The 55,122-nt window shown below is 71.6% G+C and carries 56 protein-coding genes and 1 riboswitch (1 of these 57 only partly in view); of the genes, 31 read left to right on the top strand and 25 right to left on the bottom strand.

The window, feature by feature from the left end; genetic code table 11:
* The coding region (locus tag ACWGKQ_RS17950) for a LuxR C-terminal-related transcriptional regulator (protein WP_453292874.1) at positions 1 to 1,702 on the top strand (1,702 nt) is incomplete at its 5' end.
* Between the two features lie 95 nt (positions 1,703 to 1,797).
* Here the strand turns inward: ACWGKQ_RS17950 and bioD are convergent.
* The 3 genes from bioD to bioB are packed head-to-tail and all read right to left on the bottom strand — an operon-like array spanning position 1,798 to position 5,016.
* Complete coding sequence (gene bioD, locus ACWGKQ_RS17955; RefSeq protein WP_453292997.1) at positions 1,798 to 2,514, bottom strand: dethiobiotin synthase; 717 nt, start codon at positions 2,512 to 2,514, stop codon at positions 1,798 to 1,800.
* Between the two features lie 2 nt (positions 2,515 to 2,516).
* Positions 2,517 to 3,797, bottom strand: a complete 1,281-nt coding sequence (locus ACWGKQ_RS17960; RefSeq protein WP_453292875.1) for an adenosylmethionine--8-amino-7-oxononanoate transaminase — start codon at positions 3,795 to 3,797, stop codon at positions 2,517 to 2,519.
* Entirely contained in the window at positions 3,790 to 5,016 is a 1,227-nt protein-coding gene (bioB, locus tag ACWGKQ_RS17965; protein WP_453292876.1) for a biotin synthase BioB, read from the bottom strand. Before bioB ends, ACWGKQ_RS17960 begins: the two co-directional genes overlap by 8 nt.
* 147 nt (positions 5,017 to 5,163) lie before the next feature.
* On the opposite strand from bioB, the gene ACWGKQ_RS17970 reads away from it, so the two are divergent.
* On the top strand, positions 5,164 to 6,291 hold the full coding sequence (locus ACWGKQ_RS17970; RefSeq protein ID WP_453292877.1) for an 8-amino-7-oxononanoate synthase: 1,128 nt from the start codon (positions 5,164 to 5,166) through the stop codon (positions 6,289 to 6,291).
* Between the two features lie 112 nt (positions 6,292 to 6,403).
* Here the strand turns inward: ACWGKQ_RS17970 and ACWGKQ_RS17975 are convergent, their stop codons facing one another.
* Entirely contained in the window at positions 6,404 to 6,631 is a 228-nt protein-coding gene (locus ACWGKQ_RS17975; protein ID WP_453292878.1) for a DUF397 domain-containing protein, read from the bottom strand.
* Between the two features lie 9 nt (positions 6,632 to 6,640).
* Entirely contained in the window at positions 6,641 to 7,501 is an 861-nt protein-coding gene (locus ACWGKQ_RS17980) for a helix-turn-helix domain-containing protein (RefSeq protein WP_453292879.1), read from the bottom strand.
* Between the two features lie 212 nt (positions 7,502 to 7,713).
* Between ACWGKQ_RS17980 and ACWGKQ_RS17985 the strand changes: the two genes are divergently transcribed.
* Positions 7,714 to 8,172: an ATP-binding protein gene (locus tag ACWGKQ_RS17985; RefSeq protein WP_453292998.1), complete on the top strand. Its 459-nt coding sequence runs from the start codon at positions 7,714 to 7,716 to the stop codon at positions 8,170 to 8,172.
* Between the two features lie 33 nt (positions 8,173 to 8,205).
* Here the strand turns inward: ACWGKQ_RS17985 and ACWGKQ_RS17990 are convergent, their stop codons facing one another.
* The 3 genes from ACWGKQ_RS17990 to ACWGKQ_RS18000 form a co-directional block, all read right to left on the bottom strand.
* Positions 8,206 to 8,679 (bottom strand): C40 family peptidase, encoded by a 474-nt coding sequence (locus ACWGKQ_RS17990; RefSeq protein WP_453292880.1) that lies wholly within the window; start codon positions 8,677 to 8,679, stop codon positions 8,206 to 8,208.
* 3 nt (positions 8,680 to 8,682) lie between these two features.
* Positions 8,683 to 8,864: riboswitch (cyclic di-AMP (ydaO/yuaA leader) on the bottom strand.
* A gap of 364 nt (positions 8,865 to 9,228) precedes the next feature.
* Positions 9,229 to 9,537 carry a hypothetical protein gene (locus tag ACWGKQ_RS17995; protein ID WP_453292881.1) on the bottom strand — a complete coding sequence of 103 codons (309 nt, stop codon included), beginning with the start codon at positions 9,535 to 9,537 and terminating at the stop codon, positions 9,229 to 9,231.
* Positions 9,538 to 9,544: 7 nt separating this feature from the next.
* The gene (locus ACWGKQ_RS18000; protein ID WP_453292882.1) at positions 9,545 to 10,180 is read right to left on the bottom strand and encodes an ATP-dependent Clp protease proteolytic subunit; all 636 of its coding nucleotides are present in this window, start codon (positions 10,178 to 10,180) and stop codon (positions 9,545 to 9,547) included.
* Positions 10,181 to 10,319: 139 nt separating this feature from the next.
* Between ACWGKQ_RS18000 and ACWGKQ_RS18005 the strand changes: the two genes are divergently transcribed.
* From ACWGKQ_RS18005 to ACWGKQ_RS18040, 8 genes are all read left to right on the top strand, one after another.
* A complete protein-coding gene (locus ACWGKQ_RS18005) occupies positions 10,320 to 10,607 on the top strand; it encodes a type II toxin-antitoxin system Phd/YefM family antitoxin (protein WP_453292883.1) in 288 nt (95 codons plus the stop codon).
* 311 nt (positions 10,608 to 10,918) lie between these two features.
* Entirely contained in the window at positions 10,919 to 11,221 is a 303-nt protein-coding gene (locus ACWGKQ_RS18010; RefSeq protein WP_069762335.1) for an urease subunit gamma, read from the top strand.
* Between the two features lie 11 nt (positions 11,222 to 11,232).
* Entirely contained in the window at positions 11,233 to 11,544 is a 312-nt protein-coding gene (locus tag ACWGKQ_RS18015) for an urease subunit beta (protein WP_453292884.1), read from the top strand.
* Positions 11,537 to 13,258 carry an urease subunit alpha gene (locus ACWGKQ_RS18020; RefSeq protein WP_453292885.1) on the top strand — a complete coding sequence of 574 codons (1,722 nt, stop codon included), beginning with the start codon at positions 11,537 to 11,539 and terminating at the stop codon, positions 13,256 to 13,258. Before ACWGKQ_RS18015 ends, ACWGKQ_RS18020 begins: the two co-directional genes overlap by 8 nt.
* Positions 13,259 to 13,273: 15 nt before the next feature.
* The gene (locus ACWGKQ_RS18025) at positions 13,274 to 13,951 is read left to right on the top strand and encodes an urease accessory protein UreF (RefSeq protein ID WP_453292886.1); all 678 of its coding nucleotides are present in this window, start codon (positions 13,274 to 13,276) and stop codon (positions 13,949 to 13,951) included.
* A 270-nt stretch (positions 13,952 to 14,221) separates the two neighbouring features.
* Positions 14,222 to 14,902, top strand: a complete 681-nt coding sequence (gene ureG, locus ACWGKQ_RS18030; RefSeq protein ID WP_453292887.1) for an urease accessory protein UreG — start codon at positions 14,222 to 14,224, stop codon at positions 14,900 to 14,902.
* Complete coding sequence (locus tag ACWGKQ_RS18035) at positions 14,899 to 15,660, top strand: urease accessory protein UreD (protein ID WP_453292999.1); 762 nt, start codon at positions 14,899 to 14,901, stop codon at positions 15,658 to 15,660. Before ureG ends, ACWGKQ_RS18035 begins: the two co-directional genes overlap by 4 nt.
* A 172-nt stretch (positions 15,661 to 15,832) precedes the next feature.
* Positions 15,833 to 17,404: an alpha/beta hydrolase gene (locus tag ACWGKQ_RS18040; RefSeq protein ID WP_453293000.1), complete on the top strand. Its 1,572-nt coding sequence runs from the start codon at positions 15,833 to 15,835 to the stop codon at positions 17,402 to 17,404.
* Between the two features lie 102 nt (positions 17,405 to 17,506).
* On the opposite strand, the gene ACWGKQ_RS18045 is transcribed toward ACWGKQ_RS18040, so the two are convergent.
* The 4 genes from ACWGKQ_RS18045 to ACWGKQ_RS18060 form a co-directional block, all read right to left on the bottom strand.
* Positions 17,507 to 18,232: a lysophospholipid acyltransferase family protein gene (locus tag ACWGKQ_RS18045; protein ID WP_453292888.1), complete on the bottom strand. Its 726-nt coding sequence runs from the start codon at positions 18,230 to 18,232 to the stop codon at positions 17,507 to 17,509.
* A gap of 364 nt (positions 18,233 to 18,596) precedes the next feature.
* Positions 18,597 to 20,393 (bottom strand): RecQ family ATP-dependent DNA helicase, encoded by a 1,797-nt coding sequence (locus ACWGKQ_RS18050; protein WP_453292889.1) that lies wholly within the window; start codon positions 20,391 to 20,393, stop codon positions 18,597 to 18,599.
* 73 nt (positions 20,394 to 20,466) lie between these two features.
* Entirely contained in the window at positions 20,467 to 21,786 is a 1,320-nt protein-coding gene (locus ACWGKQ_RS18055; RefSeq protein WP_453292890.1) for an MFS transporter, read from the bottom strand.
* Positions 21,787 to 21,954: 168 nt separating this feature from the next.
* Positions 21,955 to 22,674: a TetR/AcrR family transcriptional regulator gene (locus tag ACWGKQ_RS18060; protein WP_453292891.1), complete on the bottom strand. Its 720-nt coding sequence runs from the start codon at positions 22,672 to 22,674 to the stop codon at positions 21,955 to 21,957.
* A 451-nt stretch (positions 22,675 to 23,125) separates the two neighbouring features.
* Between ACWGKQ_RS18060 and ACWGKQ_RS18065 the strand changes: the two genes are divergently transcribed.
* Positions 23,126 to 24,130: a prolyl oligopeptidase family serine peptidase gene (locus tag ACWGKQ_RS18065; protein ID WP_453292892.1), complete on the top strand. Its 1,005-nt coding sequence runs from the start codon at positions 23,126 to 23,128 to the stop codon at positions 24,128 to 24,130.
* Between the two features lie 22 nt (positions 24,131 to 24,152).
* Here ACWGKQ_RS18065 and ACWGKQ_RS18070 read toward each other — a convergent pair whose 3' ends face one another.
* From ACWGKQ_RS18070 to ACWGKQ_RS18085, 4 genes are all read right to left on the bottom strand, one after another.
* Positions 24,153 to 24,353 (bottom strand): hypothetical protein, encoded by a 201-nt coding sequence (locus ACWGKQ_RS18070; protein ID WP_453292893.1) that lies wholly within the window; start codon positions 24,351 to 24,353, stop codon positions 24,153 to 24,155.
* 94 nt (positions 24,354 to 24,447) lie between these two features.
* The gene (locus ACWGKQ_RS18075) at positions 24,448 to 24,909 is read right to left on the bottom strand and encodes a hypothetical protein (protein ID WP_453292894.1); all 462 of its coding nucleotides are present in this window, start codon (positions 24,907 to 24,909) and stop codon (positions 24,448 to 24,450) included.
* Between the two features lie 109 nt (positions 24,910 to 25,018).
* On the bottom strand, positions 25,019 to 26,044 hold the full coding sequence (locus ACWGKQ_RS18080) for an ArsR/SmtB family transcription factor (RefSeq protein WP_453292895.1): 1,026 nt from the start codon (positions 26,042 to 26,044) through the stop codon (positions 25,019 to 25,021).
* A gap of 267 nt (positions 26,045 to 26,311) precedes the next feature.
* Positions 26,312 to 28,591: an ATP-binding protein gene (locus ACWGKQ_RS18085; RefSeq protein ID WP_453292896.1), complete on the bottom strand. Its 2,280-nt coding sequence runs from the start codon at positions 28,589 to 28,591 to the stop codon at positions 26,312 to 26,314.
* 318 nt (positions 28,592 to 28,909) lie between these two features.
* Here ACWGKQ_RS18085 and ACWGKQ_RS18090 point away from each other — a divergent pair, with 318 nt between their 5' ends.
* The 13 genes from ACWGKQ_RS18090 to ACWGKQ_RS18150 all read left to right on the top strand — a co-directional run bounded on the left by ACWGKQ_RS18090 (position 28,910) and on the right by ACWGKQ_RS18150 (position 40,892).
* Positions 28,910 to 29,077, top strand: coding sequence for a hypothetical protein (locus ACWGKQ_RS18090; RefSeq protein ID WP_165941543.1), 168 nt, complete (start codon positions 28,910 to 28,912; stop codon positions 29,075 to 29,077).
* A gap of 231 nt (positions 29,078 to 29,308) precedes the next feature.
* A complete protein-coding gene (locus ACWGKQ_RS18095; protein WP_453292897.1) occupies positions 29,309 to 30,193 on the top strand; it encodes an arginase family protein in 885 nt (294 codons plus the stop codon).
* A 49-nt stretch (positions 30,194 to 30,242) separates the two neighbouring features.
* A complete protein-coding gene (locus ACWGKQ_RS18100; protein ID WP_453292898.1) occupies positions 30,243 to 31,469 on the top strand; it encodes a hypothetical protein in 1,227 nt (408 codons plus the stop codon).
* Positions 31,466 to 32,899, top strand: coding sequence for an MATE family efflux transporter (locus ACWGKQ_RS18105; protein ID WP_453292899.1), 1,434 nt, complete (start codon positions 31,466 to 31,468; stop codon positions 32,897 to 32,899). Before ACWGKQ_RS18100 ends, ACWGKQ_RS18105 begins: the two co-directional genes overlap by 4 nt.
* Positions 32,871 to 34,073 (top strand): outer membrane protein assembly factor BamB family protein, encoded by a 1,203-nt coding sequence (locus ACWGKQ_RS18110; protein ID WP_453292900.1) that lies wholly within the window; start codon positions 32,871 to 32,873, stop codon positions 34,071 to 34,073. Before ACWGKQ_RS18105 ends, ACWGKQ_RS18110 begins: the two co-directional genes overlap by 29 nt.
* Positions 34,061 to 35,848, top strand: a complete 1,788-nt coding sequence (locus ACWGKQ_RS18115; RefSeq protein WP_453292901.1) for a M3 family metallopeptidase — start codon at positions 34,061 to 34,063, stop codon at positions 35,846 to 35,848. Before ACWGKQ_RS18110 ends, ACWGKQ_RS18115 begins: the two co-directional genes overlap by 13 nt.
* A 16-nt stretch (positions 35,849 to 35,864) precedes the next feature.
* The gene (locus ACWGKQ_RS18120; RefSeq protein ID WP_453292902.1) at positions 35,865 to 36,515 is read left to right on the top strand and encodes an O-methyltransferase; all 651 of its coding nucleotides are present in this window, start codon (positions 35,865 to 35,867) and stop codon (positions 36,513 to 36,515) included.
* Positions 36,512 to 37,267 (top strand): SDR family NAD(P)-dependent oxidoreductase, encoded by a 756-nt coding sequence (locus ACWGKQ_RS18125; protein WP_453292903.1) that lies wholly within the window; start codon positions 36,512 to 36,514, stop codon positions 37,265 to 37,267. The genes ACWGKQ_RS18120 and ACWGKQ_RS18125 overlap by 4 nt, the downstream gene beginning before the upstream one ends.
* A 24-nt stretch (positions 37,268 to 37,291) precedes the next feature.
* Positions 37,292 to 38,425, top strand: a complete 1,134-nt coding sequence (locus ACWGKQ_RS18130) for a DegT/DnrJ/EryC1/StrS family aminotransferase (protein WP_453292904.1) — start codon at positions 37,292 to 37,294, stop codon at positions 38,423 to 38,425.
* Between the two features lie 31 nt (positions 38,426 to 38,456).
* On the top strand, positions 38,457 to 39,287 hold the full coding sequence (locus ACWGKQ_RS18135) for a JmjC domain-containing protein (RefSeq protein WP_453292905.1): 831 nt from the start codon (positions 38,457 to 38,459) through the stop codon (positions 39,285 to 39,287).
* Position 39,288: 1 nt separating this feature from the next.
* On the top strand, positions 39,289 to 39,678 hold the full coding sequence (locus tag ACWGKQ_RS18140) for a VOC family protein (RefSeq protein ID WP_453292906.1): 390 nt from the start codon (positions 39,289 to 39,291) through the stop codon (positions 39,676 to 39,678).
* 90 nt (positions 39,679 to 39,768) lie between these two features.
* Entirely contained in the window at positions 39,769 to 40,185 is a 417-nt protein-coding gene (locus ACWGKQ_RS18145; RefSeq protein WP_453292907.1) for a DUF6153 family protein, read from the top strand.
* A gap of 83 nt (positions 40,186 to 40,268) precedes the next feature.
* Entirely contained in the window at positions 40,269 to 40,892 is a 624-nt protein-coding gene (locus ACWGKQ_RS18150; protein ID WP_453292908.1) for a DUF305 domain-containing protein, read from the top strand.
* A 39-nt stretch (positions 40,893 to 40,931) separates the two neighbouring features.
* Here the strand turns inward: ACWGKQ_RS18150 and rocD are convergent, their stop codons facing one another.
* From rocD to ACWGKQ_RS18165, 3 genes are all read right to left on the bottom strand, one after another.
* A complete protein-coding gene (gene rocD, locus ACWGKQ_RS18155) occupies positions 40,932 to 42,152 on the bottom strand; it encodes an ornithine--oxo-acid transaminase (protein WP_453292909.1) in 1,221 nt (406 codons plus the stop codon).
* Between the two features lie 19 nt (positions 42,153 to 42,171).
* Complete coding sequence (ddaH, locus tag ACWGKQ_RS18160; RefSeq protein WP_453292910.1) at positions 42,172 to 42,990, bottom strand: dimethylargininase; 819 nt, start codon at positions 42,988 to 42,990, stop codon at positions 42,172 to 42,174.
* Positions 42,991 to 43,135: 145 nt separating this feature from the next.
* Positions 43,136 to 43,621: an Lrp/AsnC family transcriptional regulator gene (locus ACWGKQ_RS18165; RefSeq protein ID WP_403069612.1), complete on the bottom strand. Its 486-nt coding sequence runs from the start codon at positions 43,619 to 43,621 to the stop codon at positions 43,136 to 43,138.
* Positions 43,622 to 43,732: 111 nt separating this feature from the next.
* Between ACWGKQ_RS18165 and ACWGKQ_RS18170 the strand changes: the two genes are divergently transcribed.
* The 4 genes from ACWGKQ_RS18170 to ACWGKQ_RS18185 are packed head-to-tail and all read left to right on the top strand — an operon-like array spanning position 43,733 to position 47,765.
* Positions 43,733 to 44,482, top strand: coding sequence for a LytR/AlgR family response regulator transcription factor (locus ACWGKQ_RS18170; protein ID WP_453292911.1), 750 nt, complete (start codon positions 43,733 to 43,735; stop codon positions 44,480 to 44,482).
* Between the two features lies 1 nt (position 44,483).
* Positions 44,484 to 44,843 carry a hypothetical protein gene (locus ACWGKQ_RS18175; protein ID WP_403069609.1) on the top strand — a complete coding sequence of 120 codons (360 nt, stop codon included), beginning with the start codon at positions 44,484 to 44,486 and terminating at the stop codon, positions 44,841 to 44,843.
* Between the two features lie 31 nt (positions 44,844 to 44,874).
* On the top strand, positions 44,875 to 46,587 hold the full coding sequence (locus tag ACWGKQ_RS18180; protein WP_453292912.1) for a sodium/solute symporter: 1,713 nt from the start codon (positions 44,875 to 44,877) through the stop codon (positions 46,585 to 46,587).
* Entirely contained in the window at positions 46,584 to 47,765 is a 1,182-nt protein-coding gene (locus ACWGKQ_RS18185) for a sensor histidine kinase (protein ID WP_453292913.1), read from the top strand. Before ACWGKQ_RS18180 ends, ACWGKQ_RS18185 begins: the two co-directional genes overlap by 4 nt.
* A gap of 107 nt (positions 47,766 to 47,872) precedes the next feature.
* Here ACWGKQ_RS18185 and ACWGKQ_RS18190 read toward each other — a convergent pair whose 3' ends face one another.
* The 5 genes from ACWGKQ_RS18190 to ACWGKQ_RS18210 form a co-directional block, all read right to left on the bottom strand.
* A complete protein-coding gene (locus ACWGKQ_RS18190) occupies positions 47,873 to 48,052 on the bottom strand; it encodes a hypothetical protein (protein ID WP_453292914.1) in 180 nt (59 codons plus the stop codon).
* A gap of 67 nt (positions 48,053 to 48,119) precedes the next feature.
* On the bottom strand, positions 48,120 to 49,070 hold the full coding sequence (locus ACWGKQ_RS18195; RefSeq protein ID WP_453292915.1) for a cytochrome c oxidase assembly protein: 951 nt from the start codon (positions 49,068 to 49,070) through the stop codon (positions 48,120 to 48,122).
* A gap of 179 nt (positions 49,071 to 49,249) precedes the next feature.
* Positions 49,250 to 50,275, bottom strand: coding sequence for a 6-phosphofructokinase (locus tag ACWGKQ_RS18200; protein WP_453292916.1), 1,026 nt, complete (start codon positions 50,273 to 50,275; stop codon positions 49,250 to 49,252).
* Positions 50,276 to 50,455: 180 nt separating this feature from the next.
* Complete coding sequence (locus ACWGKQ_RS18205; RefSeq protein WP_382724809.1) at positions 50,456 to 51,184, bottom strand: type 1 glutamine amidotransferase; 729 nt, start codon at positions 51,182 to 51,184, stop codon at positions 50,456 to 50,458.
* A 20-nt stretch (positions 51,185 to 51,204) separates the two neighbouring features.
* Positions 51,205 to 52,443, bottom strand: coding sequence for a MurT ligase domain-containing protein (locus ACWGKQ_RS18210; protein ID WP_089105426.1), 1,239 nt, complete (start codon positions 52,441 to 52,443; stop codon positions 51,205 to 51,207).
* 150 nt (positions 52,444 to 52,593) lie between these two features.
* Between ACWGKQ_RS18210 and def the strand changes: the two genes are divergently transcribed.
* Entirely contained in the window at positions 52,594 to 53,133 is a 540-nt protein-coding gene (def, locus tag ACWGKQ_RS18215; RefSeq protein ID WP_453292917.1) for a peptide deformylase, read from the top strand.
* Between the two features lie 69 nt (positions 53,134 to 53,202).
* Here def and ACWGKQ_RS18220 read toward each other — a convergent pair whose 3' ends face one another.
* Positions 53,203 to 53,847, bottom strand: coding sequence for a TetR family transcriptional regulator (locus ACWGKQ_RS18220; protein ID WP_453292918.1), 645 nt, complete (start codon positions 53,845 to 53,847; stop codon positions 53,203 to 53,205).
* A 172-nt stretch (positions 53,848 to 54,019) separates the two neighbouring features.
* Here ACWGKQ_RS18220 and ACWGKQ_RS18225 point away from each other — a divergent pair, with 172 nt between their 5' ends.
* On the top strand, positions 54,020 to 55,122 hold the 5' portion of the coding sequence (locus tag ACWGKQ_RS18225) for an acyl-CoA dehydrogenase family protein (protein WP_453292919.1). 124 nt of this gene lie beyond the right edge of the window; the window shows 1,103 of its 1,227 coding nt (coding positions 1-1,103); its start codon is at positions 54,020 to 54,022; the stop codon falls past the right edge of the window.

Consider the following 55,122-nt stretch of genomic DNA (forward strand, 5'->3'; position numbering starts at 1 on the left):
CGACCGGCGGGAAGCCCACCTGCTGCTCGCCCGGGTGCTCGGCGGCAAGGACGAGACGACCCGCCGCTCCTGGCACCGGGGCGCCGCCGCCCTCGGCCCCAGCGCCCGGCTCGCGGCGGAACTGCGCACCGCCGCCGACCGGGCCCGGGCCGAAGGGCGGCCCGGCCTGGCCCGCGCCCTCGCCGAACGCGCCGCCGACCTCTGCTCCGACCCGGTCGAGGAGGCCCGGCTGCTCGCCCGGGCCGCCGCCGACGCCTGGCGCTCCGGAGAGCCCGACCGGGCCAGACGGCTCGCCGCCCGTACGGACAACTCCGCCCTCAACGGCGTCCTCGCCCTCAGAGCCGGCAACGCCGCCGAGGCCTTCGACGCCCTGCTCACCGCCGCCGTACGGCAGGAACGTTCCGCCGATGCCGTCGAACTCCTCGCCCTCGCCACCGAGGCCGCCGTCTACACCGGCGACCTGAGACGCTGCCGCGAGGCCCATGTCCTCGCCCAGTGGCTCGACCTGCCGCCGTCCGGCATCCTCGCGGCACTCGCCTGCGCCGTCGAGGGCCGCTACGCCGACGCCCGTGTCCTCCTCAAGGCCACCGCGGGCCGCTGCGGGCCCGGCGGCGACCCCGGTCCGCTGATCCACTCCGGCATCGCCGCGCTGATGCTCGGCGACCACACCCGGACCGTCACCGCCACCCTCCGGGCCGCCGCCTCCGCCCGGGCGCGCGGTGTCCCCGGGACGGAGGCGCAGGCCATGGAGTTCCGCGCCTACGCCGACTTCTGGACCGGCCGCCCCCGGGCCGCCGGGGCAGCCGCCCAGGAGGCCCTGCGGCAGGCCCACGCCACCGGGCAGGACAACGGGGCCTGCCATCTCCAGGCCGCGCTTGCCATGTTCGCCGCCGTCACCGGCGACGAGCAGGCCTGCCGGGAGCGGGCGGCGGCCGCCCGCTCGCACGCCCTGGCGCACGGACTGGGCCTGCCCGCCGCCCTCGCGCAGTGGGCGCTCGCCTTCCTCGACCTGACCAGCGGCCGCTTCCCGGCGGCCGCCGCGCGGCTGCGCGCCCTCGCCGGGTTCGGGCCCGGACACGGCCACCGGGCCATCCGGCACCTGGCCACCCCGCACTACGTCGAGGCCGCCGTCCGCACCGGCGACACCCGGGTCGCCCGCGCCGCGCACGCCGACTACCACCGCTGGGCCACCGCCGTCCGCAGCACCGACGACCTCGCGCTCAGCGCCCGCTGCCGGGCCCTGCTCGCCCCCGGCGCCGAGGCGGTCCAGCACTACCGCGCCGCCCTGGACCTGCACGCCCGGGGCACCCGGGACTTCGAACGCGCCCGTACCGAGCTGCTGTTCGGCAGTGCGCTGCGCCGGCTGCGGCAGCGCCCCGAGGCCCGGGACCGGCTGCACAGCGCCCTGGAGGCCTTCGAGTCCTTCGGCGCCCCGCACTGCGCCGCCCAGGCCCGTGCCGAACTCCGGGCCCTTGGAACGGCGTTGACACCTGCCAACGGTGCGCCCGACCCGGCCGCCGTGCTCACCGCCCAGCAGCTGATGGTCGCCCGGATGGCCGCCGAGGGCGCCACCAACCGCGAGATCGCCGACCGGCTCAACCTCAGCCCCCGCACCATCGACCACCATCTGCGCGGCGTCTTCGCCCGCTTGGGCATCCGCTCCCGGATCGAACTGGTCCGCCTGCTCGGCGAGTCGCCCTAGCCGGTCGGTCGGGTGCGGCTGTGTGGGGGCTGGTCGCGCAGTTCCCCGCGCCCCTTCGGGGGCGTCGCACCCGACCGACGTGGCCTGCCCCGGCGCTAAGGCGCTACCCGCCTCCGGAACGCCTCCGCGTCCCAGCTGCCGTCCAGCCGTGCCGACAGCCAACTCGGCGCCACCGCACGGAAGTCCGCGGGTGCCAGTGCCCCGGCCCCGGCGGGCAGCGCACCCAGCAGCGGCGCCCCGGCCACCTCCGGAAGGTCGGCGACATTGCACCGCGCCGCCAGATCGGGGGAGTCGGGCCAGCTGCCGATCACCACGCCCAGCAACTCCAGCTCCCGGGCCCGCAGTTCGCGGGCCGTCAGCTCGGTCGTGTTCAGGGTGCCGAGACCGGCCGATGCCACGACCAGTACCGGTGCGTCCAGCAGCCGGGCCACGTCCGCCAGCGTGCCGCCCGCCGCGTCGAACCGGACCAGCAGCCCGCCCGCGCCCTCGACCAGCACCAGCTCGTGCTCGGTGGCCAGCTTGGCCGCGGCCTCCGCCACGTCCCGCGGACGCACGGGGGCCATCCCCGCCCTGCGGGCCGCGGTGCCCGGCGCCAACGGCTCCGGGAAACGGGCCACTTCGGACGCCGTGACGGCGCCCGCGAGCCGCGCGACCTCGTCGGCGTCGCCGCGCTCGTCCGGTCGTACCCCCGTCTGCGCGGCCTTCAGTACCGCCACCGAGCGGCCCGCCGCGAGCGCGGCGGCGGCGAGCGCGGCCGTGGTGACCGTCTTGCCGACCTCCGTGCCCGTCCCCGTGATCACCAGGATCGGCATGCTCATCCCTCCCGCGCGGCGGCGCACACCGCGCGCGCGATCCGTGCCACGTCCGCGTCACCCGTGACGTACGGCGGCATCGTGTACACCAGGTCGCGGAACGGCCGCAGCCACACGCCCTCGCGCACGGCGGCGGCCGTCGCGGCCGTCATGTCGACCTCGTGGTCGAGCTGGACCACCCCGATGGCGCCGAGGACCCGGACGTCCCGGACACCGGGCATCTCCCGGGCGGGCGCCAGCCCCTCCCGCAGCCCCGCCTCGATCCGCTTGACCTCCGCGAGCCAGTCCTGTCCCAGCAGCAGCCCGATTGAGGCGCAGGCGACCGAGGCCGCGAGCGGGTTGGCCATGAACGTCGGCCCGTGCGCCAGCACCGGCACCTCGCCCCGCGAGATCCCCTCGGCGACCCCGGGCGTGCACAGGGTCGCCGCCATCGTCAGGTAGCCGCCGGTCAGTGCCTTGCCGACGCACATCACGTCCGGGGTGACGGCCGCGTGGTCCGCCGCGAACAGCGCGCCGGTGCGCCCGAAGCCGGTCGCGATCTCGTCGAACACCAGCAGCACGTCGTGCGCGTCGCACGCCTCGCGCAGCACCCGCAGATAGGCGGGGGAGTGGAACCGCATCCCGCCGGCGCCCTGCACCACCGGCTCCACGATCACCGCGGCCAGCTCGTGCGCGTGCCGCTCGATCGCCGACCGCAGATGCTCGGCGTACGACTCGTCGTACTCCGTCGGCGGTGCGTCGGCGAACACCTGGCGGGGCAGCACCCCGGACCAGAGCTCGTGCATCCCGCCCTCGGGGTCGCAGACGGACATCGGCTGCCAGGTGTCGCCGTGGTAGCCGCCGCGCCAGGTCAGCAGGCGCTGCTTCGCGGGGCGGCCGAGGGAGCGCCAGTACTGCAGGCACATCTTCACCGCGACCTCGACCGACACCGACCCCGAGTCGGCGAGGAAGACGTGCTCCAGGCCGACGGGCGTGATGTCGACCAGGAGCTTCGCCAGGCGGACGGCGGGCTCGTGGGTGAGCCCGCCGAACATCACATGGCTCATCCGGCCGAGCTGGTCGTGCGCGGCCTCGTTGAGCACCGGGTGGTTGTAGCCGTGGATCGCCGACCACCAGGACGACATCCCGTCGACCAGCTCGCCCGAGCCGTCCGCCGGCCTCAGCCGGACCCCGCTCGCCGACTCCACGACGAGCGGTTCGGCCCGGCCGGGCATCGGACCGTACGGGTGCCAGACATGCCGGCGGTCGAGGTCCAGCAGCTCGGGGACGCTCAGGTCAGGCATTGGGCGCGAGATCCGTTCCGGCACCCCGGCGGCGGACGGCGACCAGGTCGGTGCGCGGCTCGTTGGCGGGGACGTTCACCTCTTCGTGGGAACCGCACACCGCCCCGCACCCGGCCTCGGCGTGCGATCCGCAGCCGGCGCCCTCGGCCGCCGCGTGCGATCCGCAGCCCGCGCCCTCGGCCGCGTGCGATCCGCAGCCGGCCCCCTGGAGCTCGGCCCGGTGCTGCGGCAGCGTCACCTCGTCCGCGCCCTCCACCGTGAACCCGGCGTCCGCGATCATCTCCAGGTCGGCCTGGCCGGCCTGGCCCTCGGTGGTCAGGTAGTCGCCGAGGAAGATCGAGTTGGCCAGGTGCAGCGCGAGCGGCTGCATGGTGCGCAGATGGACCTCGCGGCCGCCCGCGATCCGCACCTCCACGTCGGGGCAGACGAACCGCACCATCGCCAGGATGCGCAGGCAGCGCTGCGGGGTGAGGTTCCACTCCTTGGCCAGCGGGGTGCCCTCGACCGGGATCAGGAAGTTCACCGGAACGGAGTCCGGGTCCAGCTCGCGCAGCGAGAAGACCACGTCGACCAGGTCCTCGTCCGTCTCGCCCATGCCGGCGATCAGACCGGAGCAGGCCGACAGCCCGGCCGCGTGCGCCTTGTTGACCGTGTCCACCCGGTCGGCGTACGTGTGCGTGGTCGTGATGTCCCCGTACGTTCCCTCGGACGTGTTGAGGTTGTGGTTGTAGGCGTCCGCCCCCGCCTCGCGCAGCCGCTCCGCCTGCCCGTCGGAGAGCAGACCGAGGCAGGCGCACACCTCGACGCCCTCGTTCTGCTCCTTGATGGCCTTGATGGTGCCGGCGACCCGGTCCACGTCCCGGTCGGTCGGGCCGCGCCCGCTGGCCACCAGGCAGACCCGCTTGGCGCCCCCGGCCAGGCCCGCGGCGGCCGCCTTCGAGGCCTCGTCGGGTTTCAGCCAGCTGTACTTCAGGATCCCGGTGGAGGAGCCCAGCCGCTGCGAGCAGTAGGAGCAGTCCTCGGGACACAGGCCCGACTTGAGGTTGACCAGGTAGTTGAGTTTCACGCGCCGGCCGAACCACTGCCGGCGCACCTTGCCGGCCGCGGCCACCACATCGAGCACGTCGTCGTCGGAGGTCGCCAGTACGGCGAGCGCTTCCTCGCGGGTCGGCAGCTCGCGCCGAAGCCCCTTGTCCACCAGCGTGTTCAGCAGGTCCATGAGAGCCGATCCTGTACTACGAGGCTGCTCCGGGCCAAGGAGAGTTTGCACAACCCTGTCGGTTCGACGTGTGGGTATTGCCACACAGTGGGGGGACGGCGGTCCCGCTAGGGTCTGTTCACTGCCTACAAATTCACCGGAGGGGTCATGGCGTTCGGCTGGATCGACGAACAGGCGGAGCAGCGCCGCCGCGCCGGACTGGTACGGACCCTGCGCCCCCGCCCCGCCGACTCACCGCTGCTGGACCTGGCGAGCAACGACTACCTGGGCCTCGCCCACCATCCGGAGGTCGCCGAGGGTGCCGCCGAGGCGGCCCGGACCTGGGGCGGCGGCTCCACCGGCTCCCGGCTGGTGACCGGTACGACGGAGCTCCACACCGAGCTGGAGCGGGAGCTGGCCGGATTCTGCGGGTTCGAGGCCGCCCTGGTCTTCTCCTCCGGCTACGCGGCCAACCTCGCCGCCGTCACGGTGCTCGGCCCGCACGGCTCCCTGGTGGTCTCCGACGCCCTCAACCACGCCTCGCTGATCGACGGCTGCCGGCTGGCCCGGGGGACCACCCAGGTCGTCGGGCACGCCGATCCGGACGCGGTACGCAAGGCGCTCGGCACGCACGAGGGCCCCGCAGTGGTCGTCTCCGACACGGTGTTCTCGGTCGACGGGGACGCGGCACCGCTGGCCGGACTGGCCGAGGCGTGCCGGGAGCGCGGCGCCGGGCTGCTGGTCGACGACGCCCACGGGCTCGGGGTGCTCGGGGACGGCGGGCGGGGCGCGCCGTACGCGGCCGGGCTGGCCGGCGCGGACGACGTGGTGGTCACGGCGACCCTGTCGAAGTCGCTGGGCAGTCAGGGCGGGGTGGTACTGGGCCCGGCCCGGGTGATCGACCATCTGGTCAACGCGGCCCGGACCTTCATCTTCGACACCGGCCTGGCCCCCGCCGCGGCGGGGGCGGCGCTGGCGGCCCTGCGGCTGCTGCGCCGCGAGCCGGGACGTGCGGCCCGGGCCCGCGAGGTGGCAGCCGAGCTGCACGCACGGCTGACCGCCGCGGGTCTGGAAGCGGTGCGTCCGGACGCCGCGGTGGTCTCCGTGCGGGCCCCGTCCCCGGAGCAGGCCGTGCAGTGGGCGGCCGACTGCCGGACGGCAGGCCTGACCGTGGGCTGTTTCCGTCCGCCGTCGGTGCCGGACGGCATCTCACGGCTCAGGCTGACCGCCCGTGCGGACCTCTCCGGGGCCGAGATCGAACGCGCTGTACGTGTGATCGGCAAGACACGACCATGAGTCGGCGTGACACGGCCGGGCCTGGCGCGCAAGCGGATACGGAGTCGGTGATGGACAAGGGTTGGGGTCTGATCGGTTTCGTTCGAATCTGATCAGACTCGTCTTGGGCTGATCAATCCGTGAGTGCGGTCATGAAGCCCGCCCAGCTCTCGGGGGAGAAGAGCAGCGCGGGTCCTGCCGGAGCCTTGGAGTCGCGTACGGCGAGCAGTCCGGCCGACGGGCCGGAGCGCGGCCGTGCCGTCTCCACGCAGTTGTTCGCTCCGGTGCTGTAGCTGCTGCGCAGCCACCGCAAACCGTGCAGATCAGCACTTGAAGGTACGTTCCGAGGCAGTGCAGTCATGGTGCCTCCTTACGCGCCGTCAGCTATCCCGGCGATGTAATCCAACGAGTCCTCGGGCGAAAGGGCGTGGATCCGGAGCGTGTCGAAGGCCTCCGTGTAGGCCTGGAGGTCTTCTTTCCGCTCCAGGTAGAGGCTACTCGTCAACTGGTCGATAACAACCACGTCCAGATCAGAAGTGCTCGGAAATGAGAAGATTACGAAAGGCCCGGTGATGCCGACATGCGCCCCGGCCGCGAACGGCAGTACCTGGAGCCGCACTTGGGGCAACCGGGCCGCCTCCATCAGCCGCGCCAGCTGCCGCGCCATCACGCCGGGACCGCCCACCTCCCGGCGCAGCACGGCCTCGTCCAGGACCGCGCTGAGCTTCAGCGGCGGATCGTTTCGCAGCACGTCCTGCCTGGCCAGACGCACCTCCACCAGGGCGTCCAGGGCCTCGTCGTCACGCCCGTCGACGGCCGCCCGGGTCACCGCACGCGCGTACTCCGGGGTCTGCAGCAGCCCCGGCACGACCGAGGTCTCCAGCGTGCGCATCGCGCTGGCCTGCGACTCCAGGCTGATGAAATCACGGTAGGCGGGCGGCAGTACGCCACGATAGGCGTGCCACCAGTGGTGCCGTCCCGCGGTGTCCTCAGACCCCGCCAACACCAGGAGCAACTCCCGCAGTTGCCCCTCGACCACGCCGTAGGCGTCCAGGAGTAACCGCACATCGGCCGGTTTCACACCGCTGGCGCCGGTTTCGATCCGGCTCACTTTCGACTGGTGCCAGCCCACCAGACGGGCGGCCTGACCGCTCGTTAGGCCGGCGCCGGTGCGCAGTGTGCGCAGTTCGGCGCCCAGTTTCCGGCGGCGTACCGCGGGACCGTTCTGCATGGGCTACTCCTTACTCCTTCCGAGCCGCCCAAATACGGTCTGAGGTAGCAGAGTTCACCGCTTCGAGCGACAGATATATGCATATCTTGGTGGATCGCTCCCCGTGACCGGCCCGGTAATGGCAGTCTGGCGAAGAAGCACCAGTCCGGGACCGTACTCGAACCATCCGCACCGTGTCGGACTCCGGTCCCGAGGAAAGGGACGACGTCGCCATGGCAGACCACCTGGAAGCATCCGTCACCCTGCCGAGCGATCCCGCCTCGGTCTCCGCCGCCCGCTCCTATGTGCTGGACACCCTCGCCGAGTGGGGACTGCCACCGGAGACGGAGACCGCGGACACCATCCGCCTCATCGTCTCGGAACTCGCCACCAACGCCGTGCAGCACACCTTCGGGCAGTCACCCACCTTCACGGTGGACCTGGTGCTCGACCGTGACGAACAGCTGCGCATCGGCGTCACGGACAGTCATCCGCGCTTCCCCAAGAGACTTCCCGCCGCGGTCCAGCAGGACAACGGGCGCGGCATGGTCATCATCCGCTGGCTGACCGCCGAGTGCGGCGGCAAGCTCCGGGTGCGCCCCACCCGGGAGGGCGGCAAGACCGTCTCCATCGAACTCCCCTGGACGGTCCCGGCGGGCACCGTCACAGCGGCCGGTCAGCAGGAGCCGTAGCCCCGAGCCCTGCCGGCCGGCCGCTGGAACGGGTCAGCTGACCCGGCCGTACCAGACGCTGCGCGTCCAGATCTTCTGGAGCCTCACCACGTCCCCGGTCTTCGGGGCGTGCCAGATCTTTCCCTTCCCGGCGTAGATGCCGACGTGGTACACGCTGGAACCCGAGTGGAAGAAGACCAGGTCCCCGGCCTTGCGGTTGCCGGCCGAGATGTGACGGGTCTTGTTGTACTGCTGGGCCGCGGTACGCGGCAGCTTCTTGCCCGCCTTCTTGAACGAGTACAGCGTGAGCCCCGAGCAGTCGAACCTGTTCGGACCGGTGGCTCCCCACCTGTACGGCGCGCCCTTCTTCGAGGCAGCGACCTGAAGTGCCTTCGTCGCCATCGTGGCGGCCGAGGCGTCGGAGGCGACACCCGGGATCACGATCGAGCCGCCCACGGCGGCGATGGTCAGCGCCGAGGCCGTACCGGCCCGGGCCATCAGCGACGGAACACGATTGAGCGCAGTCATGCGCAACCCTTCGTCAGCCGCCTGTGAAGGATGACCTGTCGGATTCGGGCTGGCGAAGTTGCCCGGCCGTGTTGCCACGGCTTCACCCCAAGGGCTGCTCGGTCCGGTCGTGGCGCGACCGTTCCGGCGACCCGGCTTGCTTGGGTCCTCCACTCCTGCCGATGCACTTCTGTCGACGGGTCAATCCGGGCGGCGGCAGGACTCGGCGTCCGCCCGGACCGCCCCGCCGCTGTGGCGGGGGCTTGTCGTCAGACAGGGATCTTCACGCACTCGTGTCCGAAAATCCCAATGGAATCGGGGATTTGTGGGGTTACTCACCACCCACCCGTTCGGGTGGACAGTGCTGTGTTCGATTCTCCGTCAACTGCCCTGCGTAGCCCCGGACCTGCGAGGAAGCTGTTCGCGGGCACCCCCGCGCAGGCAACCTGAGCGGCCCCCGCGGGCAGGTAAAACCACGCCACACTCCGCCGAACGGCGGTAACCCCTTTGGGTCGTTTCGACTCCGGCCCGGTCGCGCCGTCGACGCGCCGGACCGGAGTCCGGCGGGTCTCACCGTACGCAGTCGGGCGGGAGTGCGACGCGAGCGGTCCGGCGCTCGCCGTCGAGCACCCGCAACGCCCGTGCCAGCGTGTCCCCGTGGAGCTCCGTCTCGCCCCGCAGATGCATCAGGGCCAGCGCGTCACGCAGCTCGGACGCCGCGCGCACCAGCGCCTGCGCGGCGCGCAGCGCGCGGTAGGTGTCCTCGTTCTGCGCCGGATTGATCCGGCCCAGTAGATCCACCACGTCCAGGTAACGGTCGATCAGCTCGCCCTCGGCGCGGGTCAGCGCGGGCAACGGCGGAAGTTCCGGGGGCAGCATCGGCGGCTCACCCCGCGTCCGGCAGGCCGAGCGAGGTCCGGCGGCTGGGCACGACTCGGTCCACCAGTCCGTAGGCCAGTGCTTCGTGTGCGTCCAGGACCAGATCCCGCTCCAGATCCCGGTGCACCTGCTCCGCCGTGCGCCCGGTGTGCCGGACGAGGATCTCTTCGAGCAGCGCCCGGACCCGCTCCAACTCCTCGGCCTGGATGAACAGATCACTCGGTTGGCCCTGTACCGGTTCCGGCAGCGACGGCTGCTGGAGCACGATGCGGGCGCCGGGCAGCACGGACCGCTTGCCCGGTGTGCCGGCCGCGAGCAGCACCGCCGCCGACGCCCCGGCCTGCCCGAGGCAGATCGTCTCCACGTCGCAGCTCACGTACTGGACGGTGTCGTAGATCGCGGCCATCGCGCTGAACGACCCGCCCGGGGAGTTGATGTACAGCGAGATGTCCCGCTCCGGAGCCGCGTACTCCAGGTACATGAACTGCGCCATCACGTCGTTGGCCGAGGTCTCGTCGACGGGCGTGCCGAGGAAGACGATCCGCTCCTCCAGCAGCTTCGAGTACGGATCCAGGGTGCGCTGCCCCGTGGCCGTTCGTTCCGTGAACTCGGGCAGGACATAGCGGGCGGACGGTCGGGTCATGGCGTACCCCTCCTCATGGCTGGACGTCTCGACGGCCGAGCTCTCTGTAAAAAATGTACAGGACGTACATACTCTGTGGTGGGGATTCCGCTGTCGCCGAACACGAGGCGATGTCCGGGGTGCCCCGTAAGCTGGGTTCATGGCCTACGAGATTCCGGTGACCCAAGCCAGGGCTGAGCTCGCCGAACTGATCAACCGGGTGGTGTACGGCGGCGAGCGCGTCGTCGTGACCCGCCACGGCAAGCCGCTGGTCGCCCTCGTCTCCGCCGCCGACCTCGAACGCCTCGAAGAGCTCCCGGACCCCGCCGAGGAGCACGTGGACCACGTGGTCAGCTCGGTCTCCGCGGTCCGTGAGACCGCCGCCGTACGCCCGGAGCGCGGCCGCTTCGGCATCGCGGCCGAGCACCGGGGGGCCGCGGGCTCCTGACCGGCGACCTGGCATCGGCCCTCCCCTGGAGCATTCGGGTGAGGGCCGTTCGGGTGTCACGGGCCGGCCGGGGGCGGGGACGGGACCCGGATCGCGCGGCGGGACTCGGATTGCGCGCCGGATGAGACGCGCTTCCGTGCGCCGGTCGGGAGGCTCGTGCGCCGGTCATGAGCTGATCAAGGTGCGGTTAACGTCGTTGAAACTCCGGCGAACTAGCCTGCCCATCCACGCCACCAGCGGTTTTGTGTCCGGACGGGTGGCTGCGGCAACCGGACCCCGCACGGTCCGGAGCGAGGACTGTGAGGTGGGACGTGCAACTGACCCCGCACGAGCAAGAGAGGCTGCTGATCCACGTGGCGGCCGACGTCGCCGAGAAGCGCCGGGCCCGCGGCCTCCGGCTGAACCACCCCGAGACGGTCGCCCTCATCACGTCGCACATCCTCGAAGGGGCCCGCGACGGCCGTACCGTCGCCGAACTCATGGCCTCCGGGCGCAAGCTGCTCACCAGGGACGACGTCATGGAGGGCATCCCCGAGATGATCCACGACGTCCAGGTCGAGGCGACCTTCCCGGACGGCACCAAGCTCGTCACCGTCCACGACCCGATCGTCTGAGGAGGCCGCCGATGATTCCCGGAGAGGTGCTCTTCGCCGACGGGTCCGTCGTATTCAATGCGGGCCGTGAGGTCACCCGGCTGACCGTCCTCAACGCCGCCGACCGGCCCGTCCAGGTCGGCTCCCACTACCACTTCGCCGAGGCCAACCCCGGACTGGAGTTCGACCGGGACGCGGCGCGCGGCAAGCGGCTGAACGTCGCCGCCGGCACCGCCGTCCGCTTCGAGCCCGGGATCCCCGTCGACGTCGAACTCGTCCCGCTCACCGGCGCCCGTGTGGTTCCCGGGCTGCGCGGCGAGACCGGAGGTGCCCTCGATGCCTGAGATCTCCCGCGCCGCCTACGCCGACCTGTTCGGACCGACCACCGGCGACCGGATCCGGCTCGCCGACACCGACCTGGTCGTCGAGATCGAGGAGGACCGCTCCGGCGGGCCCGGACTCGCCGGGGACGAGGCGGTCTTCGGTGGCGGCAAGGTCATCCGCGAGTCCATGGGCCAGTCGCGCGCTACGCGCGCAGACGGCACCCCCGACACGATCATCACGGGCGCCGTGATCATCGACCACTGGGGCATCGTCAAGGCCGACATCGGCATCCGCGACGGCCGGATCACCGGCATCGGCAAGGCCGGCAACCCCGACACCATGGACGGCGTCCACCCCGACCTGGTGATCGGCCCCGAGACCGAGGTCATCGCCGGCAACGGGCGGATCCTCACCGCGGGCGGGGTCGACGCGCACGTCCACTTCATCTGCCCGCAGATCGCCGACGAGGCGCTGGCGGCGGGCATCACGACCTTGGTGGGCGGCGGCACCGGACCCGCCGAGGGCTCGAAGGCCACCACCGTCACCCCCGGCCCGTGGCACCTCGCCCGGATGCTGGAGGCGATGGAGCAGTACCCGCTCAACATCGGCTTCCTGGGCAAGGGCAACACCGTCTCGCACGAGGCGATGGTCTCCCAGATCCGGGGCGGGGCGCTGGGGCTGAAGCTGCACGAGGACTGGGGCTCGACCCCGGCCGTCATCGACGCGGCCCTGACCGTCGCCGACCGGACCGGCATCCAGGTGGCCATCCACACGGACACCCTGAACGAAGCGGGCTTCGTGGCGGACACCCTCGCCGCGATCGGCGGTCGCGGGATCCACGCGTACCACACCGAGGGCGCGGGCGGCGGGCACGCCCCCGACATCATGACGGTCGTCTCCGAACCGCACGTGCTGCCGAGTTCGACGAACCCGACCCGGCCGTACACGGTGAACACCGCCGAGGAACACCTCGACATGCTGATGGTGTGCCACCACCTCAACCCGGCGGTGCCGGAGGACCTGGCCTTCGCCGAGTCGCGGATCCGGCCGTCGACCATCGGCGCCGAGGACATACTCCACGACCTCGGCGCGATCTCCATCATCTCCTCCGACGCACAGGCCATGGGGCGCGTGGGCGAGGTGATCCTGCGGACCTGGCAGACCGCGCACGTGATGAAGCGGCGGCGGGGCGCGCTGCCGGGCGACGGGCGGGCCGACAACCACCGGGTACGGCGGTACGTCGCCAAGTACACGATCAACCCGGCGCTCGCCCAGGGGCTGGCCCGCGAGATCGGCTCCGTGGAGACCGGGAAGCTCGCCGACCTCGTGCTCTGGGAGCCCGCGTTCTTCGGGGTCAAGCCGCACCTCGTCGTCAAGGGCGGGCAGATCGCCTACGCGCAGATGGGCGACGCCAACGCCTCGATCCCGACGCCCCAGCCGATCCTGCCGCGCCCGATGTACGGGGCGATCGGACGGGCGCCGGCCGCCAACTCCTTCAACTTCGTGGCCCCGTTGGCGATCGAGGACGGACTGCCGGAGCGGCTCCAGCTCGGGAAGCGGTTCGTCGGCATCGAGTCGACCCGGGGGGTGACCAAGGCGGACATGCGGGAGAACGACGCGCGTCCGAGCGTCCGGGTCGACCCCGACAGCTTCGCCGTGCACATCGACGGGGAACTGGTCGAGGCGACGCCGGCCGCGGAACTGCCCATGGCCCAGCGCTACTTCCTCTTCTGAGAGCCGAGGTCTGTGATGTCTCGGGCAGCGTTGCTGGTTCTGGCCGACGGCCGCTTTCCCGCCGGAGGGCATGCGCACTCCGGCGGCGCGGAGGCGGCCGTCAAGGCCGGGCGGATCACCGGGGCCGCGAGCCTGGAGGAGTACTGCCGGGGGCGGCTGCACACGGCGGGGCTGGTGGCGGGTGCGGTCGCCGCGGCTGCGGTACTGGGCGCGGACGTACGGGAGTTGGACGCGGCGGCGGATGCGCGGACGCCGTCGGCCGCGCTCCGGGGGGCGGCGCGCAGGCTCGGACGGCAGCTGCTGCGGGCCGCGCGGGTGGCCTGGCCGGGCGCCGAACTCGACGCCCTGGCGGCGGAGTTCCCCAAGGGGGCCCATCAGCCTGTGGTGTTGGGGGTGGTGGCACGGGCCGCGGGGCTCTCGGCGGAGGACGCGGCCTACTGCGCGGCGTACGAGTCGGTGAGCGGGCCGGCCACGGCGGTGGTGCGGTTGCTGAGTCTGGACCCGTTCGAGGCGACGGGGGTGCTGGCGCGGTTGGCGGTGGAGGTGGACCGGGTGGCCGACCGGGCGGTGGAGGCGGCGCGGGGGGTGGTCGCGGGGGCGGGGGTCGATGCGTTGCCCGCGGCGTCGGCGCCGTTGGCGGAGATCGGGGCGGAGTGGCATGCGGGGTGGGCGGTGCGGTTGTTCGCGTCGTAGGGGGAGTGCCCGCCCTCGCCGCCCCTACCCGGTCCCGTCCCTCCAGGGGGTGGGCCCCCTTCGACCGCCCGTTCCGGGGGCTGCCGCCCCCGGGCCCCCGCTTCGGCCTTCGGCCTCGTCCTCAAACGCCGGACGGGCTGGAGAGTGGGGGTGCGGGCCGGTTCGTCGTCGAAAGCCGGACGGGCCGAAACACAAGGCCTGTGGAGCCGGACGGGCTGGGAGTTGCAGAACAGGCCAACGGGAAGGCCAAGCACTACTAAGGAGCCGTACATGCATCTCGACCACGATCACCACCACGGTCCTGCTGCCCTCAGTGCCGACGCACGTCGGGCCGACGGGTCGCGTCGGGCTCTGCGGATCGGGCTCGGCGGTCCCGTCGGGTCCGGGAAGACCGCTACCGTCGCCGCCCTGTGCCGGGCCCTGCGCGCGGAGTTGTCCCTCGCCGTCGTCACCAATGACATCTACACCCGCGAGGACGCCGAGTTCCTGCTCCGGGAGGCCGTGCTGCCGGCGGAGCGGATCACCGCCGTCGAGACGGGGGCCTGCCCGCACACCGCGATCCGGGACGACATCTCGGCCAATCTCGAAGCCGTGGAGGACCTGGAGGACGAGGTCGGTCCGCTGGACCTCATCCTCGTCGAGTCCGGTGGGGACAATCTCACCGCCACCTTCTCCAAGGGGCTCGTGGACGCGCAGATCTTCGTGATCGACGTGGCGGGAGGCGACGACATCCCGCGGAAGGGCGGGCCCGGGGTCACCACGGCCGACCTGCTCGTCGTCAACAAGACGGACCTCGCTCCGCACGTCGGCTCGGACCTGGCGCGGATGGCCGCCGACGCCAAGGCGCAGCGGGCCGAACTGCCCGTCGTCTTCCAGTCGTTGCGCAGTGAGACCGGCGTCGCCGACGTGGCCGCGTGGCTGCGGGAGCGGCTCGCCGCGTGGACCGCATGACGGTCACCGGGGTGCGCGCCACCGCGCGGATCGTCGCCCGGGACGACGGGCGGGGCGGTACCTCGCTGCCCGTGCTGGAGGGCGAGGGGCCGCTCGCGCTGCGACGCACCCGGGGGAGCGGGGCCGAGGCCCGGGTGATGGTCGTCGGGGCGATGAGCGGTCCGCTCGGCGGGGACCGGTTCGGGATCGAGGCCCGGGTGGAGGAAGGGGCCCGGCTGTGGGTCGGGTCGGCCGCCGCGACCATCGCCCTGCCGGGGCAGGGGAAGGAGGAAGCCCGGTACGACGTCCGGCTCCAGGTCGCCGACGGGGGTGAACTGCGCTGGCTGCCCGAGCAGTTGATCTCCGCGAACGGGAGTGATCTGCGCGTCTCCACGCGTGTCGACGTCGGGGCCGGGGGGCGGCTCGTGCTGCGGGAGGAGCAGGTGCTCGGGCGGGTGGGGGAGGAGCCCGGACGGCTCGGCAGCCGGCTCACCGTGCGCGTGGACGGGAAGGCCGTACTGGACCAGGAACTGGCCTGCGGGCCCGGGGCGCCCGGTGGCTGGGACGGCCCCGCCGTGCTGGCGGGACATCGTGCGGTGGGGCAACTCGTCGTCGTGCGGCCGGAGTTCGCCGTGGAGCCGGTGGGGGCACGGATGCTGGGGGAGTGTGCCGCGCTCACTCCGCTCGCCGGGCCCGCCGCGTTGGTGAGTGCGGTGGCGGGCGATGCGCTGCGGCTGCGCCGGGTCCTGGACGAGGCGTTGGGCCAGCTGGGCGGCTGATCCGCTCAGCGGGACGAGCGGGATACGAACGTCCGGTTATCGGATTGATAAAGACGGCTGCCAGGCCCTGTTCTCAGCAGGCTCACAGCCGGAAGGATCTCCCCTGACCATTCGTCATCATGTACGGGGAGGAACCCCTTTGAGGGACAACTTCAGATCGAGAAGCCGGGTGCTGGCGCTCGGCTCGGCCGGAGTACTCGTCACGGCCGGCCTGATCACCGGCGCGCTCGCGGCGCCCGCCGCCGGCGCCGAGGCCCGGCACGGCGGCCAGGACCGTGCGCAGCGGGGTGCCGCGATCGCGGCCGCGCGGGCCGCCAAGGCCGGGATCGACTGGGCGGACTGCCCGGCCGACTGGGCCCTGACCAAGCCCGTCCAGTGCGGTTGGGTCAGCGTGCCGCTCGACTACACGAAGCCCGACGGCAAGCAGATCAGGCTCGCCGTCGACCGAATAGGCAGCACGGGCACGAAGGCGGAGCGCCAGGGCGCGCTCGTCTACAACCCCGGCGGCCCCGGCGGCTCGGGGATGCGCTTCCCGCTCCGGGTCACCACCAAGAACCCCCTGTGGGTCAACGCGTCGAAGGCGTACGACTTCGTGGGCTTCGACCCGCGCGGTGTCGGCCACTCGGCGCCCATCTCCTGCGAGGACCCGCAGGAGTTCGTGAAGGCGCCCAAGGCCGACCCGGTGCCGGACACCGAGGCGGACAAGACCGCCCAGCGGGGGCTCGCCAAGCAGTACGCGAAGGGCTGCGCCGAGCGCACCGGCCGGGCGATGCTCCAGCAGATGACCACGCCGAACACCGCCCGCGACCTGGACGTCATCCGGGCCGCGCTCGGCGAGGAGAAGCTCAACTACCTCGGTGTCTCCTACGGCACCTACCTCGGCGCCGTGTACGGGACGCTGTTCCCGGGTCACCTCCGCCGGATGATCGTCGACAGTGTCGTCAACCCGTCGCGCGAGAACATCTGGTACGAGGCCAACCTGGGCCAGGACGTCGCCTTCGAGGGCCGCTGGAAGGACTGGGAGGACTGGGTCGCCGCCCACGACTCCGCCTTCCACCTGGGGACCACGCGGGACGCCGTGCAGGCCAAGTGGCTCCAGCTGCGCGCCACCGCCAAGGCGAACCCGATCGGCGGGGTCGTCGGACCGGCCGAGCTGATCGGCTTCTTCCAGAGCGCGCCGTACTACGACTCCTCGTGGGTCCCGGTCGCCACGGTATTCAGCAAGTACTTCGCCGGTGACACCCAGGCCCTGGTCGACGCGGCGGCCCCGGACCTCACCGACACCGCCGGCAACATCACCTCGGAGAACGGCAACGCCGTCTACACCGCCGTCGAGTGCACCGACGCCAAGTGGCCCACCAGCTGGAAGAAGTGGGACCGCGACAACACCGAGCTCAACAAGCAGTACCCCTTCATGACCTGGGCCAACGCATGGATGAACCTGCCCTGCGCCACCTGGCCGGTCAAGCAGCAGACCCCGGTGGACGTGACCACCCACAAGGGCCTGCCGCCGGTGCTGATCGTGCAGTCCACGCGTGACGCCGCCACCCCGTACCAGGGTGCCGTCGAACTGCACAAGCGCTTCAAGGGCTCCCGCCTCATCACCGAGCAGGGCGCCGGCTCGCACGGCGTGACCGGCCTGGTCAACCCGTGCATCAACAGCCGCGTGGACACCTACCTGCTCACCGGCGGTCTGGACAGCGCGGACGTCACCTGCGGCCCGCACGCCACCCCGCAGCCGTAACCACTCCCGTACGACCCGTACCACCCGTATGGCGACGAGGGGCGGCCGGAACACTCCGGCCGCCCCTCGTCCCACGCGCAGGGCCTCGACGCTCGTACAAGGTCAACTGAGCGGCGCCCGCGGGAACTTGCGTTCCTTCTCGCCCTTCGCCGCCGCCTGCTCGGCCTTGACGACGGCCGCGTACTGGTCGACGTACTCCTGCTCGGACAGGTTCAGGATGGCGTACATGATCTCGTCGGTGATGGCGCGCAGGACGGCCTTCTCGTTCTCCATGCCGGCATAGCGGGAGAATTCGAGGGGCTTGCCGAAGCGGATCACCACGGGGTGGAGGTTCGGGATGACCTTGCCGGGCGGCTGCGCCTCGAAGGTGCCGATCATCGCGCAGGGGATCACCGGGACACCGGCCCGCAGCGCCATCACGGCGACCCCGACCTTGCCCTTGTACAGGCGGCCGTCGTGCGAGCGGGTGCCCTCCGGATAGATGCCGAGCAGCTCGCCCTTGCTCAGCACCCCGAGCCCCTCCCGGATCGCGGCCTGGCCCGCGTCCTTTCCGGAGCGGTCCACCGGGATCTGCCCGGCGCTGCGGAAGAAGAAGGCGGTCAGCCGGCCCTTCACCCCCGGCCCCGTGAAGTACTCGGCCTTGGCGAGGAACGTGATGCGCCGCTTGAGGACGGCCGGCATCAGGAAGTGGTCGGAGAAGGAGAGATGGTTGCCGGCGACGATGGCAGGACCCGACGGCGGCACATGTTCCAGGCCCTCGATCCGCGGCCGGAACACCACTCTCAGCAGCGGCCCCAGCAGTACGTACTTGAGCAGGTAGTAGAACACGGCTCGCCCCTCACTTCGCCGGCTCCCCTGCGAGCCGGCGTTCTTCCCAGGTCATTAGTGCTTGCCCAGCATGTGGCTCATGTGCGCCTGCGGTCGTCTGTCGCCACGTCCAGCCGCCCGGTATCCCCGAGCGCCGTGCATGAGCGGCAGCGATTCCTTACGTGTGATGCACGGGGCTCTCGAATCCTTACGTCATCGGCTGGGCGGAGGGTCGGACTTTGGCATCGGCTGTCCGAGATTTTTTGGATCTTCGGCTCAGTGTCTCAGCGATACGGGGGTGAGTCACTACGGGGAACGCGGCGTCGGCTCCGCCGCCCGCCACGGCAGGACCCTCTCTCGACGCCCGGGGCTTGCGGGTGCCGCGTCAGCGCGGTGAGTCGGGCAACGTGGCGAGCAGCTGCTTGTCCGTCACCACGGCCAGCGACAGGGTGCGATACCCGACCGACTCGAACAGGATGGTGATCTTGCCGTCGCCCTCGCTCATGACCTCGCCCTGGCCCCACTGGTCATGGCGCACGCGGACGCCCGGCAGGTAGGCGTGCTCGTCCGCCGCGGGGCGTGCGACCGACTCCGCCGCCCGGACGGCACCCGCGGAGGCGCCCGCCCGCGCACCGGCCCGGAGCCACCGGCGCTGCCGCGCGGCCGCCTTGTAGGGCCGACCGGCGGCCCCGGACCGCGCGCGCCGCAGCCCGCTCGCAGGCCTGGCCACCGGGCCCGTGCAGTTGCCGCACGCCCCGCACGGGGTGGGGACGGACTCGCCGAAGTATCCGAGGAGGAACCGCCGCCGGCAGTCGGTCGTCTCGGCGTACCCGCGCATCATGTCGACCCGGGACTGTTCGAGCTTGCGGTGCGTGGCGTGGACGGCGAGGGCGCTCTGCACAGCGGCCTCGACGTCGTCGTCGGCGGAGCCGCCGGCCGCGCCGGTGAAGCGGCTGCCGTCCCGTCCGGTACGGACGGCCCCGGCCTCCTCCAGCAGGTTCAGCACGGCGGACAGTGCCGTCGGGTCGAGTTCGCAGTCGGCCCGCAGGCGGGTCGCGCCCACGGTGCCCGCCGCGCTGCGCAGCCGCTCAGCGACGCGGCGCAGCGCGGCTGCGTCGGGAGCGCCGGCGGCGAAGAAACGTTGCAGGCCCAGATCCTGCGGACGGTAGGCGAGGATCGCCCTGGCCGGTGCCCCGTCGCGGCCGGCCCGGCCGATCTCCTGGTAGTAGGCGTCGAGCGAGCCGGGCACGGACGCGTGCAGCACGAACCGTACGTTCGCCTTGTCGATGCCCATCCCGAACGCCGAGGTCGCCACGACCACGTCGAGTTCACCGGAGCTGAACCGGTCCTGGGTTCGGCCGCGTTCGGCGGCGGACCGGCCCGCGTGGTAGCTCGCGGCGGACAGTCCGAGGCCGCTCAGCTGCTCGGCGTAGCCGTCCGCGGCCCGCTGTGTCCCCGCGTACACGATGCCCGGCTTCTCCTCGACGGCCGCCCGCTCCACGACGAACCGCTCCTTGGCGGCTCCGTCCTGAAAGGCCGACACGTCCAGGTGGATGTTGGGACGGTCGAAACCGGCCACTACCTCCACCGGGTCGTTCATGCCGAGGCGTTCGGCGATGTCCCGGCGTACCGGGGCCGCCGCGTTCGCGGTCAGGGCGAGCACCGGCGGGTTGCCGAGCCGCTCGCGCGCGTGGCGCAGTCGCAGGTAGTCCGGCCGGAAGTCGTGCCCCCAGGACGACACGCAGTGTGCCTCGTCCACCACCAGCAGCCGAGGCCGGACGGCAGCGAGCCGGTCGGTGACGTCCGGCTTGGCGAGCTGCTCAGGAGCGAGGAAGACCACGTCGACCGAGGAGGCGCTGATGCGGGCCCATGCCGTCTCGTTGTCGCTTCGCCGCTGAGCCGAGTTGATGGCGGCGGCGCGCAGCGCGCCGGATCCGAGCAGGCTCTGCATCTGGTCCCGCTGCAGCGCGATCAGCGGCGAGACGACCACGACCGGACCGCCGAGCAGGACCGCGGGCACCTGGTACACGGCGGACTTGCCCGCGCCGGTCGGCATGACGGCCAGCACGTCACGTCCCTTCATCACGGCCTTCATCGCGGTCAGTTGGGCCGGACGCAACCGCTGCCAGCCGAAGACCCGACGAGCGGTGACGCGCAGACGACGGGACGTGCGTGCGAACATGGTTCTCCTTGAAGGATGGGCGTCCAACCGCCGTGTGTGTCTGGCGGTTACCCCGGTTCGCCGGGATATCGCCTCACGCGATCGGTGTACGAGCACCCGCGAGTGGTACGAGAGCTATGGCGATCGCGCCGATGATCCCGGCCAGCGCGAAGGCGGTGAAGCCCCAGGTGTCGTGACCGTTGTCGGCCAGTGCGCCGACGAGCCAGGGGCCGAGCACCGCGCCGCTGCGGCCGACCCCGGTCACCCAGCCGAGCCCTGTCGCCCGTGCGCTCTCGGGGTAGACGGTGTTGGTGGCGGCGTAGACCATGACCTGCGCGCTGAAGAGCCAGACGCCGGTCACGGCGACCACGGCGTAGGTGGCAGCCAGCGGCAGGTGCGCCTGGAGCAGCAGGGCGCCGGCCGCCGTCAGGACGAACCAGATCGCCGAGACGCGCACCGCGCCATAGCGGTCGGCCGTGCGGCCCGCGATCAGCATGCCGACGACACCGCCCGCGTTGATCACGAGCAGGAAGCTGACCGAGGACGTCATGCCGTAGCCGGAGGCCAGCATCATCTGCGGCAGCCAGGTGCTCACGCCGTATACCAGGAGCAGACCACAGAAGGATGCCAGCCACAGGAGTGGGGTGGCGAAGCGGGACTCGGCGGCGAACAGAGTGCGCACCGCCTGCAGTCGTCCCTTCGCACCCGCAACCGGTGCTGCGACCGGGACGGTGCGCGGCAGTCCGTATCGGTCGGTGATCGCGTCGGCCTGTGCCCCTCGCCCCTTGGCGAGCAGGACGCCGGGTGACTCGGGCATCAGCTTCAGCAGCAGCGGTACGGCGATCGCGGCCGGGACCGCACCGGCCCAGAACACCCAGCGCCAGCCTGCCGCCGGGGCGACTGTCAGGCCGAGTCCGGTGGCGGCCATGCCGCCCACGTGGTAACTGGTCATCAGCAGGCCGGTCGTCAGTGCCACTCGGCGTGGCGGGGCGAATTCCATGACGATCGCCAGGCACAACGGCACCAGCCCGCCGAGCCCGAGGCCGGCGAGGAACCGGCCGGTACCGAACACCGTGGGATTCGCGGCGAGGGCGCACACGGCCGAGCCGGCGGAGAAGAGACTCACGCTGGCCACGAGCAAGGGGCGCCGCCCCACCCAGTCGGTGACGTTTCCGGCGGTGAGCGCACCGATGAGCATGCCGAACGTGGTCCAGCTGCCGATGGTTCCGGCGGAGGCTTTGCTGAGTCCGAGACCGTTATCTTCGAGCAAATGCGGCAGGGCGGCGCCGTAGATGTTGACGTCCATGCCGTCGAAGAAGACCGCGAGCCAGCACAGGGCCAGGACGGGGGCGACGGTGCGGAGGGTGCGGTGTGGCGTACCGGGCGGAGACATGGCTGTGCCGTAGGAGGGCATGGAAGCTCCAGAAGGGGTTCGTGCGCGGCTCAGGCGCAGCCTGCGGGCGGACCTGCCCATGGCTGCCGGGCGCGAAGTTCGTCGAGTGAAGGATTCTTCATCGATCGCGGCCCTGAGTGTGTGGGGGCCGAACGAGCGCCGTCAAGAGCCGAACCCGAGGATTTTCCTTCAGTCGCACGGCGGGGCTGGGACGTCCGCTCCCGGCGGCGGCGGCCCGATCCAGTTCGGTCCCTGCACGTCAAGCCGCTTGCCGTAGTCCTCGCCGGGCAGTGGTTCCGTGCGCTCGGGGCCGGCTCGCAAGCCGTCCAGCAACAGTTTCAGATAGCGCCGCCACAGCTCCGGCTGTCCGCTTCGCTCGGTCACCGCGGCCAGCATCTGCTGGATCACGACCAGATCCCAGGGCTCCGCGTCCGCGCGCAGCACGCCCTGCTCCTTGGCCCGCTCGACCACGAGATCGACGTTCCGCCTGATCTGTTCCCGGTGCCGCAGCCCCGCCGGCACCGCACGCTCGCTGTGCAGCACGACCTCGCGCAGGCCGCGATCGAGCGCCTGCAGTTCCGCCACGCGCTCCAGGCTGACCGTCAGTCCGCGCCAGGCGTCGGCGTCCTCCGCCCCCTCCCGGGTGGCTTCCTCGACGCGCGCGAACATGTCGTCGACCAGCTCGTCGATCAGGGCCTGCTTGTTGGGGAAGTGGCGATAGGCCGTCCCCACCCCAAGCCCGGCATGGCGGGCGACGTCGTCGAGGGTCGCCTTCAGACCGTGATCGCGGAACACCTCGCGAGCGGCGGCGAGGAGCTTGCGGCGGTTCAGCTCGCGGTCGCGCCGCGGCCTGGGTGTGCGTGCCCCACCGGAGTCGCCGGCCTCGCCGGATGCGGAGGGTGCAGCCATGGGGAGGGCTCGCTTTCGGGGGTGCGTGATCGTCCTGGCACATCGTACGACCGAGCCGCCCGCGGGCCCTGAGCGCCCGCCGGCCGTCGGTCGTGCATCCCGTCCGTTGAAACGGAGACGAGATCTCCGTTTCGTGTTACGGTGGCCGGACAGGGAAACGGAGATTCCATCTCCGTATTCGTCTCCGTTCGACACAGCGGGAGAAGGCACGATGCAGGGACACGACGCGGTTGCGGGCCATGGCAAAGGGAAGCGGTGGCGACGGCCTCGGCACGCAGGACGGGTCGCCGCGGTGGCGGTGGCTGCTCTCGTGACCGGTGGGGTGCTCACCGGCTGCGGGGCGGATGACTCTTCGGACTCTTCGACCGGATCGTCCGCCGCATCGGCGTCGGCGTCCGCATGTCCGGAATCCGCCTCGGGACCCGCGAAAGGGGGCGGCACACCCACGGGCATGCCGTCCGGAGGTCCGGGCGGTGGAGGCGCGAGCTTCGTTCAGGCCAAGACGATCAAGAAGACCGACAACAGCACCAGCACGGTCATCGACCCCAGCGGCCCGGCGATCACCTGCGACACGTCGGCGGTCACGGAGACCGACGACATCACCTACTCCTCGCCGACCACCCAAGGCAAGAAGACCGACCTGAAGCTCGACATCCAGGTGCCCAAGTCCTCGGGCAAGAAGCCCCTGGTCGTCTACATCACCGGCGGCGGCTGGATGCTGTCGGACCGGACCGCCAACCTCGACCAGCGCACCTACATCGCCGACCAGGGCTACGCGGTCGCCAGCATCCAGTACCGCACCACCACCGGCGGTGCCACCTACAAGGACGCCCTCGCCGACGTCAAGTCCGCCATCCGCTACCTGCGCGCCAACGCCGACACCTACCGGATCGACACGGATCACGTCTTCGTGTGGGGCCAGTCGGCGGGCGGATACCTGGCGGCCATGACCGGCGTCACCAACGGCGACAAGACGTACGACGTCGGCGACCACCTCGACCGGAGCAGCAAGGTCCAGGGAGTGGTGGACGAGTTCGGGCCGGCCAACCTGTCGGAACTCGCCTCCGACTACGACCAGGCCGCCCAGGACGGCAACTACGCCGCGGGCAACGCGGCCGCGCAATGGGTCTACGGCCCCGGGACGACCAAGTCCATCAAGACGTACACCAGGCAGATGGCCGCCGCGAACCCGGCCACCCACATCTCCTCCTCGACGCCGCCCTTCCTTCTCCTGCACGGCAGCGCCGACCCGCTGGTCTCGCCCAGCCAGACACTGAACCTGTTCACCGCCCTCAAGGACAAGGGCGTCGACGCCAAGCGCGTCGTGCTCACCGGGGCCGGCCATGGCGACACGACCGTCACGACGGCCGGCTCCGCCGGCGGAGCTGAAAAGCCCTGGTCCACGAAGATGACGATGAGCTACATCACGGATTTCCTGGCAGGCCATGCCGGTTAGGCCGTCGCCGGCGGGCGGGAGCCTACTGGTAGCAGGGGTTCCCGCACCGCACGGTGACCGTGCCGGTCTCGCGGAGCGTCGCCGAACCGGTGTGATGAGCGGTCGTCGCCGGGGTCTTGCTGGTCTCCCACGGCATGGGGGCGGCCATCGCCTGCGGAGCCAGGGCGACGAAGGCGGTGGCCGACGTGAACACGACGGCCACCACACGCTTACGCAGAGACATTCCGGCTCCTTGATCGACAATCTGAGTGATCTGGTTGATCCGACTGATCCGACTGGTCTGACTGATCCGATCGATGGGGACCGCTCAGCACGGTTCAGCCGGCGTACACCCGGCCCTGCTTCACGACGTAGTGCACCGGCTCGGAGCAGCCGATGGACGGGGTGATCAGCAGGCTGACGGCGAGGGGTGCGGGCTCCGTGCTCGCGGTCGTGAACTCGCAGACGGCGTGGCTGCCGGTCAGCGGGTACCAGAACCACCCGTCGACATCGCCCACCGTGACCCGGTCGGATTCCTTCCAGGTACCGGTGTCGTGCGTGTAGACCTGCAGCTGCACCGAGGCGGCGTACTCGTCCTCCGGCGAGCGCAGCGCGGTGAGCGTGATCTTGTAGTCGCCGCCGAGGACGGACGAGGCGATCTGCTGGGTCTGCTGCGCCCGCGGAGCCGCGGTCCCGGCGTCCGAGGCGGCGGCTCCGGCGGTCCCGAGGACCGCCGCCATCACAAGGGTGACGCCCGCGGTCGCGGTGCGACGGGTGCGGTGATTGCGGATCACGTTCATGTTTTCCCCCGTTGGGTCGAGTGGTGCGGTTCGATGCTGGCTCGTGCACCGGGCGGGGGAGAAGCAATTCGAACCTGCTCGAACTACTGGCAATCTGTGGACGGTTGCACTACCGGGCGCGGCCGACGGTCTGCCCCGACTGGTGCAGCTCCCCTTCGTCTCCGTCCAGGAGCCGGTAGCCGATGAGCGTCACCGAGTGCCGCACGTACTGCCCGTCGCGCCGGCTCGCCACCAGTCCTCCGTCCCGGAGAACGGCGAGCTGGTAACTGGCGCTGGGCAGGGCGATGCCGACAGCCGTCGCCACTTCGGAGGTGGTCCGGGGACCGCCGCGGGCCACCTCGGCGAGGACCGAGGCCCTGGTACGGCCCAGCAGCCGGTCGAGTCCGTTGCCGTCGAGGGCGATCGAGTCGAGCGGCCGTGCGGTGACCGGGTAGACCAGGACCGGGCCGAGGGCGGGATCGGCCAGGGCGGTGGGCCTGCGCCAGCAGAAGTAGGACGGGACGAGCAGCAGCCCGCGCCCCTCCAGATGGAGGTCGCGGTGGGTGGGGTACTCCACTTCCAGGACGGGCGACCGCCAGCGGGCGAGCGGACGCAGGCTCTCCAGCAGAGCCAGCACACCGCCGTCGAGAAGGACACGGGAACGCATGTCGACCTCGTCGCGGACGGCTCTGCGGGCGTGCGCCCAGCGCGGTTCGAGCAGCGTCCTGGCGGAGATCTCCAGGGCCTTCGCCAGAGAGCGCATGCCGCGGTCCCCCGGCCGGCCGAGCGCCGTGGTCCACGCGGGCAGCGGACGCTCGGCGGCGAGCCTGCCCAGGTCGTGGCGCAGCCGGCCGGGAGGGGTGGCCCGGATCTCCTCCAGGGCCGCGGGCAGACCTCCTGCCACGACGGACGGGGTGAGGAAGTCGGGGATGTACCCGACGGGCGGGACGAGTGTCCGCACCGTGTGCAGGGCACGACCGGCCACCGGGTCCGTGGCGAGCCGTTCACGGACGGAGCGGCGCCATGCCCCGAACTCGAGCGGGCCCTGGTGCGTCACCAACCGGCAGGTGGCGCAGACGAGTTCCCAGAGCGGATCGGGCCGACGTGCGATGCGGATGTTCTGTAAGTCGTGCGAGGTGAAGTGGATTCGGAGCATGCGGCCTCATTCGCGGACGGTGGGGGGTCGGCCGGGGGTGAAGAGCGGTGACGGTCGTCATGGGTGATGACCGACGGGTACCTGCGGATGGTTGCGGTCCTGCGACCGACGCGCGGGAGATCGGCCGGATGCCGCTGTATCCGGTGGTGCCGGTGATGCGGCTGCGCACCGTGCGCTGTCTCGTTTCCTTACCGGGAGGTCCGCCCCGAGTCGCACGCCGTGCTGCTTCCCGCTCCATCGTGCCGACGTGCCGGGCGGGCGAACAGCTCACGCACCGTTCACCTGTGACCGGGTTTGCCGGTCGGGGTCGTCCTGTTCGCCGAGGCCGTCAAGGAGCCGCTCGACGTGCTCGGCCTCCTGGTGACGTCCTTGCTGCCGGTACAGGTCGCGCGCCTCCCGCCACACCGCGCGGGCCTGGTCGGGGCGGCCCAGGGCGGCGTGGGGATGACCGAGCCGGTCGAGCGTGTCGGCGGTCTCGTAGGCGTTGTCGAGGTCGCGGTACAGGCTGATGGCCTGGCGGTAGTGTCCGATGGCGTCGTGGTGGCGGCCACTGTGGTGGTCGATGTAGCCGAGGCTGTCCAGGGTCTGCGCCTGGCCGTTCACGTCCCGGTGGCACAGGTAGAGGGCGAGGGCGGCCTGGCAGTGCTCGCGGCCGGTGTCGTACTGGCCGAGGCGCGCGGCGTACCAGCCCACGGCGTTGAGCGCGTTGGCCTCCGCGATCGGCTGGTCGAGCCCGCGGTAGAGGTCCAGCGCGAGCCTGGCGTGCTCCAGCGCCCGCCGGCCGTCCGGCCAGATCGACGCGAGCGTGTAGTGCGCCTGGGCCTGGAGGGCGCGGTCGTTCTGCCGCTCGCTCAGGGCGAGGGCCCGGTCGAGTGCCTCTATCGCCTCCTCATGGTGACCGAGCACGACGAAGGCACGGCCCAGGAGCCGATGAGTGAGGATCTGGGCGCCGGGGTCGGAGAGCCGGCCCGCGGAGTCGACCGCGATCCGCCACACGGTGAGCTGGTCATGGCGGTGTCCCCGCCGGTACTGGAAGTTGTACAGCGTCCAGGCCAGTTGCCAGGCCGTGCGGTGTGCGGCGTGTGCGACGGCGGCGCCCTGGGCGGCGAGCAGATTGCGGTGCTCGGCGTCGAACCAGTCCATCGCCGCCGGGATGTCGGCCGGCGCCTCGGGATGGCAGCCGGGGGCCGGTGGAGCGAGCTGGATGGGAGCGCGGTGGGAGTCCAGCAACTGGTCGGCGGCGTACGCGGTATGGGTGTAGAAGTCCAGCACCCGCCCGAGTGCCGCCTCGCGGGTGCCGTCGGCCAGGTCGTGGGCGGTGGTGGCGTAACGGCGGATCAGGTCGTGCATGCGGTAGCGGCCGCGGCCGTCCTGGCCGATGAGCGACGCCTGTTCCAGCCTGCGCAGCAGGGCCCTGGTCCGGCTTCGGCCCAGGCCGGTGAGGCTGCCGGCGGCGGACAGGCCGATGTCCGGTCCGGGGGCGATCGCCAGCAGCCCGAACACCTCGGCCTCTGCGTCGGTCAACGCGCGGTGCGAGGACGAGAGCACCGCGGGCAGGCTCGCGGCGGGGTCGGCGTCGTCGAGTACGTCGAGTGCGCCGTCGCGCAGTTCGTCGGCGAGGTCGGCCAGCGGCAGGTGCGGGTCGGTGTGGGCGCGGCCCGCGATGATGCCGAGCGCCAGCGGGAACCCGCCGCACAGGCCGACGAGTTCGTCCACCGCCGCCGCTTCGGCGTCGATGCGTTCGGTGCCCAGGCGGGCGGCGAGCAGCCTGCGGGCCTCGGCGTCGGTGAGTATGTCGACGGACACGTGGTGCGCGCCGTGCCCGGTGATCAGGCCCGGCATCCGGTTGCGGCTGCTGACCAGCACGGTGCAGGTGTCGCCGCCCGGCAGCAGAGGGGTGATCTGGGCGGTGCCGGCGGCGTTGTCGAGCACCAGCAGCATCCGCTTTCCCGCCACCAGGCTGCGGAACAACGCCGCCTGCGCGTGCGGGGCGACGGGGATGCGGCCGGGCTCGACACCCAGCGCGTCGAGGAACCCGCGTACCGCCACGGCCGGATCCATCGGATCGCTGTCGGGGCTGAAACCCCGTAGATCGACGAAGAGCTGCCCGTCGGGAAACCGGTCGGCGTTCCGGTGCGCCCAGTGCAACGCGAGCCAGGACTTGCCCACCCCGCCCGCGCCGGCGATCGCGGAGACGACCACAGTGGCCGACGCCCCCGAACGGGGTGCCAGGGCGGCGTCGAGCCGCTGCAGCTCGTTCTCGCGGCCCACGAACGGAGCGGGCGGGGCGGGCAGTTGGCGCGGTACCGGGATCGCCGAGGGCTCGGCCGCGCCCGCCGCGGCCAGCAGTTCGTCCTGTTCGCCCGGCAGCAGGCCGAGCGCGGCGGTCAGCCGGCGCACCGATGCGAGTTGCGGGTTGCGGCGCTTGCCGGTCTCCACACCGCGGATCGTGCTGACCGAAACGCCGGAACGCTCGGCCAGGGCTTCCTGGGTCAGCCCCGCGCGCAGCCTGAACCGCCGGACGGCCGCGCCGAAGTGATCTTCCATACAGCCCTTCCTACCAGGGCGGTCGGTGACAGGCGACCGGTTCGGCGCGCGGTTCGCCCTGCGGGCGTCGCACCACCGCGGACCGGCACCCGTTCCGGCCGGGAGCTGCCCGCAAGCACCGCGCGGTACCCGGGTTTCGACCCTGGTCGAAACGTTTGCCGGGCCAGGGCGGCGGACCTCAGCCTGAAACGGCAGTCAATCGCCTACGGGGGCGACATCGTTGCCACGGAGACTCCCTCTCCGTGGGAATGTTCGTCGGGGCCGCGTTCCGCTGTTCTCGACCGGCTCGATGCGCGCCGCCGTCCAACGGAGGAGGTCATGATGGAAAGCTACTCCCTGGAAAAGAAGCCGGCGTTCTTCCGCACCACTTCGGTCGCGATGTTCTTCGAGTCCGAGGCTCTGGAGACCGAGGTCGTGCTGGGCTCGCTCGCCGAGGACGTCGACGTCGACGCGGAACTCGACGCCCTGCTCGGCGCCGAGGCCTGACCGGACCGCCGCCGAGCACGCCGGGTGTGGCCCGCGCGTGCTCGTGGGGTCCGTGAAGTGACCACGCGGGGGCGGCGGCAGGCCCGCCGTCCCCGCACCTCGGCACGGCACACAGAGGGCAGCGCATTGTCCAGAGGCAACAGGACCACTTCCAGGACGACTTCCTTCTGCGGGCTGCCTCCCGCGGATCCGCAGAGCATCCCGGCCGGCACGGTGGCCGCCGTCGCCGGTGTGGGCCATTCCCTGGGAAGCCCCCACCGCGGCGCGGAGCACGGGCCGTTCTTCCTGCGTACCGTGTCGAAGGAGTACACGTGGTCGGCCGCTTCGGCCCGGGTGGTCGACCTCAGGCACGGTGCGGGATGGCACGACGGGATCGTCGACGTGGGCGACCTGGCCACCACCGAGACCACCCTGACGGGGGTACTGGAGGCGACCCGGGCATTCGTCGCCGCGCTTCCGCCGCGGGTGGCGCCCTGCCTGATCGGCGGCGACCACACCGTGACGCTCCCGGTCGTCTCGGCACTGGCCCAACGGCGCACCCGCCCCTTCACGGTGATCCAGTTCGACCACCACCTGGACCTGCAGATCTGGGAGGGCGCCCCCGCGCGGCCCGGGAAGCGGGATCCGGTCTTCCACACCAACGTCATGTCCCACGTGTCCGACGTGATCGGCCCGGGACGGCTGCTCCAGGTCGGAGTCTTCCCCTTCGCCACCGTCGAGGACGACAGCGCGCACGCCCTGCCCGGGTTCCTGCGCTCCGTCGGCCGTCAGGTGTCGGTGTCGGCCCCCGAGATCGACGACCCCGCGGCCTTCCGCGAAGTCGTCGGGCGGGGCGAGGACGTCTACGTCAGCGTCGACCTGGACGTGCTGGACGCGGCCGAGATGTCGTCGACCGGGTACCCCGCGACCGTCGGGCTGAGCCTGCGCCGCCTGCTGCGGCTGATCGACCTCGCGCTGGCGGACAACCGGCTCATCGGATTCGACGTCGTCGAGTTCGCGGCCGACCGGGCGGACAGGTCCCCGAAGACACTCGCCGACGCCCAGCGTGCCGCACTCGTCTTCGTCCACCTGCTGAGCTGGGCCGGCCGACAGGCGAACGCCCGGACGAACCTCTGACAGCGCACGCCCGAAGCCGCATGTACAGAAGCCTTCCCACGGGGGGACCATGCCCACCAGCGAAACGCGTACCCGAAACGCCTTCCAGGAGACGATGCTAGGCCTCACGTTCTCGCCGCTCCAGGACAGCGACCTCTTCTCGCGGGCGTGTGTGGAGCAGTACCAGTCCGCCGACCTCTCCCGCCACGGATACCGGTTCGCGCAGGTCTTCGAGCCCAATGTGCTCCGCGAGGTGGCCCTGCTCGACGGCATCGCCTACGACCGGTTGGCCGAACTGCGCCACCGCCCTTCGGACGCGACCGCCCGGCTCGGTGAACTGGCCGACGGTGCTGGCGACTTGTCGGTGGTGGAGTCGGTCAACGTGGCGGCCGCCCTGATCAGCGTCTCGCGCTTCGGCCCGGCCGCCCGGATCCTGGACCACGCCGAACCGCGGGCCACCACGCCGGTCGACGCCTTCGAGGTGGCGATGCTGCGCTTCGTGGTGGCCAACCGGCACGGAGACGGCCCGGCCACCTCCCGGGCGTTCCTCGCGATGCGCCGGGCCGTCGAGTCCGGCTCGCTGCCCGCGGACCGGACTCTCGACGCCTGCGCACAGGCGGTCGTCTGGTACCTGAAACGCCGCGACCTGCCGACCGCGGACTTCCTCTGGTACGTGGCGACCGGCCGCGAACTCGCCAGGAACCCGGGGGACTTGGGGGCCGGTTCACTGTCGGCGTGGTACCGCGCCCTCGCCATGGTGCCCGCGGCCCGGGGCAAGGCCCGGCTGACCCGCCGCTACATGGAGTTCACCCGCGAGGCCGCCGCACACTCCCTGGCCGGCCGGCCGCGCGCCTACGAGGCCCACTTCCTCAAGACGTACCACGAGTCCTCCCTGAAGGAGCACATGTACGTCACCCGGGACGCGGACCGGGCGGAGCGGTCGGGCCTCGACCTCATCGCGCTGGACCCGGCCTGGTCCCCGAGCTACGGCGAACTCGCCGACGCCTACGCCCACTTCGACCGGCTCACGGAAGCGGCCGCCCTGTACGAGAAGGCCGTCACGATCGGTCCGCCGTACTACGGACACCACCTCCTGCGGGCGGCCCGGGCGAGGGAACGCCTCGGCGACGACGTACGCGCCCTGGCGCACTACCGGCGCCTGACCGGCCTCGTGCCCCGCGACGAGACGGTGCTGCGGCACGGCCTGGCCGTCGCGAGGCGCAGCGGTGACCCGGCCGCCGCCGACTTCCGGTCGCTGCTCGACCAGCTCCGCATCCCGGCAGGCGAGGCGACATGAAGCACACCGAACTGACCACCAGGAACTACGCCGGCTTCGCGACGACGATCTTCCTCACCGGTCTCGTGTCGGTCGGCTTCGGAGCCATCGACATCCTCCTGATCTCCCCCAAGGGCCTCGACCAGGTGGCGGCGGTCGGCCTCGGTGACGTCGTCAACGCGGGCCTGACCGCACTGCTCGCCATCGGCGTCGTGGACACCTTCAGCAGCCGCCTGGCGATCGCGGAGGGGAGAGCGGACCTCGCGCGGCGGCTGCCGGAACTGGCGGCGGCACTGCTCGTCCTCCTCCTCGTGGCCCAGGCGCTGGCCGTGCTGCTCTCGTCCGCCGTGGAGCCCGGGCTGCGCCTGGCCGGTCAGAGCCGTCAACTGGCCCCGCTGGCAGCTGACTTCGTGACCGTGCGCAGTTGCAGCCTCGGTTTCACGATCCTCTACGCCGCCCTGAACGAGGCCCTCAAGATCTGCGGGCTGAAGAACAGGTCCCTGCTGCTGCTCGTCGTCGGCTTCGCCACCAACGCCGTTCTGGACTGGGCGTTCCTCTACACGCCGCTGTCCGGACGGTTCGCCTCCCCGGTGGTCGCGGTCGCGACGGCGACCACCGGCGCCCAGCTGCTGATCGCCTGCTTCGCCCTGCGCATCTTCCTGCGCCGGATGCGGGCTCGTGGCGAGCGGTTCACCCGCCCCGGGCGTGCCGCGGTCCTCGCCGAGGCCCGCTCGATGGCGCGCAACGCTCCGGGCGTGGGCGCGCGGCACTTCAACGACTACGCGGGCACGATCACCGTCACGCTGCTGCTGGGCACGCTGGGAGTGCAGGTGCTCGCGGCGGTCACGGTGGCCACGAAGATCTGGAGCCTGTTCTGCCGCATCCCGCAGGCCTGCGTGTCGGGGACCTTCGTGTACTACGGCTACCGGCTCGGCCAGAGCGGGGACGACCTGCCGGGCACCGGACGCACCGCGCCGAGCACCGCACGCCCTCTGCCGAGCACCGCGCGCCCCCTGCCCAGCACCGCACGCACCCTGCTGCGCTACGCGGCGATCCCCACGGCCTTCGGCGCGGTGACCGTGGCACTGACCGCCCCCTGGCTGGTACGGCTCTTCGCCGGTGCAGGACAGGACGAACGGCTGACCCGGTCCCTCCTGTTCGCCTTCCTCCTCACCGTCCCCGCCTACCTGCTGGAGAACCACTTCGGGGAGATCCTCTCCGTGCACCAGCGCGGTGCCCTGCTCGCCACCGCCTCGGCCGTCACCACGTACACCCTCGCCATTCCGCTGGCCGCTGTGGGCGTGTTCGTACTGCACTCCCCGTTCCTGGTGATCGCCTCGGGCGTGCTTCCCTCGGCGGTGCTCGCCGCCGTCCTGCGCAGGTCGCTCCACCGGGACCACTGGACGCGGAACGAGGTGGGCCGTGACACAGGTGTCGGCGTTCCGGCATGACCCGGTGAAGTCCGTCCTGCCGGGCGGCGAGCACGGGACCTTCCACTGGAGCAGGGAACCCGTGGTGTTCGGCCACCGCCGCCTCACCCACCACAACGAGCGGCTGGGCCGCACCCTCCCGGTACCGGTCAGCGCCTCTCCCGCGGTGGTGCCGGGCGTCGGGGTGCTGCTCGCCGCCGACGACGGCCGGGTGCGGTTCTACGGCCGGGGACTGCGCAAGGTGTTCTGGGAGCGCCGCCTCGACAGCGGGGTGTACGCCTCCCTCGTGGTCGACCCGGTACGGCGCCGGGTGGTCGTCGCGGCCACCAGCGGCCTGATCACCTGCCTCGACCTGCGCGGGAAGCTGGTGTGGGCCGCCCGCGCGGGGCTTCCGGTGTACGCGACCCCGGTCGCGCTCCCGGCGGCCGACCTGCTCGTGGTGGCGGCCTTCCACGCCCGCTGCCTGGCCTTCCGGCTGTCCACCGGCGAGCCCGTCTTCGACCGCGACCTGCCCGAGCCCTGGCACGCCGCACCCGGCGGCACGGCCTCCTACCGGGACCCCTACGCCAGCCCGGCCGGCACGGACGAGGGCAGTGTCGTCGTCTGCTGCGGCGACCACGTGATCGCCCTGTCCGGCGAAGGACGCGAGCTGTGGCGGTTCGCGGCGGGAGCCGACATCAAGGCCTCCCCGGTCTTCGTCCGGGCCACGGCGGAGGTCGTGATCTGCACCGTCGGCGGCGACTGCCTGTTCCTGGACGCCCGCACCGGACGGCTGCGGCACACGGAGTGCCTGGATGCCAAGATCACGGCCAGTCCGGCGCTCTCGGCGGACGTCCTGGCGGTGGGCGCGCAGGACGGCACCGTGACCGGCGTCGACGTGCGCACGCACCTGCCGGTGTGGCGGGCGGGCCAGGGCGCCCCCTGCTCGTACACGTCCTTCAGCGTGCTGCCGAACGGGGACTTCATCGCGACGGCCGAGCGCGGCAACGTGATCGCGCTGCGCCGTTGCGACGGGCGGTTCCGCTGGGAGAGCAGCCAGGTCCTCGGACTGCCCGACCACGAGCCCCGGATGGACACCACCCCGCTCGCCTCGCCGGACGGCGCCCTGTACTGCGCCGCCTACTCCGGTGACGTCTACGAGTTCCGATTCCAGCCCGCGACCGCGAACCCGGAGGCCGCTTCGTGCCCGCCGTAGAACCCAGCGCCGGTCCTGTAGTACACAGCGCGAGCCCGATCGAGGAGTCGCTGGCAGGAATGATGTCCCGCCTGGACGTCATCCTCGCCGCGGACTCCCTGACCGACCGGACGCTCGTCGAACTCATGGCCGTCTACAACAACGTGGCCTATGTGTTCCTCTACCTGGAGGCCGTCGACGACGACGAGAACTTCACCCGGCTGCTGCCCTGGCGCCGGGCGTTCTACCAGGACCAGGACCTCACCGCCCGGATCCTGCGACGGCTGCGGGAACTGCGCTGCGCCGCCCCCGGCCTGGACGCCGTCCGCGAGGAGTACCTCGCGCACCTGACCGCGGGCGAACGACGGGACCCGGCCGAGGACGCCCGGCTCGACGAACTCCTCGACGAGGCGAAGGCCGTGCTGGCCCGGGTCCAGGACACCCGGTGGGAGATCCTGCGGCGCGTGGGTGTCCGGGACGCGGCGGCCGACCCGGGAGCGGACCCGGGAGCGGTCTACTACACCGTGCTGGGCTCCCTGGAGAGCACCGCCACCCGGGACAAGCTGGCGCGGGTGTGGGCCGCGGCGCGTGACGCCCAGGTGCCCGCCCTGCTGGCCGCCCTCGACGCGATGGTGACGGTACGGCGCCGCCGGAGCGCGCGGGCCGGCCGGCCCAACGCGGCGGCGCTGACACTGGCCCGGTGCCGGATCCCCGAGGCCGACATCGGCGCCTTCGTGACCGGCTGCCTCGAAACGGCACTGGCCGCCCACGCGGAGGTGGAATCCGAGATCACGGCCGTCACGGGTGCCGCATCCCGGCCGATGGACCACTTCGGGTTCGCGATGCGCACCGTGTTCGGCGCCGAACGGGTGCCGACGTTCCTCGTGGAGGAGTGCCTGGACTTCCTCTTCGCCGTGACCCGGGCCGTGTTCGGCCTCACGCTGACGCGGCAGCCGAGCGCGCATCCCCACGTGGTCGAGGTCGCCGTGCGGGACGCGGACGACGAGATCGGGCACATCCTGTTCGATCTGTGGGACACGGGCCGCAAGACGCCGGGACCCAACCACACCCTCGGCCTGCGCGACCGCACCGACTGGCGCGGCCTGGTCCAGCGGCCCGTCGCGTACGTCTCGTGCCGGTTCCACGCCGACGCCGAGGGCACCGGACGCATCACCTTCCAGAACGTGCACGGCATGTTCCACGAGTTCGGCCATGCCCTGAACCACGTGCTCCTGCGCACCGGCGTGCCGTTCCGCTCCGGGCTCGAGTCCCTGCCGCCGGAGCGGCTGGAATGCCTGAGCATGTGGTTCGAGAAGTGGGCCTGCCACCCGGAGTTCGGCCGTCGGCTGACGCCGACACCCGGGGGCGAGGAGGAGTGGGCGCGGTGCGTCCGTATCAAGATGGTCGAACAGCGGGCCGGCCTGCTGGAACAGGCGATCACCGCCGCCCTGGACCTGGAGGTGCACCGCAGCGACACGGGCGGCCTCGAGGACGCGTTCGCCCGCCTGGACCGCCGGTACGGCCTCACCCGCCACTACCGCCTCGCCGACGTCGCCGCGTACTTCACCTGGCCCATGTACGTCGCCAACCCCGGCGCGAACTTCAGCTATCTGTGGGGAGCGGCCGACAGCGCCGAGAAGTTCGCCGCGTTCCGGGCCCTGAGCCTCGCCGACATCACCGGGCGGCCCGGTCTGCGCAGGCTCTTCGCCCCCTGCTTCGACGCGGACGCGCCGGCCGGAGTCCCCGACAGCTCGGCGGTCTTCCGGTTGTACGGCTCGTCGGCCCTGACCGTCTGACGGGGGGACCAGACACATGATCACGTTGTCGAACGGCTTCACCCGGGCGCTGCTCGGGCCCAGGGACCCGGTCCTGAACGACATCCTGCACCGCTCGCTGGAGGCCGCCGGGCTGCCCACGATCCAGATCGACGACAACACCGGTCGGCTGCTGCAACTGCTGACCGAGCTGCACCGGCCGCGCCATGTCATCGAGATCGGCACCCTGTTCGGATACTCCACCGTGCACATCGCCCGCGGTCTCCCGCCCGGCGGCAGCGTCACCACCCTGGAGGTGGATCCCGGGGCGGCACGCATCGCCGCGGAGAACTTCGAACTGGCCGGCGTGGCGGACCGCGTGACCATCGTCGTGGGCGACGCCGTCGACCATCTCGCCACGGTGGCACGGGACAGCGTCGGCATGCTCTTCATCGACGCCGACAAGAGGTCCTACCCGCGCTATCTGGCCCATGGCTTCCCGCTCCTCGAGCCCGGCGGCCTGCTCGTCGCCGACGACGTCCTCGCCCTCGGCGACTACGGCGCCGAATCCCCGGACGAGGCCACGGACGCCCGCGAGGTCGCCGCCCTGACCGCCTACACCCGTGCCGTCGGCCGCAGCCCGCGGCTCTTCTCGGCCTTCGCGGGTACCGAGAACGGCCTGCTGATCAGCCGGAAGGAACGCCGATGACCGACCGGCGTGCGCTGGTCACCGGCGCCTGCAAGGGACTCGGCCAGTACCTCGCCGCGAGCCTGGCGGCCGAGGACTGGGACGTGACCGGCGTCGGCCGCTGTCCCCGGGAACGTGTCCCGGCCTTACCGAACCTCACCTACCTCCAGGCGGACCTCTCCGATCCCCGGGCTCCCGCCGCGCTGTCCGAGCGGCTCGATCCCGCCCTGGACCTCGTCGTGCACTGCGCCGTGGCCTATCCGCCCGCCCGGCCGTCCGGACCCGCGCTGCCCGACCTGGAGGAGGTGTTCCGCGTCAACGCCTTCACCCCGTACCTGCTCACCCTGAACCTGCTGGCACGCAAACCCGCGGACCGGTTCTGCACCTACGTCGTCGTCAACTCCGAATCCATCTACAGCGCCGACGACCACTCGGCGGTCTACGCCTCCAGCAAAGCGGCGCTGCGCGTGCTCACGGCCGGTCTCGCCGCCGGATGCCGTTCCGCGGAGGCGGCCGTGGCGACGCTGCTGCTCGGTCCGCTGGCCGACCGCGCCAAACTCGCGGAGGCCGAGACGATCGCCGGACGCCGGAAACTGCCCGCGTCCGACGTCGTACGGCTCTTCCTGCGCAGATCGAACCCGAACCTGGTGATCGACGAATTCATCGACTACGCGTCCTGCTTCCGCAGCGTCCGGTACATCGCCGAGCTGGGCCCGACGGCCAACGGCATGCTCTGCAAGCTGGACGGCGGCTCGTCAGGATCGCTGGTCTGACCTGGCAGAGAGGGAGACGACCACATGATCGACCCGTCCCGGCAGATCGTCCTGGGCAACGACGTGCAGCAGCAGTACGCGGAACTGAAGCACGAGCTGGACACGGCGATCTCACGGGTGATCGCGGACGGCCGGCTCATTCTCGGCCCGGCGGTCCAGGAGTTCGAACGCGACTTCGCCGCCTTCTGCGAAACGCCCTACGCACTCGGCGTCGGCACCTGCACGGACGCCCTGTTCATGGCACTCACCGCGCTGGGCATCGGCCGTGGTGACGAGGTGATCACCTCGCCGGTCACCTTCGTGGCGACCGTATCCGCGATCGTGCGCACCGGGGCGACGCCGGTGTTCGCCGACATCGACCCCGACACGTTCGCCCTCGACGCGTCCGCGGCGTCGGCCGCGTACACGGAGCGGACGAAGGCGATCGTGCCGGTCCACCTGTTCGGACTGACGGCGGACATGGATCCGCTGCTGGAAGACGCCCGGCGCGCGGGAGCGGCGGTCGTCGAGGACGCCGCCCAGGCCGTCGGCGCGGCGTACTGGGGCAGGCCGGCGGGTTCCTTCGGCGACGCGGCGGTGTTCTCCTTCTTCCCGACCAAGAACCTCGGCTGCTACGGGGACGGCGGCGCCGTCGTCACCCGCGACCCGGCGCTGCACGCCCGGATCGGCAGGCTCCGGGAACACGGCTTCGAACCCGACGGGTACGTCGCCGTCGAGGAAGGGGGCATCAACTCCCGCCTCGACTGCGTCCAGGCCGCCGTCCTGTCGGTGAAGATGCGCACACTGCGCGAGGACATCGCCCGGCGCATCGCCGTCGCCGCCCGGTACGACGAGCTGCTCAAGGACACCGTCATCCGGACCCCCGCGGTCCCGGTCGGCCGGACGCACGCGTTCCACCAGTACACGGTCACCGTGCCGGGCGGACCTGAACACCGGGACGAGACCCTGGCATACCTGCGGAAGAACGGCGTGGACGCCCGGGTCTTCTACGGACAACTCGCCCCGCGCCACCCGGCGATGGCCGCTCACGTGCGGGCGCCGGGCCGGTGGCCGGCGGCGCAGCGGTACACGGAGCACGCCCTGTCACTGCCCTGCCACCCCCGCCTGACGGCCAGTCAACAGGACTACGTCTGCGCGCTGTTGAAGCGCCGCTACTGATCCGGCACGACACGAAAGGGAGCCAGGCGAATTGACGCAGATCATGGAATGTGAGCGGAGCGCATTCGACTTCGACGAGTTCTTCGAGGTCTTCTGGAGGAAGAAGCCGCTTTTCGTCCGGGGCGGTGCCGAGGGCTTCCTCGGACGCTCCTGGTCCCCGGACGAGTTCGCCGCCGCCCGCACCCTGGCTCTGGCACAGGGGACCGGCGCGGTGACCGAACGCCCGGACGAGGTCACGTTCATCGAACAGGTCTCGGCCCACGACGCCGATCTGGCCGGGCGCGCCGAGGACTTCGCCCGCGTCTTCGGTGCGCCGCGGGCCTGGTTCGACACCGTGCGCACCTACGGCGCGGACGGGATCGGTGCCCACTTCGACCACAGCGACAACTTCGTTCTCCAGCAGACCGGTACCAAGGAGTGGTCGCTCGCCGCGCCGCACCACATCCGGGCGGAGACCCGGGCGCGGCGCATGATGGACGTCCCGGGCGTCGGAAGCCACGCCCTGCCGGACGCGGAGGTGCTGACCTTCCAGGTGCGCCCGGGAGACCTGCTGTACATCCCGGTGCTCTGGCTGCACTCCGGGGTGTCCCGGGCGGAGTCCCTGAGTCTCTCCCTGGTCTGCCCGGCGGTGTCGCTGCAGTCCGCGGTACTGCCGTTCCTCGCCCAGGTCGCGAAGAGCCGTGCCGTCGGGCACCAGGTGGTTCCCGCGTTCCACGCCCGCATGTCCGACACGGCCCGCGCCGAGGCCGAGGAGGCCCTTCGACGGGCGACCCGGCTGCTCCTGGAGCGCCTGACGACCGGGGACCTCCTGGACGCGACGCTGCGGCTGCAGTCGGAGCACCTGATGCGGCAGTTCGTCTGACATGGCGCACTACAGCAGGATCTGCAAGGTGGTCATCGATGTGCCCGCGGCCGACCACGACCGCACCGCGGCCTTCTGGGGAGCCGCCGCCGGGGCACCCGCGGCGGTGGTCCCGGACTCTCCCGAATACCTGGGCGCGTCGCTGCGCAGCCCCCGGATGTGGCTGTACTTCCAGCGCCTCGACTCGCAGGAGAGCGGCCCCCGGGTCCATCTCGACATCCACACCGACGACGTGGCGGCCGAGGTTGCGCGGCTGGAACGGCTGGGGGCGACACGGGTGCGCAGCGTCCACTCCTGGTGGGTCATGCGCGATCCGGCGGGCCTGCTCTTCTGCGTCATCCCGCACCCTCCGGGCAATCTCGACGACAGCAACGCGCAGCGGTGGGAATGACGTCTCCGGTCACCGGCCGCCGAATTCGCGGCGGCCGTACGGGGCATGCCTGTGCCGGCCGGCTCTCAGGGCATGCATAGGATGGCCCCGATGCGCCCCACCGAGCAGCCCGCCCCGCGACCGCCGTACCGGCGGTGGCGCGCCCTGCTCGTGCTGGGGCTGCTGGCCGGGCTGTTCGGCATGCACGCGCTGGCACCCGGCGGCGTCATGGGCATGCACGGCGGGCACGAGCGGGCGGTCTCCCACGCAGACGTCGCGACCGTCATGGCCACCGCGTACGACGGCTGCTCCGGCGACGACGGCCACTGCGGCGGCGACCACGCGCACCACGCCGACGCGACCTGCGCCTCCGGTGCGGTGAGCGGCGGACCGGCGCTGCCCGCCCTGGTCCCGGACCCGGTCCCCGTCCTCGCGGCCGCCTGTCTGGCCCCCTCCCGCCCGGTCACGGCACCGGACGGCGCCCGTGCGCCCCCCGACCTGGCCGAACTCCAGCTCCTGCGGATCTAGAGGCACCCGAGCCGGCCGCGCGCGGACAGCGCGGCGGTCGTGCTCCCGCGTGCCCGATCACACCCATGAGCAGGAGATCCAGCATGACCACCACGCGTACCCGTACCCGTGCCGTCCTCGTCGCACTGACCGCGACCGCCGCCCTGGCCCTCACCGCGTGCGGCAGCGGCGACGACAGCGCCGGCACCGCACACGCGTCGCACTCGGCGGCGGCCGGCGCGACCGCCTCCGCCACCGCCGCTGCGCACAACGCGCAGGACGTGTCCTTCGCGCAGAGCATGATCCCGCACCACCAGCAGGCCGTGGAGATGGCCGGCCTCGCCGCCGGCCGCGCCTCCTCCGCCCGGGTGAAGGACCTGGCCGCCCGGATCGAGAAGGCCCAGGACCCGGAGATCAGGACCATGACCGGCTGGCTGAAGGCCTGGGGCGAGGACGTGCCCATGGCGGGCATGGACCACAGCGGTCACGCCGGCATGGCCGGGATGATGTCCGACAAGGACATGACCATGCTGAAGCAGGCCAAGGGGACGGACTTCGACACGATGTTCCTGACCATGATGGTCCAGCACCACCAGGGCGCCGTGGAGATGGCCGGCACCGAGAAGGCAGGGGGCGACTACGGCCCCGCCACGAGCCTGGCCGCCGGCATCGTCACCGCCCAGAACGCCGAGATCAAGGAGATGAACAAGCTCCTCGGCAAGGGCTGAGCGGGACCGGGGTGGCCACGCGAGTGGCCACCCCGGGTTTCAGGCTGCCAGCACCTTCTCCAACGCCCCCAGCGCGGACCGCAGCTCCTCCGCCGTGATGGTCAGCGGCGGGGCCAGCCGGATCGTGGAGCCGTGGGTGTCCTTGACCAGGACGCCCTCGCGCAGCAGCCGTTCGCCGACCTCCCGCCCGGTGCCGATCGCCGGGTCCACGTCGACGCCCGCCCACAGCCCGCGCGAGCGGAAGCCGACCACACCGCTGCCGACCAGCTCGGTCAGGCCGTCCCGCAGGACCACGCCCAGCTCGGCGGCCCGGCGCTGGAAGTCGCCGCTCTCCAGCAGCTCGACCACCGCCGTGCCGACCGCCGCCGCGAGCGGGTTGCCGCCGAACGTCGAGCCGTGCTCGCCGGGGTGCAGCACTCCCAGCACCTCCCGGCGGGCCACCACCGCGGACACCGGCACGATCCCGCCGCCCAGCGCCTTGCCGAGCAGCAGCACGTCCGGGACGACGTCCTCGTGGTCGACGGCGAGGGTGCGGCCGGTGCGGCCGAGGCCGGACTGGATCTCGTCGGCGATGAAGAGGCAGTTCTTGCGGCGGGTCAGCTCCCGGACCCCGGTCAGATAGCCGTCGTCGGGGATCAGCACCCCGGCCTCGCCCTGGATGGGCTCGATCAGCACCGCCGCCGTGGTCTCGTCGACCGCCGCCTCCAGCGCGGCCAGGTCGTTGTACGGCACGATCCGGAAGCCCGGCGTGAACGGGCCGAAGCCCGCCCGTGCCGTCTCGTCCGTGGAGAAGCTGACGATCGTGGTCGTACGGCCGTGGAAGTTGTCCGCCGCGACGACGATCGTGGCCCGGTCGGCCGGGACGCCCTTCACGTCGTACGCCCATTTGCGGGCCACCTTGATGCCGGACTCGACCGCCTCGGCGCCGGTGTTCATCGGCAGCACCATGTCCAGGCCGGTCAACTCGGCCAGCCGCTCGGCGAATTCGGCGAGCCTGTCGTTGTGGAAGGCGCGCGAGGTGAGGGTGAGGCGGTCCAGCTGGCGGTGCGCGGCCTCGATCAGCGCGGGGTGGCGGTGGCCGAAGTTGAGGGCCGAGTAGCCGGCCAGCAGGTCGAGGTAGCGGCGCCCCTCGACGTCCTCCACCCAGGTGCCCTCGGCGCGGGCGACGACGACGGGCAGCGGGTGGTAGTTGTGCGCGAGGACCGGGCCCTCCGCCTCGATCAGCTCGGCGGAGGTACGTGCGCGTGCGGGTGCGGTCATCAGAGGGATCTCCTGGTCCTCAGCGGATTTCCTGGGTGCAGCACTTGATGCCGCCGCCTGCCTTGTGGAACTCCGACAGGTCGACGGGGACGGGCTCGTAACCCTGGTCGGCGAGCCGGGCGGCGAGCGCCTCGGCCTGTGGCGCGATGAAGACGTGGCGGCCGTCGGAGACCGAGTTCAGGCCCCATGCCATGGCGTCGTCGCGGGTGGCGAGCACCGCGTCCGGGAACAGCCGGCGCAGCACCTCGCGGCTCCCGGAGGAGAAGGCCTCGGGGTAGTACACGATATTTCCGTCGTGCCCGCCGTCCAGGACGAAGAGCGCCGTGTCCAGGTGGTAGAAGTACGGGTCCACCAGGGTCAGGCTGATCACCGGGTGGCCGAAGAACTCCTGGGCCTCCCGGTGCGCCTCGCGGCTGGTGCGGAAGCCGGTGCCGGCCAGCAGGTACCGGCCCGTCCAGACCAGGTCGCCCTCGCCCTCGACCACCGAGCCGGGGCGGTGCACCTCATAGCCCGCGGTCTTGAACCAGAGGTCGTAGTGCGAGGACTCGGGACGCCGCTCGGGCGAATGGAAGAGCGAGCCGAAGACGCGGCCGCCGACGACGACCGCCGAGTTCGCGGCGAACACCATGTCGGGCAGGCCGGGCACCGGCTCCAGCCGGTCGACGCTGTGGCCATGGGTGCGGTAGGCGCTGATCAGCGCGGTCCACTGCTCCTGGGCCAGGTCGACGTCGACCCTGGTGTCGGGGTTCATCCAGGGATTGATCGCGTACTGCACGGCGAAATGTCTGGGTTCGCAGACAAGAAAGCGCCGGGGGCGCTGCACACGGCTTTCGGACACAGAGGGGTTCCTCCGCTTTCCCGCGGTGTCGACTGAGGGTTGACACCAAGGTAGAAAGCGTCGGATATGCGCGACAAGAAATGAATGTTGCGCGTCTACGCAGGAACACTGCGTCTCCGGTCATACAAACGCAGCATCGGTGCGTTTACTCCGGTACGGGGTGCGTGGCACCGGCCTCCGGGCTCTCCGGAAGCAGATGCGACAGCACCATCACGCTGATCGTCTTCCGGATGAAGGGCTCCACCCGGATCCGCTCCAGCACCTCCTCGAAGTGGCCCACGTCCCGGGCCCGCACATGCAGCAGCGCGTCCGCGCCACCGGTCACCGTCATCGCCGCGGTGATCTCCGGATGGTTGCGGACCACCTCCGCGAGCCGCCGGGGCGGGGCCGCGCCCTCGCAGTAGACCTCGACGTACGCCTCCGTGCGCCAGCCGAGGGCCGCCGGTGTGACGGTGGCCGTGAACCCGGTGATCACACCGGTCTCGCGCAGCCGGTCGACCCGCCGCTTCACGGCCGTCGCGGAGAGCCCGACGGCCGCCCCGATCTCGGCGAAACTGGTCCGCGCGTTCGCCATCAACGCGGTGGTGATCTTCCGGTCGAGATCGTCGAAGGAGGCGGTGCCGCTGTTCATGCCCGCACTGTAACCACGGCCGAAGACACTTCGGGTACACCACTTCATCCGGCGTGAACGTCCACGTCCGGTACATGTCCAGCGCCGCGTTCCGCCGCCTACACTCCGTTCATGCTGCGCGCCCTCGCCGTCGACGACGAACGCCCCTCGCTGGAGGAACTGCTCTATCTGCTGAACGCCGATCCGCGCATCGGAAGCGTCGAGGGCGCCGGGGACGCCACCGAGGCGCTGCGCCGCATCACCCGGGCCCTGGAGTCCGGACCGCAGGGCCCCGAGGCCATCGACGTCGTCTTCCTCGACGTCCAGATGCCCGGCCTGGACGGCCTGGACCTGGCCCGGCTGCTCACCGGCTTCGCCCGGCCCCCGCTGGTCGTCTTCGTCACCGCCCACGAGGACTTCGCGGTACGGGCCTTCGACCTCAAGGCCGTCGACTACGTCCTGAAACCGGTCCGCAAGGAACGCCTCGCGGAGGCGGTGCGCCGGACCGCCGAACTGCGCGGCACCGCACCCCGGATACCCGTGCACGAACCCGACCCCGACCACATACCCGTCGAACTCGGCGGTGTGACACGGTTCGTGGCGGTGGACGACATCACCCACGTCGAGGCCCAGGGCGACTACGCCCGCCTGCACACCGACCGTGGCAGCCACCTGGTCCGCATCCCGCTGTCCACCCTGGAGGACCGCTGGCGCTCCCGCGGCTTCGTCCGCATCCACCGCCGCCACCTCGTCGCCCTCCGTCACATCGGCGAACTCCGCCTGGACGCGGGCACGGTGAGCGTCCTGGTGGGTGCCGAGGAGCTCCAGGTCAGCCGGCGCCACGCCCGCGAGCTGCGGGACCTGCTGATGAGGAGGGCCTGACGTGCCCGCGGACCCCGCCGAGCGCCGGGTCACCGTCACCGGCCCGCCCCGCCGCAGCCGCCGTACCTCCGGCTACTACCGGCCGCGCACCGAGATCGACGAGCAGACCACCCTCGGCCACACCTACGTCCGCTCCCTGATGCGCAGCCAACTGCGCGTCGCCCTCGTCGTGTTCGCCGTCCTGGTGCTGCTCGTCGGCCCGCTCCCGCTGGTCTTCGCCGCCGCCCCCGAGGCGCGCCGCCTGGAGTGGCTGGTGCTCGGCTTCTGCCTGTACGCCCCGCTGATCCTGCTCGCCCGCTGGTACGTGCGCCGCGCCGAACGCAACGAGGAGGACTTCGTCCGCCTCGTCGAGGACCGATAGGACCGATGAACCCCAGCCCCGACGAGGCCAGATGAACTCCAGCTATGCCGTCCCGGCGGTCGCCCTCGTCGTCGTCGCGACCGTCCTCGTCGGCGCCTTCGGCCTGCGCATCTCCCGGACCACCTCCGACTTCTACGTCGCCTCCCGCACCGTCGGCCCCCGCCTCAACGCGGCCGCGATCAGCGGCGAGTACCTCTCCGCCGCCTCCTTCCTGGGCATCGCCGGGCTGGTCCTCGTGCAGGGCCCCGACATGCTCTGGTACCCGGTCGGCTACACCGCCGGCTACCTCGTGCTCCTGCTCTTCGTCGCCGCCCCGCTGCGCCGCTCCGGCGCCTACACCCTCCCCGACTTCGCCGAGGCCCGGCTCGCCTCGCAGCCGGTACGACGGCTGGCCGGGGCGTTCGTCGTCGGCGTCGGATGGCTCTACCTGCTGCCCCAACTCCAGGGCGCCGGGCTGACGTTGTCGGTCCTCACCGGCGCCCCCGACGCACTCGGCGGGCTCATCGTCGCCGTGGTCGTGGTGGCCACCGTGGCCGCCGGCGGCATGCGCAGCATCACCTTCGTACAGGCCTTCCAGTACTGGCTGAAACTCACCGCCCTGCTCGTCCCCGCCCTCTTCCTGGTCCTCGCCTGGCAGCGCGCCGGCGCCCCCGTCCACGCCTTCGACGAACCGGCCGCCTTCCGCACGCAGCGCGCAGTGGACGTCAAGGACACGCTCTCCCTCCGGCTCGACCGCCCGCTCACGGTCACCGTCACCGGCACGGTCGACGGCCACCCGCACGAGGACACCCGGCTCACCCTCCCCGAGGGCACCCACCGCATCGCCGCCGGCACCCGCCTGACCTTCGCCAAGGGCACCCGCGTCCCCGCCACCGACCGGGGCACCAACGGCGGCATGTCCACCTCGCTCGCCGAGAGCCGCGAGGAACGCCCGCTGTACGCCACGTACGGACTGATCCTCGCCACCTTCCTCGGCACCATGGGCCTGCCGCACGTCGTCGTCCGCTTCTACACCAGCCCGCACGGGGTGGCCGCCCGCCGCACCACGGTCGCCGTGCTGGCCCTGATCGGCCTCTTCTATCTCCTGCCGCCCGTCTACGGCGCCCTCGGCCGCCTCTACACCCCCGAACTCACCCTCACCGGCGAGACGGACGCCGCCGTCCTGCTGCTGCCCGACCGGGTCGTCGGCGGCCTCGGCGGCGACCTGCTCGGCGCGCTGGTGGCGGGCGGCGCGTTCGCCGCGTTCCTCTCCACCGCCTCCGGCCTCACCATGGCGGTCGCCGGCGTCCTCACCCAGGACGTCCTCCCGGCGCGCGGCGTACGGCACTTCAGACTGGGGACGGTCCTCGCCATGGCCGTACCGCTCGCCGCGAGCGTGCTGGTGGGCGGCCTCCCGGTCGCCGACGCCGTCGGACTGGCCTTCGCGGTCTCCGCCTCCTCCTTCTGTCCGTTACTGGTCCTCGGCATCTGGTGGCGCCGGCTGACCCCGCCCGGTGCGGCCGCCGGGATGCTGGCCGGGGGCGGCTCGGCGTTCTGCGCGGTGGCCGCGACGATGGCCGACCTGCCCGGCACCGGTGACCTGCACGCCCTGCTCGCCTGGCCGGCGCTCTGGTCGGTCCCGCTGGGCTTCCTCACCATGATCCTGGTCTCGCTGGCCACCCCGGGCCGGGTACCGCCCGGCACGGCCGCGATCCTGGCCCGCTTCCATCTGCCGGAACAACTGCGCGCGGAGGTGAAGGCGTGACCGGCTTCCTGGCCGGTCTCTGCGTGGCCGTACTCCCGCTCCTCGCCGCCGGCTTCTGGCTCGGCCGCCGCACCGCACGCCCCGAGAGCCTCGGCGGCCTCGGCACCCCGGTCGAGCACGCCACCTTCGAGACCCTGCACACCGCCTCCCTCGCCGCACCCCCGCTGCGCGCGGGCCTCACCGAGGAGACCGCCCGCCGCTCCGCCCGCCGGCTGCGCACCCTGCTCGGCACCGACGCCCTCTGCCTCACCGACCACGAGAACCTGCTGGTCTGGGACGGCGTCGGCGACCACCACCGCGCCGAGCTCATGGAACGGCTCGCCGGACCGCTGGAGTCCGGCCGCGGCGAGGCCTTCCGGCTGCACTGCGAGACCCCCGACTGCCCGGTCCGCTGGGCCGTGATCACCCCGCTCACCGTCGACGACCGCGTCCACGGCACCCTGGTCGCCTGCGCCCCGCGCGAGTCCGCCGTCCTGGTCCGGGCGGCCGGCGAGGTCGCCCGCTGGGTCAGCGTCCAGCTGGAGCTGGCCGACCTGGACCGCTCCCGGACCCGCCTCATCGAGGCCGAGATCCGCGCCCTGCGCGCCCAGATCTCCCCGCACTTCATCTTCAACTCGCTCGCGGTGATCGCCTCGTTCGTCCGCACCGACCCCGAGCGGGCCCGAGAGCTCCTGCTGGAGTTCGCCGACTTCACCCGCTACTCGTTCCGCAGGCACGGTGACTTCACCACCCTCGCCGACGAGCTCCACGCCATCGACCACTACCTGGCACTGGTCCGGGCCCGCTTCGGCGACCGCCTCACGGTGACCCTCCAGATCGCCCCCGAGGTGCTCCCGGTCACCCTCCCCTTCCTCTGCCTCCAGCCCCTGGTCGAGAACGCCGTCAAGCACGGCCTGGAGGGCAAGACCGGCACCTGCCACATCCAGATCACCGCCCAGGACGAGGGCGCCGAGGCCCTGGTCGTCATCGAGGACGACGGCGCCGGTATGGACCCGGTCCTGCTGCGCCGCATCCTCGCCGGCGAGACCAGCCCCTCCGGCGGCATCGGCCTGTCCAACGTCGACGACCGGCTCCGCCAGGTCTACGGCGACGACCATGGCCTCGTCATCGAGACGGCACTGGGTGCGGGCATGAAGATCACCGCCAGGCTGCCCAAGTACCAGCCCGGGGTGCACTAGGCGCTCCGCGGTGTGCCGTCGTTCGGCTGCGGCGCCGTGGGGGCTGGTCGCGCCCACGCGGCGGTGGCCGCACATTCAATACAGCCCCGCGCCCCTTCGGGGGCGCTTCAGTCGCTCTGGGTCACCACCATCGCCAGTGTCAGCAGGCCCAGTACCACCCACCCGAACCAGAGCCAGCCGTTGCTGCCGAGTGCCACCGTGTAGGCCGTCACTACGACGAGTCCGCCTACGGTGAGCACCCCCATCGCCTTGGTGGCACCGTTCGAGCCGTTCGCAGAACCGGGCATCGTGACACCCTCCTCATGGTCCGACTCCCTCCATGGTGCCCCGGTTCTGCCTCTTGCGGGGACCCTGTCAGCCCTTGCGTGCGTTCAGCGAGGCCAGATAGGCGTTGTACGCCTCGAGCTCCTTGTCGCCGTCCCGGTCGGCGGCCCGGTCGTGGCGCCGGGCCTGGCGCTGCTCGGAGCCGTACCACTGGAACAGCAGGGCGATCAGCACCAGTACGGACGGGATCTCGCTGAACGCCCAGGCGATGCCGCCGGCCGCGTTCTGGTCGGAGAGCGCGTCGATGCCGAGCGAGGCCGGCGGATTCTTGAACGTCTCGACCATCGGCTCCGACGCCATCATCAACGCGATGCCGAAGAACGCGTGGAACGGCATGCCCGCGAACAGCTCCAGCATGCGCATGAGATATCCCGGCCGGTGCGGCCCCGGGTCGACGCCGATGATCGGCCAGAAGAAGACGACGCCGACGGCGAGGAAGTGCACCATCATCGCGATGTGCCCGGCCTTCGAGCCCATCAGGAAGTCGAAGAGCGGGGTGAAGTAGAGCGCGTACAGGCTCGCGATGAACAGCGGGATGGTGAAGGCGGGATGCGTGACGATCCGCATGTACCGGCTGTGCAGCAGGGCCAGCAGCAGCTCACGCGGCCCCTTCCGCCCCTTGCCTGCGACGGGCAGTGCGCGCAGCGCCAGGGTCGCCGGGGCACCCAGCAGGATCAGGATGGGCGACAGCATGCTGATGATCATGTGCTGCACCATGTGCACGCTGAACATGACCATCCCGTAGTCGTTCAGCCTGGTGCACATCACGGCCATGATGGTCAGCACCCCGACGACGAACGACACCGTCCGCCCCACGGACCAGGCGTCCCCGCGCCGCCGCAGCCGCACCACACCCCACCCGTACAGCGCCAGCCCGGCGAGGCACGCGACGAGAAAGAAGGGATCCGCCGACCACTCCAGTCCGCGCCCCAGCGTGAACGGCGGCAGATCCATGGTCATGCCGTGCCCGCTGTGGTCCATCCGGCGGCTCCTGATTCGTGGGGGGTTGTACGTTTACTGCCGACCCCAGATTAGAACCGCTTCCGACCGCACGTGTGACCGGGGCCCGCAAACCCCACGCAGGGGCGCGGGGAACTGCGCGACCAGCCACAGCGCTCCCGCACCCGGCAACGAATCAGAACCTCCTACGGCGAGGCCCCTTAAAGCACGGTCTCCGCCTCGTCGTACCGCTCCGTCGGCACCGTCTTCAACGTCTCCACGGCCTCCGCCAGCGGCACCATCACGATGTCCGTGCCCCGCAGCGCGGTCATGTGACCGAACTCCTCCCGGTGCACGGCCTCCACCGCATGCCACCCGAACCGGGTCGCCAGGACGCGGTCGTACGCCGTCGGCGTGCCACCCCGCTGCACATGCCCGAGGATGACCGGTCGCGCCTCCTTGCCGAGCCGCTGCTCCAGCTCGATGGACAGCTGCCGGGCGATCCCGGCGAACCGCTCATGGCCGTAGATGTCCTTGCCGCCCTCGTCGAAGGCCATCGTGCCCGCCTTCGGCTTGGCCCCCTCAGCCGCGACGACGATCGCGAACCGCTTGCCCGCCTCGAACCGCTCGCCGACCCGGCGGGCCAGCTCCTCGATGTCGAAGGGCCGCTCCGGTACGACGATGGCGTGGGCGCCGGCCGCCATCCCGGAGTGCAGCGCGATCCAGCCGGTGTGCCGCCCCATGACCTCCACGACCAGCACCCGCTGGTGGGACTCGGCGGTGGTCTTCAGCCGGTCGAGCGCCTCGGTCGCGACCCCCACGGCCGTGTCGAAGCCGAAGGTCACGTCCGTGACCGCGATGTCGTTGTCGATGGTCTTGGGCACGCCCACGATCGGCAGGCCCGCGTCGGACATCAGCCGGGCCGCCTTCAGCGTGCCCTCGCCGCCGATCGGGATGATCGCGTCGAGCCCGAGCTCGGCGACGTGGCCCCTGGCCCGCTCCACGCCGTCCCGCAGATGCGAGGGCTGGACCCGGGACGATCCGAGGATGGTGCCGCCGCGGGCCAGGATGCCGGCCACGGCGTCGAGGTCGAGCTTGAGGTAGTCGCACTCCAGGAGGCCCTTCCAGCCGTCCCGGAAGCCGATGACCTCGTCGCCGTGGTCGGCCACGGCGCGGTGCACGACGGACCGGATGACGGCGTTCAGGCCGGGGCAGTCGCCGCCGGACGTGAGGACACCAATGCGCATAGCCCGAAACAACCTTCTCCACGTGGGCCGGAGACCGGACCACGCTGTCCGGCTGACATCGCGGCCACCCTACCGGCGCAAGGGGGTCGTTCCGCACCGGGCGTCCGCCTGCTGGACGTGCCCGCACATGTGAGCGGACAGCCTGTCAGGCGGGCCCCGGAACCGGCCGTTCCCGAAGGCCTACGCAGGCTGCTGAGCGGCGGCGATGCGCTCGTTGCGGAGGGCCTCGTACCAGCGGTCGTCGATCGGCGGCAGCGCGTTCACGTCGAGCGCCAGCTTCAGCAGCAGGTCCGCGATGAGCGGGTTGCGGGCGAGCACCGGCCCGTGCATGTACGTGCCGAAGACGGTGTCGTTGTACGCGCCCTCCGTGCCGTCCCCGGTGCCGTTGCCCTTGCCCAGCTGGACCCGGGCGAAGGGGCGGGCGGTGGGGCCGAGCTGGGTGACGCCCTGGTGGTTCTCGAACCCGGTGAGCGGCGGCAGCCCGAGGCGCGGGTCGATGTCGGCGAGGACGTCACCGACACACCGCTCGCCGGTGCCGCGCACGGTCGTCACGTCGAGCAGGCCGAGGCCCGGCTCGCGCTGCCCGAGGTCGTTGATGAACTCGTGCCCGAGGATCTGGTAGCCGGCGCACACGGAGAACACGATCGCGCCGTTCTCCACCGCCCGGTACAGGTGCCCGTCACGGCGCAGCCGCTCGGCGGCGAGCCGCTGCGGACGGTCCTCACCGCCGCCGATCAGGTAGATGTCGCCGGAGGTCGGGATCGGCTGGTCGCTGCGCACGTCGAGCCGGGCCACGTCGAGACCGCGCTGCCGGGCCCGCCGCTCCACGACGAGCGCGTTGCCCTGGTCGCCGTAGGTGCTGAGCAGGTCGGGGTAGATCCACACCAGCCGCAGTTGGTTGTCGCTCATGAACTGTTCGTCCTTCGTGGTCAGTTGCCGACGCGGCGGCGCAGGTCCTGGAACGCGGTGTAGTTCGCGATGACCTCGATCCGGCCGGGCGGGCACATCTGGACGGCCTGGTCGAGGGAGTCGCAGACCTGGAAGTGCTGGTTCGCGACCTCCAGGCGCACCGCGAGGTCCAGCTTGCGGTCGCCGAGCACGAAGATCGGGTGACCGGTCAGGCGCGTGTAGTCCACGTCCCACAGCCAGGAGGTGTCGGTGCCGTCGGCGCCGCGCGCGTTCACGGAGAGGATGACCGGCGCCGGCGGCGGGTCGATCAGCGAGAACGTCTCCAGCCAGCCGGCCGGGTTCTTGGCCAGCAGCAGACGCAGGTCACGCCCCTGGAACTGCACGACGTCGTAGCGTCCCGCGACGGCCTGCACCTGGTACATCCGCTCCAGGGCGACCTGCGGCGGCACCCCGAAGACGGCGGCGACGGCGGCCGAGGAGGCGGCGTTGGCCTTGTTGGCGCGCCCCGGCAGCTGCAGGTGGATGGGCCAGGCGGACCCGTGCGGGTCGAGCACGTGGTCGCCGGAGAGCACCCAGCTCGGGGTCGGCCGCCGGAACCCGCACTCACCGCAGAACCAGTCGTCGCCGGGCCGCTGCATCACGCCGCCGCAGGACGGGCAGGACCAGGCGTCGTCCTTCCACATCTGGCCGGCGGCGACCCAGATCACGTTGGGGGAGGAGGACGCGGCCCACACCACCAGCGGGTCGTCGCAGTTCGCCACGATGACGGCCTTGGTCCCGGCGAGGCCCTCCCGCCAGTTCTCGGCGAGCATCCGGGTCTCGGCGGCGCGGTCGAGCTGGTCGCGGGAGAGGTTGAGCAGCGCGATGCACTTGGGGTCGGTGTCCCGGGCGACCCCGGCCAGGTACTTCTCGTCGACCTCGATCACACCGAACTTGGACTCCGAGCCACCTGCCAGCGCCGACGTGATGCCGGCCGGCATGTTGGCCCCGAGCGCGTTGGAGACGACCGGCCCCGCGGCCTTCAGTGCCTCGGCGATGAGCCGGGTCGTGGTCGTCTTGCCGTTCGTCGCCGAGACGAGCGTGACGTCCAGGTTCTGGGCGAGCCGGGCGAGAAGGTCGGGGTCGAGTTTGAGCGCGACCCGGCCGCCGATCACGGATCCGCTGCCGCGACCCGCCGCCCGGGACGCCGCCGCGACCGCCTTGCCCGCGGTCACGGCCAGCTTGGCCCGCGGCGTGAGCGGGTCCGAGTTGCCTGCCATCAGTTCTCGATCCTCCTTGCGTACGCGCCGCGCCTGAGCCATCCGGCAACGTGGTGTGAGGTCAGCCTATCGAGATCCATTCGCACACCCGAATTCCGGCCCTCGCCTGCGCGGCGGGCAGGGGCCGATCCGAACCGTACCCTTGCGCCCATGCGACAAGGTTCCATTCCGGGCGCCCACGGGCGGGTCCGGCCTCTCACCCTGCTCGGCGACCCCGTCCTGCACGCCCGTTGCGCGGAGGTCACCGACTTCGGCCCCGAACTCGCCCGGCTGGTGGAGGACTTGTTCGCGACGATGTACGCGGCGGAGGGCGTGGGCCTGGCGGCGAACCAGGTGGGGGAGTCGCTGCGGGTGTTCGTCTACGACTGCCCCGACGACGAGGACGTCCGCCACCTCGGCCACGTGGTGAACCCCCGCCTGGTGACCGCGGACGGCGTGACGCTCCGCGGCCCCGAGGGCTGCCTGTCCCTGCCGGGCCTGGAGGCGGGCACGGAGCGGTACGACCACGCCGTGGTCGAGGGCTTCACGGCGACGGGGGAGCCGATCACGATCCACGGCACGGGCTTCTTCGCGAGGTGCCTCCAGCACGAGACCGACCACCTGGAGGGCCGTGTCTACGCCGACCACGTAACGGGCTGGCGCAAGCGACGGCTGATGCGACAGGTGGCCAAATCTTCCTGGCGCCCCTGAGCGCAACCCCCTGGGGGCGCGGGGAACTGCGCGACAAGCCCCCACCGGCGGTGAGCCGAAACTCATCCCTCAGAACCCCGGACCTCCGATTTTGTCCCCCGCAGCCGCCAAGCGACCCCACAGCAGGTCCGCCAAACTCTTCACCAGTTCCGCACGAGTGCAGGGCCGTTCCCCCAGCCACCAGTCCCCTGCGGCATGCATCATCCCGACGATCCCGTGCCCCCACACCCGCGCCAGCTGCTGACTGCCGGGCCCGAGATCCAGCCGGTCCTCGATGACCTGTGCCAGCTCCTCACCCATCCGCCGCAACAGCGGAGCCGAATGTTTCCCCACGTCGAACCCCTGGTCGGCGCCCGTGCTGCCCTCCGCGGGATGCATCAGGAACCGGTACACCTGAGGCCGCGCCTCGATCGCCGCGAGGTAGGTGTCCAAGGTCGCCTCGACGCGCTCACGGCGCTCCGCGGGAGCGTCCAGCGCGGCCCGGAGCGAGTTCAGCAGGGCGTCCGTGTGCCGCTTGGCCAGTGCCGCGTACAGCCCGCTCTTGTCGCCGAAGTGTCGGTAGAGGATCGGTTTGGTGATGCCGGCCTCCGCCGCGATGGCGTTCATGGAAGCCTGTGGGCCGTCGCGCAGCACCACCCGGTCGGCGGCCTCCAACAGCTCGCGCCGTCGGCGGTCGGCGGACCGCTGCTGTTCGGTCCGCTGCGTGGTGTCCATGTGCTCTCCCCACCCCGTGCTGTTTTCGTGACGCCTGCGCAAACTAACACCTGACAGCAGTCCGCTCTCGAACTGGCTGCCGAGGTGACCTCGGGAGTTGACTTTTCCTACCGACGAGTAACAGACTCGGGTTACCGCTAGTAACACATTATGCGCCGCCGCTGGAGGAGTCATGGCCGAGTTCACCATGGAACTCAACGACGAACAGAAGGAGGTCCGCGACTGGCTGCACGGTTTCGCCGCCGATGTCATCCGCCCCGCGGCCGCCGAATGGGACGAGCGTGAGGAGACTCCCTGGCCTGTCATCCAGGAGGCCGCGAAGGTCGGCATCTACTCCCTCGACTTCTACGCCCAGCAGTACTTCGACCCCACCGGCCTCGGCATCCCGATGGCCATGGAGGAGCTGTTCTGGGGCGACGCGGGCATCGCCCTGTCCATCGTGGGCACGGGCCTGGCCGCCGTCGGCGTCCTCGCCAACGGCACCGAGGAGCAGATCGGCACCTGGATCCCCCAGATGTACGGCGACCCCAATGACGTAAAGGTCGCAGCCTTCTGCTCCTCCGAGCCCGACGCCGGCTCCGACGTTGCCTCCATGCGCACCCGGGCCGTCTACGACGAGGCCAAGGACGAGTGGGTGATCAACGGCACGAAGACCTGGGCGACCAACGGCGGCATCGCCAACGTCCACGTCGTCGTCGCGGTCGTCGACCCGGAGCTCGGCTCCAAGGGCCATGCGTCCTTCATCGTCCCGCCGGGGACGCCCGGGCTGTCCCAGGGCCAGAAGTTCAAGAAGCACGGGATCCGTGCCTCGCACACCGCCGAGGTCGTCCTGGACAACGCCCGGGTGCCCGGTTCCTGCCTGCTCGGCGGCAAGGCGAAGCTGGACGAGCGCCTCGCCCGGGCCCGGGAGCGGGCGAAGTCAAGCGGCGAGCGGGTGAAGAACGCGGCCATGGCCACGTTCGAGGCCTCGCGGCCCGCCGTCGGTGCGATGGCCGTCGGCACGGCACGCGCCGCGTTCGAGGTCGCCCTCGACTACGCCATCACCCGTGAGCAGTTCGGGCGGCCGATCATCGACAACCAGGGGGTGGCCTTCCAGCTCGCGGACATGCGGACGGCCGTCGACGCGGCCCGGCTGCTGGTGTGGCGGGCGTCCTGGATGGCGGTGAACGGGAAGCCGTTCACCGCGGCCGAGGGGTCGATGTCGAAGCTGTTCGCGAGCGAGACGGCGAAGAAGGTGACCGCCCAGGCGATCCAGATCCTGGGCGGCAACGGGTA

This window comes from Streptomyces sp. NPDC054770 (genome assembly GCF_053611985.1).

Bases quoted from the DNA above. Each gene is read 5' to 3' on its own strand.
- def (WP_453292917.1), top strand. From the start codon at position 52,594: ATGCGACAAGGTTCCATTCCGGGCGCCCACGGGCGGGTCCGGCCTCTC.
- ACWGKQ_RS18015 (WP_453292884.1), top strand. From the start codon at position 11,233: ATGATTCCCGGAGAGGTGCTCTTCGCCGACGGGTCCGTCGTATTCAAT.
- ACWGKQ_RS18025 (WP_453292886.1), top strand. From the start codon at position 13,274: ATGTCTCGGGCAGCGTTGCTGGTTCTGGCCGACGGCCGCTTTCCCGCC.
- ACWGKQ_RS18085 (WP_453292896.1), bottom strand. From the start codon at position 28,591: ATGGAAGATCACTTCGGCGCGGCCGTCCGGCGGTTCAGGCTGCGCGCG.
- ACWGKQ_RS18140 (WP_453292906.1), top strand. From the start codon at position 39,289: ATGGCGCACTACAGCAGGATCTGCAAGGTGGTCATCGATGTGCCCGCG.
- ACWGKQ_RS18075 (WP_453292894.1), bottom strand. From the start codon at position 24,909: ATGAACGTGATCCGCAATCACCGCACCCGTCGCACCGCGACCGCGGGC.
- ACWGKQ_RS18020 (WP_453292885.1), top strand. From the start codon at position 11,537: ATGCCTGAGATCTCCCGCGCCGCCTACGCCGACCTGTTCGGACCGACC.
- ACWGKQ_RS18050 (WP_453292889.1), bottom strand. From the start codon at position 20,393: ATGTTCGCACGCACGTCCCGTCGTCTGCGCGTCACCGCTCGTCGGGTC.
- ACWGKQ_RS18205 (WP_382724809.1), bottom strand. From the start codon at position 51,184: ATGAGCGACAACCAACTGCGGCTGGTGTGGATCTACCCCGACCTGCTC.
- ACWGKQ_RS18055 (WP_453292890.1), bottom strand. From the start codon at position 21,786: ATGCCCTCCTACGGCACAGCCATGTCTCCGCCCGGTACGCCACACCGC.
- ACWGKQ_RS18065 (WP_453292892.1), top strand. From the start codon at position 23,126: ATGCCGTCCGGAGGTCCGGGCGGTGGAGGCGCGAGCTTCGTTCAGGCC.
- ACWGKQ_RS18005 (WP_453292883.1), top strand. From the start codon at position 10,320: ATGGCCTACGAGATTCCGGTGACCCAAGCCAGGGCTGAGCTCGCCGAA.
- ACWGKQ_RS17960 (WP_453292875.1), bottom strand. From the start codon at position 3,797: ATGCCTGACCTGAGCGTCCCCGAGCTGCTGGACCTCGACCGCCGGCAT.
- ACWGKQ_RS18125 (WP_453292903.1), top strand. From the start codon at position 36,512: ATGACCGACCGGCGTGCGCTGGTCACCGGCGCCTGCAAGGGACTCGGC.
- ACWGKQ_RS18150 (WP_453292908.1), top strand. From the start codon at position 40,269: ATGACCACCACGCGTACCCGTACCCGTGCCGTCCTCGTCGCACTGACC.
- rocD (WP_453292909.1), bottom strand. From the start codon at position 42,152: ATGACCGCACCCGCACGCGCACGTACCTCCGCCGAGCTGATCGAGGCG.
- ACWGKQ_RS18180 (WP_453292912.1), top strand. From the start codon at position 44,875: ATGAACTCCAGCTATGCCGTCCCGGCGGTCGCCCTCGTCGTCGTCGCG.
- ACWGKQ_RS17990 (WP_453292880.1), bottom strand. From the start codon at position 8,679: ATGACTGCGCTCAATCGTGTTCCGTCGCTGATGGCCCGGGCCGGTACG.
- ACWGKQ_RS18080 (WP_453292895.1), bottom strand. From the start codon at position 26,044: ATGCTCCGAATCCACTTCACCTCGCACGACTTACAGAACATCCGCATC.
- ACWGKQ_RS18070 (WP_453292893.1), bottom strand. From the start codon at position 24,353: ATGTCTCTGCGTAAGCGTGTGGTGGCCGTCGTGTTCACGTCGGCCACC.
- ACWGKQ_RS18145 (WP_453292907.1), top strand. From the start codon at position 39,769: ATGCGCCCCACCGAGCAGCCCGCCCCGCGACCGCCGTACCGGCGGTGG.
- ACWGKQ_RS17985 (WP_453292998.1), top strand. From the start codon at position 7,714: ATGGCAGACCACCTGGAAGCATCCGTCACCCTGCCGAGCGATCCCGCC.
- ACWGKQ_RS18190 (WP_453292914.1), bottom strand. From the start codon at position 48,052: ATGCCCGGTTCTGCGAACGGCTCGAACGGTGCCACCAAGGCGATGGGG.
- ACWGKQ_RS18000 (WP_453292882.1), bottom strand. From the start codon at position 10,180: ATGACCCGACCGTCCGCCCGCTATGTCCTGCCCGAGTTCACGGAACGA.
- ACWGKQ_RS17975 (WP_453292878.1), bottom strand. From the start codon at position 6,631: ATGACTGCACTGCCTCGGAACGTACCTTCAAGTGCTGATCTGCACGGT.
- ACWGKQ_RS18130 (WP_453292904.1), top strand. From the start codon at position 37,292: ATGATCGACCCGTCCCGGCAGATCGTCCTGGGCAACGACGTGCAGCAG.
- ACWGKQ_RS17970 (WP_453292877.1), top strand. From the start codon at position 5,164: ATGGCGTTCGGCTGGATCGACGAACAGGCGGAGCAGCGCCGCCGCGCC.
- bioB (WP_453292876.1), bottom strand. From the start codon at position 5,016: ATGGACCTGCTGAACACGCTGGTGGACAAGGGGCTTCGGCGCGAGCTG.
- ACWGKQ_RS18120 (WP_453292902.1), top strand. From the start codon at position 35,865: ATGATCACGTTGTCGAACGGCTTCACCCGGGCGCTGCTCGGGCCCAGG.
- ACWGKQ_RS18090 (WP_165941543.1), top strand. From the start codon at position 28,910: ATGATGGAAAGCTACTCCCTGGAAAAGAAGCCGGCGTTCTTCCGCACC.
- ACWGKQ_RS18200 (WP_453292916.1), bottom strand. From the start codon at position 50,275: ATGCGCATTGGTGTCCTCACGTCCGGCGGCGACTGCCCCGGCCTGAAC.
- ureG (WP_453292887.1), top strand. From the start codon at position 14,222: ATGCATCTCGACCACGATCACCACCACGGTCCTGCTGCCCTCAGTGCC.
- ACWGKQ_RS18210 (WP_089105426.1), bottom strand. From the start codon at position 52,443: ATGGCAGGCAACTCGGACCCGCTCACGCCGCGGGCCAAGCTGGCCGTG.
- ACWGKQ_RS18105 (WP_453292899.1), top strand. From the start codon at position 31,466: ATGAAGCACACCGAACTGACCACCAGGAACTACGCCGGCTTCGCGACG.
- ACWGKQ_RS18220 (WP_453292918.1), bottom strand. From the start codon at position 53,847: ATGGACACCACGCAGCGGACCGAACAGCAGCGGTCCGCCGACCGCCGA.
- bioD (WP_453292997.1), bottom strand. From the start codon at position 2,514: ATGCCGATCCTGGTGATCACGGGGACGGGCACGGAGGTCGGCAAGACG.
- ACWGKQ_RS17995 (WP_453292881.1), bottom strand. From the start codon at position 9,537: ATGCTGCCCCCGGAACTTCCGCCGTTGCCCGCGCTGACCCGCGCCGAG.
- ACWGKQ_RS18165 (WP_403069612.1), bottom strand. From the start codon at position 43,621: ATGAACAGCGGCACCGCCTCCTTCGACGATCTCGACCGGAAGATCACC.
- ACWGKQ_RS18060 (WP_453292891.1), bottom strand. From the start codon at position 22,674: ATGGCTGCACCCTCCGCATCCGGCGAGGCCGGCGACTCCGGTGGGGCA.
- ACWGKQ_RS18170 (WP_453292911.1), top strand. From the start codon at position 43,733: ATGCTGCGCGCCCTCGCCGTCGACGACGAACGCCCCTCGCTGGAGGAA.
- ACWGKQ_RS18100 (WP_453292898.1), top strand. From the start codon at position 30,243: ATGCCCACCAGCGAAACGCGTACCCGAAACGCCTTCCAGGAGACGATG.
- ACWGKQ_RS18195 (WP_453292915.1), bottom strand. From the start codon at position 49,070: ATGGACCACAGCGGGCACGGCATGACCATGGATCTGCCGCCGTTCACG.
- ACWGKQ_RS18035 (WP_453292999.1), top strand. From the start codon at position 14,899: ATGACGGTCACCGGGGTGCGCGCCACCGCGCGGATCGTCGCCCGGGAC.
- ACWGKQ_RS17980 (WP_453292879.1), bottom strand. From the start codon at position 7,501: ATGCAGAACGGTCCCGCGGTACGCCGCCGGAAACTGGGCGCCGAACTG.